General features: G+C 75.7%; 56 protein-coding genes and 1 pseudogene (1 of these 57 only partly in view). 28 read left to right on the top strand and 29 right to left on the bottom strand.

Annotation, left to right across the window (positions count from 1 at the left end; all coding sequences use genetic code 11):
- On the top strand, positions 1-203 hold the 3' portion of the coding sequence (locus ACFY00_RS31525; protein ID WP_388035802.1) for a hypothetical protein. 343 nt of this gene lie to the left of the window's left edge; the window shows 203 of its 546 coding nt (coding positions 344-546); the start codon falls outside the window, past its left edge; the stop codon is at positions 201-203.
- Between the two features lie 229 nt (positions 204-432).
- Here ACFY00_RS31525 and ACFY00_RS31520 read toward each other — a convergent pair whose 3' ends face one another.
- Positions 433-1,203 carry an alpha/beta hydrolase gene (locus ACFY00_RS31520; RefSeq protein WP_388035854.1) on the bottom strand — a complete coding sequence of 257 codons (771 nt, stop codon included), beginning with the start codon at positions 1,201-1,203 and terminating at the stop codon, positions 433-435.
- A 268-nt stretch (positions 1,204-1,471) separates the two neighbouring features.
- Here ACFY00_RS31520 and ACFY00_RS31515 point away from each other — a divergent pair, with 268 nt between their 5' ends.
- The gene (locus tag ACFY00_RS31515) at positions 1,472-1,924 is read left to right on the top strand and encodes a MarR family winged helix-turn-helix transcriptional regulator (protein WP_388035800.1); all 453 of its coding nucleotides are present in this window, start codon (positions 1,472-1,474) and stop codon (positions 1,922-1,924) included.
- Between the two features lie 54 nt (positions 1,925-1,978).
- Positions 1,979-3,406 carry an MFS transporter gene (locus ACFY00_RS31510; protein WP_388035797.1) on the top strand — a complete coding sequence of 476 codons (1,428 nt, stop codon included), beginning with the start codon at positions 1,979-1,981 and terminating at the stop codon, positions 3,404-3,406.
- A 45-nt stretch (positions 3,407-3,451) separates the two neighbouring features.
- Here ACFY00_RS31510 and ACFY00_RS31505 read toward each other — a convergent pair whose 3' ends face one another.
- Positions 3,452-3,880, bottom strand: coding sequence for a nuclear transport factor 2 family protein (locus ACFY00_RS31505; protein ID WP_388035794.1), 429 nt, complete (start codon positions 3,878-3,880; stop codon positions 3,452-3,454).
- A 107-nt stretch (positions 3,881-3,987) separates the two neighbouring features.
- On the opposite strand from ACFY00_RS31505, the gene ACFY00_RS31500 reads away from it, so the two are divergent.
- The gene (locus ACFY00_RS31500; RefSeq protein WP_388035792.1) at positions 3,988-4,554 is read left to right on the top strand and encodes a GNAT family N-acetyltransferase; all 567 of its coding nucleotides are present in this window, start codon (positions 3,988-3,990) and stop codon (positions 4,552-4,554) included.
- Here ACFY00_RS31500 and ACFY00_RS31495 read toward each other — a convergent pair.
- From ACFY00_RS31495 to ACFY00_RS31460, 8 genes are all read right to left on the bottom strand, one after another.
- The gene (locus ACFY00_RS31495) at positions 4,544-5,362 is read right to left on the bottom strand and encodes a hypothetical protein (protein ID WP_388035789.1); all 819 of its coding nucleotides are present in this window, start codon (positions 5,360-5,362) and stop codon (positions 4,544-4,546) included. The genes ACFY00_RS31500 and ACFY00_RS31495 overlap by 11 nt on opposite strands.
- On the bottom strand, positions 5,359-5,910 hold the full coding sequence (locus ACFY00_RS31490; protein ID WP_388035787.1) for a DUF4240 domain-containing protein: 552 nt from the start codon (positions 5,908-5,910) through the stop codon (positions 5,359-5,361). Before ACFY00_RS31490 ends, ACFY00_RS31495 begins: the two co-directional genes overlap by 4 nt.
- Before the next feature lie 75 nt (positions 5,911-5,985).
- Positions 5,986-6,288, bottom strand: a complete 303-nt coding sequence (locus ACFY00_RS31485; protein ID WP_388035784.1) for an AzlD domain-containing protein — start codon at positions 6,286-6,288, stop codon at positions 5,986-5,988.
- Positions 6,285-7,013: an AzlC family ABC transporter permease gene (locus ACFY00_RS31480; RefSeq protein ID WP_388035781.1), complete on the bottom strand. Its 729-nt coding sequence runs from the start codon at positions 7,011-7,013 to the stop codon at positions 6,285-6,287. Before ACFY00_RS31480 ends, ACFY00_RS31485 begins: the two co-directional genes overlap by 4 nt.
- Positions 7,010-7,873, bottom strand: a complete 864-nt coding sequence (locus ACFY00_RS31475) for an AraC family ligand binding domain-containing protein (RefSeq protein WP_388035778.1) — start codon at positions 7,871-7,873, stop codon at positions 7,010-7,012. The genes ACFY00_RS31480 and ACFY00_RS31475 overlap by 4 nt, the downstream gene beginning before the upstream one ends.
- Before the next feature lie 139 nt (positions 7,874-8,012).
- Positions 8,013-8,453 (bottom strand): hypothetical protein, encoded by a 441-nt coding sequence (locus tag ACFY00_RS31470; RefSeq protein WP_388035776.1) that lies wholly within the window; start codon positions 8,451-8,453, stop codon positions 8,013-8,015.
- Positions 8,454-8,903: 450 nt separating this feature from the next.
- Positions 8,904-9,533, bottom strand: coding sequence for a hypothetical protein (locus ACFY00_RS31465; RefSeq protein WP_388035773.1), 630 nt, complete (start codon positions 9,531-9,533; stop codon positions 8,904-8,906).
- A 152-nt stretch (positions 9,534-9,685) separates the two neighbouring features.
- Positions 9,686-10,210 carry a cupin domain-containing protein gene (locus ACFY00_RS31460; RefSeq protein ID WP_388035770.1) on the bottom strand — a complete coding sequence of 175 codons (525 nt, stop codon included), beginning with the start codon at positions 10,208-10,210 and terminating at the stop codon, positions 9,686-9,688.
- Between the two features lie 396 nt (positions 10,211-10,606).
- On the opposite strand from ACFY00_RS31460, the gene ACFY00_RS31455 reads away from it, so the two are divergent.
- Together ACFY00_RS31455 and ACFY00_RS31450 are read left to right on the top strand one after the other, a co-directional pair.
- The gene (locus tag ACFY00_RS31455; protein WP_388035767.1) at positions 10,607-11,383 is read left to right on the top strand and encodes an HAD family hydrolase; all 777 of its coding nucleotides are present in this window, start codon (positions 10,607-10,609) and stop codon (positions 11,381-11,383) included.
- A 46-nt stretch (positions 11,384-11,429) separates the two neighbouring features.
- Positions 11,430-12,371, top strand: coding sequence for a GNAT family N-acetyltransferase (locus ACFY00_RS31450; RefSeq protein WP_388035765.1), 942 nt, complete (start codon positions 11,430-11,432; stop codon positions 12,369-12,371).
- A gap of 51 nt (positions 12,372-12,422) precedes the next feature.
- Here ACFY00_RS31450 and ACFY00_RS31445 read toward each other — a convergent pair whose 3' ends face one another.
- The 3 genes from ACFY00_RS31445 to ACFY00_RS31435 form a co-directional block, all read right to left on the bottom strand.
- Positions 12,423-13,226, bottom strand: a complete 804-nt coding sequence (locus tag ACFY00_RS31445) for a phosphotransferase (protein WP_388035762.1) — start codon at positions 13,224-13,226, stop codon at positions 12,423-12,425.
- Positions 13,227-13,272: 46 nt separating this feature from the next.
- On the bottom strand, positions 13,273-14,298 hold the full coding sequence (locus tag ACFY00_RS31440; protein WP_388035760.1) for a 2-dehydropantoate 2-reductase: 1,026 nt from the start codon (positions 14,296-14,298) through the stop codon (positions 13,273-13,275).
- Positions 14,299-14,410: 112 nt separating this feature from the next.
- Positions 14,411-15,565, bottom strand: coding sequence for a PP2C family protein-serine/threonine phosphatase (locus tag ACFY00_RS31435; protein ID WP_388035757.1), 1,155 nt, complete (start codon positions 15,563-15,565; stop codon positions 14,411-14,413).
- A 269-nt stretch (positions 15,566-15,834) separates the two neighbouring features.
- On the opposite strand from ACFY00_RS31435, the gene ACFY00_RS31430 reads away from it, so the two are divergent.
- The 3 genes from ACFY00_RS31430 (at position 15,835) to ACFY00_RS31420 (ending at position 19,229) form a co-directional block, all read left to right on the top strand.
- On the top strand, positions 15,835-17,400 hold the full coding sequence (locus ACFY00_RS31430) for an APC family permease (protein ID WP_388035754.1): 1,566 nt from the start codon (positions 15,835-15,837) through the stop codon (positions 17,398-17,400).
- Complete coding sequence (locus ACFY00_RS31425) at positions 17,397-17,762, top strand: cupin domain-containing protein (RefSeq protein WP_388035752.1); 366 nt, start codon at positions 17,397-17,399, stop codon at positions 17,760-17,762. Before ACFY00_RS31430 ends, ACFY00_RS31425 begins: the two co-directional genes overlap by 4 nt.
- A 75-nt stretch (positions 17,763-17,837) precedes the next feature.
- Positions 17,838-19,229, top strand: a complete 1,392-nt coding sequence (locus ACFY00_RS31420) for an NAD(P)/FAD-dependent oxidoreductase (RefSeq protein WP_388035750.1) — start codon at positions 17,838-17,840, stop codon at positions 19,227-19,229.
- Between the two features lie 173 nt (positions 19,230-19,402).
- On the opposite strand, the gene ACFY00_RS31415 is transcribed toward ACFY00_RS31420, so the two are convergent.
- The gene (locus ACFY00_RS31415) at positions 19,403-20,095 is read right to left on the bottom strand and encodes an IMP cyclohydrolase (protein ID WP_388035747.1); all 693 of its coding nucleotides are present in this window, start codon (positions 20,093-20,095) and stop codon (positions 19,403-19,405) included.
- 145 nt (positions 20,096-20,240) lie between these two features.
- Complete coding sequence (locus ACFY00_RS31410; RefSeq protein WP_388035745.1) at positions 20,241-20,867, bottom strand: DinB family protein; 627 nt, start codon at positions 20,865-20,867, stop codon at positions 20,241-20,243.
- A gap of 78 nt (positions 20,868-20,945) precedes the next feature.
- On the opposite strand from ACFY00_RS31410, the gene ACFY00_RS31405 reads away from it, so the two are divergent.
- On the top strand, positions 20,946-21,398 hold the full coding sequence (locus tag ACFY00_RS31405) for a cytidine deaminase (RefSeq protein WP_388035742.1): 453 nt from the start codon (positions 20,946-20,948) through the stop codon (positions 21,396-21,398).
- Between the two features lie 26 nt (positions 21,399-21,424).
- Here ACFY00_RS31405 and ACFY00_RS31400 read toward each other — a convergent pair whose 3' ends face one another.
- Positions 21,425-21,694 (bottom strand): acylphosphatase, encoded by a 270-nt coding sequence (locus tag ACFY00_RS31400; protein WP_388035740.1) that lies wholly within the window; start codon positions 21,692-21,694, stop codon positions 21,425-21,427.
- Between the two features lie 297 nt (positions 21,695-21,991).
- On the opposite strand from ACFY00_RS31400, the gene ACFY00_RS31395 reads away from it, so the two are divergent.
- Positions 21,992-23,869 carry an FUSC family protein gene (locus ACFY00_RS31395; protein ID WP_388035737.1) on the top strand — a complete coding sequence of 626 codons (1,878 nt, stop codon included), beginning with the start codon at positions 21,992-21,994 and terminating at the stop codon, positions 23,867-23,869.
- A gap of 57 nt (positions 23,870-23,926) precedes the next feature.
- Here the strand turns inward: ACFY00_RS31395 and ACFY00_RS31390 are convergent, their stop codons facing one another.
- Entirely contained in the window at positions 23,927-24,430 is a 504-nt protein-coding gene (locus tag ACFY00_RS31390; RefSeq protein WP_388035734.1) for a hypothetical protein, read from the bottom strand.
- Between the two features lie 192 nt (positions 24,431-24,622).
- Between ACFY00_RS31390 and ACFY00_RS31385 the strand changes: the two genes are divergently transcribed.
- The 5 genes from ACFY00_RS31385 (at position 24,623) to ACFY00_RS31365 (ending at position 30,124) form a co-directional block, all read left to right on the top strand.
- On the top strand, positions 24,623-25,651 hold the full coding sequence (locus tag ACFY00_RS31385; protein WP_388035731.1) for a LacI family DNA-binding transcriptional regulator: 1,029 nt from the start codon (positions 24,623-24,625) through the stop codon (positions 25,649-25,651).
- Between the two features lie 81 nt (positions 25,652-25,732).
- Positions 25,733-26,926, top strand: a complete 1,194-nt coding sequence (locus ACFY00_RS31380) for a hypothetical protein (RefSeq protein WP_388035728.1) — start codon at positions 25,733-25,735, stop codon at positions 26,924-26,926.
- On the top strand, positions 26,910-27,683 hold the full coding sequence (locus tag ACFY00_RS31375; protein WP_388035726.1) for a hypothetical protein: 774 nt from the start codon (positions 26,910-26,912) through the stop codon (positions 27,681-27,683). The genes ACFY00_RS31380 and ACFY00_RS31375 overlap by 17 nt, the downstream gene beginning before the upstream one ends.
- Before the next feature lie 126 nt (positions 27,684-27,809).
- A complete protein-coding gene (locus ACFY00_RS31370) occupies positions 27,810-29,018 on the top strand; it encodes an MFS transporter (protein ID WP_388035723.1) in 1,209 nt (402 codons plus the stop codon).
- A gap of 128 nt (positions 29,019-29,146) precedes the next feature.
- Positions 29,147-30,124 carry an LLM class flavin-dependent oxidoreductase gene (locus tag ACFY00_RS31365; RefSeq protein WP_388035719.1) on the top strand — a complete coding sequence of 326 codons (978 nt, stop codon included), beginning with the start codon at positions 29,147-29,149 and terminating at the stop codon, positions 30,122-30,124.
- Between the two features lie 20 nt (positions 30,125-30,144).
- Here the strand turns inward: ACFY00_RS31365 and ACFY00_RS31360 are convergent, their stop codons facing one another.
- Together ACFY00_RS31360 and ACFY00_RS31355 are read right to left on the bottom strand one after the other, a co-directional pair.
- Positions 30,145-31,245 carry a phytanoyl-CoA dioxygenase family protein gene (locus ACFY00_RS31360; protein WP_388035718.1) on the bottom strand — a complete coding sequence of 367 codons (1,101 nt, stop codon included), beginning with the start codon at positions 31,243-31,245 and terminating at the stop codon, positions 30,145-30,147.
- A 258-nt stretch (positions 31,246-31,503) separates the two neighbouring features.
- On the bottom strand, positions 31,504-33,798 hold the full coding sequence (locus ACFY00_RS31355; RefSeq protein WP_388035715.1) for an ATP-binding protein: 2,295 nt from the start codon (positions 33,796-33,798) through the stop codon (positions 31,504-31,506).
- 281 nt (positions 33,799-34,079) lie between these two features.
- Here ACFY00_RS31355 and ACFY00_RS31350 point away from each other — a divergent pair, with 281 nt between their 5' ends.
- Both ACFY00_RS31350 and ACFY00_RS31345 read left to right on the top strand, forming a co-directional pair.
- Positions 34,080-34,721, top strand: a complete 642-nt coding sequence (locus ACFY00_RS31350; RefSeq protein WP_388035713.1) for a GNAT family N-acetyltransferase — start codon at positions 34,080-34,082, stop codon at positions 34,719-34,721.
- A gap of 82 nt (positions 34,722-34,803) precedes the next feature.
- On the top strand, positions 34,804-35,112 hold the full coding sequence (locus ACFY00_RS31345; protein ID WP_388035710.1) for a hypothetical protein: 309 nt from the start codon (positions 34,804-34,806) through the stop codon (positions 35,110-35,112).
- On the opposite strand, the gene ACFY00_RS31340 is transcribed toward ACFY00_RS31345, so the two are convergent.
- Positions 35,075-37,381, bottom strand: coding sequence for an FdhF/YdeP family oxidoreductase (locus tag ACFY00_RS31340; protein ID WP_388035851.1), 2,307 nt, complete (start codon positions 37,379-37,381; stop codon positions 35,075-35,077). The genes ACFY00_RS31345 and ACFY00_RS31340 overlap by 38 nt on opposite strands.
- Before the next feature lie 220 nt (positions 37,382-37,601).
- On the opposite strand from ACFY00_RS31340, the gene ACFY00_RS31335 reads away from it, so the two are divergent.
- The 3 genes from ACFY00_RS31335 (at position 37,602) to ACFY00_RS31325 (ending at position 41,133) form a co-directional block, all read left to right on the top strand.
- Positions 37,602-38,408: an ABC transporter ATP-binding protein gene (locus ACFY00_RS31335; protein ID WP_388035707.1), complete on the top strand. Its 807-nt coding sequence runs from the start codon at positions 37,602-37,604 to the stop codon at positions 38,406-38,408.
- Entirely contained in the window at positions 38,405-39,790 is a 1,386-nt protein-coding gene (locus tag ACFY00_RS31330; protein ID WP_388035704.1) for an FtsX-like permease family protein, read from the top strand. Before ACFY00_RS31335 ends, ACFY00_RS31330 begins: the two co-directional genes overlap by 4 nt.
- Positions 39,791-39,894: 104 nt before the next feature.
- A complete protein-coding gene (locus tag ACFY00_RS31325; RefSeq protein ID WP_388035701.1) occupies positions 39,895-41,133 on the top strand; it encodes a sensor domain-containing protein in 1,239 nt (412 codons plus the stop codon).
- Here the strand turns inward: ACFY00_RS31325 and ACFY00_RS31320 are convergent.
- Positions 41,068-41,991: a helix-turn-helix domain-containing protein gene (locus ACFY00_RS31320; RefSeq protein ID WP_388035699.1), complete on the bottom strand. Its 924-nt coding sequence runs from the start codon at positions 41,989-41,991 to the stop codon at positions 41,068-41,070. The two genes, ACFY00_RS31325 and ACFY00_RS31320, sit on opposite strands and share 66 nt — an antisense overlap.
- A gap of 155 nt (positions 41,992-42,146) precedes the next feature.
- On the opposite strand from ACFY00_RS31320, the gene ACFY00_RS31315 reads away from it, so the two are divergent.
- Positions 42,147-42,962: a phytanoyl-CoA dioxygenase family protein gene (locus tag ACFY00_RS31315; protein WP_388035696.1), complete on the top strand. Its 816-nt coding sequence runs from the start codon at positions 42,147-42,149 to the stop codon at positions 42,960-42,962.
- A complete protein-coding gene (locus tag ACFY00_RS31310; RefSeq protein WP_388035693.1) occupies positions 42,959-43,330 on the top strand; it encodes a hypothetical protein in 372 nt (123 codons plus the stop codon). The genes ACFY00_RS31315 and ACFY00_RS31310 overlap by 4 nt, the downstream gene beginning before the upstream one ends.
- A gap of 32 nt (positions 43,331-43,362) precedes the next feature.
- On the opposite strand, the gene ACFY00_RS31305 is transcribed toward ACFY00_RS31310, so the two are convergent.
- A complete protein-coding gene (locus ACFY00_RS31305; RefSeq protein ID WP_388035691.1) occupies positions 43,363-44,025 on the bottom strand; it encodes a LuxR C-terminal-related transcriptional regulator in 663 nt (220 codons plus the stop codon).
- Positions 44,026-44,055: 30 nt separating this feature from the next.
- The gene (locus ACFY00_RS31300) at positions 44,056-45,294 is read right to left on the bottom strand and encodes a hypothetical protein (protein WP_388035688.1); all 1,239 of its coding nucleotides are present in this window, start codon (positions 45,292-45,294) and stop codon (positions 44,056-44,058) included.
- 62 nt (positions 45,295-45,356) lie between these two features.
- Between ACFY00_RS31300 and ACFY00_RS31295 the strand changes: the two genes are divergently transcribed.
- Together ACFY00_RS31295 and ACFY00_RS31290 are read left to right on the top strand one after the other, a co-directional pair.
- The gene (locus ACFY00_RS31295) at positions 45,357-45,989 is read left to right on the top strand and encodes an AAA family ATPase (RefSeq protein ID WP_388035685.1); all 633 of its coding nucleotides are present in this window, start codon (positions 45,357-45,359) and stop codon (positions 45,987-45,989) included.
- Between the two features lie 74 nt (positions 45,990-46,063).
- Positions 46,064-46,531, top strand: a complete 468-nt coding sequence (locus tag ACFY00_RS31290) for a hypothetical protein (protein ID WP_388035682.1) — start codon at positions 46,064-46,066, stop codon at positions 46,529-46,531.
- Positions 46,532-46,585: 54 nt separating this feature from the next.
- Here the strand turns inward: ACFY00_RS31290 and ACFY00_RS31285 are convergent.
- Positions 46,586-46,868, bottom strand: a pseudogene (locus tag ACFY00_RS31285) (transposase); the annotation flags it as partial.
- 69 nt (positions 46,869-46,937) lie between these two features.
- Here ACFY00_RS31285 and ACFY00_RS31280 point away from each other — a divergent pair.
- Complete coding sequence (locus ACFY00_RS31280; RefSeq protein ID WP_388035679.1) at positions 46,938-47,708, top strand: hypothetical protein; 771 nt, start codon at positions 46,938-46,940, stop codon at positions 47,706-47,708.
- A 73-nt stretch (positions 47,709-47,781) separates the two neighbouring features.
- Here the strand turns inward: ACFY00_RS31280 and ACFY00_RS31275 are convergent, their stop codons facing one another.
- Positions 47,782-48,195 carry a GNAT family N-acetyltransferase gene (locus ACFY00_RS31275; RefSeq protein WP_388035676.1) on the bottom strand — a complete coding sequence of 138 codons (414 nt, stop codon included), beginning with the start codon at positions 48,193-48,195 and terminating at the stop codon, positions 47,782-47,784.
- On the opposite strand from ACFY00_RS31275, the gene ACFY00_RS31270 reads away from it, so the two are divergent.
- Positions 48,194-48,487 (top strand): hypothetical protein, encoded by a 294-nt coding sequence (locus ACFY00_RS31270; RefSeq protein ID WP_388035673.1) that lies wholly within the window; start codon positions 48,194-48,196, stop codon positions 48,485-48,487. The genes ACFY00_RS31275 and ACFY00_RS31270 overlap by 2 nt on opposite strands.
- A gap of 35 nt (positions 48,488-48,522) precedes the next feature.
- On the opposite strand, the gene ACFY00_RS31265 is transcribed toward ACFY00_RS31270, so the two are convergent.
- On the bottom strand, positions 48,523-49,008 hold the full coding sequence (locus ACFY00_RS31265) for a hypothetical protein (RefSeq protein WP_388035671.1): 486 nt from the start codon (positions 49,006-49,008) through the stop codon (positions 48,523-48,525).
- Between the two features lie 130 nt (positions 49,009-49,138).
- On the opposite strand from ACFY00_RS31265, the gene ACFY00_RS31260 reads away from it, so the two are divergent.
- On the top strand, positions 49,139-49,639 hold the full coding sequence (locus ACFY00_RS31260; protein ID WP_388035668.1) for a peptidylprolyl isomerase: 501 nt from the start codon (positions 49,139-49,141) through the stop codon (positions 49,637-49,639).
- Positions 49,640-49,727: 88 nt separating this feature from the next.
- Here ACFY00_RS31260 and ACFY00_RS31255 read toward each other — a convergent pair whose 3' ends face one another.
- From ACFY00_RS31255 to ACFY00_RS31245, 3 genes are read right to left on the bottom strand one after another with little or no spacing between them, the layout of a single operon-like run.
- Positions 49,728-52,211: a glycoside hydrolase family 3 C-terminal domain-containing protein gene (locus ACFY00_RS31255; protein ID WP_388035666.1), complete on the bottom strand. Its 2,484-nt coding sequence runs from the start codon at positions 52,209-52,211 to the stop codon at positions 49,728-49,730.
- Complete coding sequence (locus tag ACFY00_RS31250; protein WP_388035663.1) at positions 52,208-53,074, bottom strand: carbohydrate ABC transporter permease; 867 nt, start codon at positions 53,072-53,074, stop codon at positions 52,208-52,210. Before ACFY00_RS31250 ends, ACFY00_RS31255 begins: the two co-directional genes overlap by 4 nt.
- Complete coding sequence (locus tag ACFY00_RS31245; RefSeq protein ID WP_388035660.1) at positions 53,071-54,033, bottom strand: carbohydrate ABC transporter permease; 963 nt, start codon at positions 54,031-54,033, stop codon at positions 53,071-53,073. The genes ACFY00_RS31250 and ACFY00_RS31245 overlap by 4 nt, the downstream gene beginning before the upstream one ends.
- Positions 54,034-54,201: the final 168 nt, after the last annotated feature.

Below are 54,201 nucleotides of genomic sequence, written 5' to 3'. Positions count from 1 at the left end.
ACGTCTTCGAGGGGCCGCTGTCCGGGCTGGTGCTGGCCGAGGCCGAGTTCGAGAACGCCGAGGACGCAGAAACGTTCGTTCCTCCTCCCGGCTGCATCGCCGAGCTCACCACCGACCAGCACTTCACCGGTGGGCAGTTGGCCCGCGCCGACCGCGAGGAGCTCCGCGAGGGCCTGGCCGAGTACGGTGTGGCCCTGCCCTGAGCCGCCCCGGCCGGGAGCGGTGGAGGAGGGCGGATGGACAGCGTACTGCGGGAGGCGAGCGCGGCCGCGCTCGTCGCCCCGGCGGGCAGCGAGGACTACCTCGATCGGGCCGACGCCGGGCAGGCGCTCTGACGGTCGACCGGCGGGCCGGACGAGCCGGTGCGCGGCGGCCCGCGGCGGTCCGCGGCGGTCCGGGGCGGGGGTGCTCCGGGCCGCCGCGGGGCGAGGGCTACTTCGGCTGGGGCTGCTCCGGCCGGGGCCGCTTCAGGTGGCGGGTGAAGAAGCGGGCCGCGGCGTCCCCGGCGTGCGGGGGGACGCCGGTGTGGCCGCCCATGTTGGCGTTCAGGCACTTCTCCGGGGAGGCGAAGGCGTCGAACAGGTCCAGTGCGGCCCGGCGGTCGTTGCCCTCGTCGTCCCACTGCAGCAGCACGTGCAGCGGGACGGTGACCCGGCGGGCCTCCTCGAACGTGCGGCGCGGGACGAAGCTCCCGGCGAAGAGTCCGGCGGCCGCGATCCGCGGCTCGACGAGCGCGAGGCGGACGCCGACGGCGATCACGCCGCCCGAGTAGCCGACCGGGCCGTCGACGTCCGGCAGCGCCAGCAGCGCGTCCAGGGCCGCCCGGTGCTCCGGGACGGCGAGGTCGACGAGCGGGAGGACCAGGGCGTCGACGAGCTCCGGGCCGACCGGCTCGCCCGCCTCCATGGTGCGGCGCAGCTCGGCCCGGGCCTGGTCGAGGGCCGGGACGCGGGGACGTTCGCCGCTGCCGGGGAGCTCGATGGTGGCCGCGGCGAAGCCGTCCGCGGCGGCGTGCCGGGCCCGCTCCGCGAGCCGGGGCCGCATCCGGGGCAGGCCGAGCGGGGGGAGGCCGAGCAGGATCAGCGGGACGGGGGCGGACGGGCTCGCGGAGGCGGGCGTCCACAGGACGCCGGGGATCCCGTCGAGGGTGAACTCGCGTTCGAGGGTGCCGTCGTCGAGCCGCTGCTCGGAGGTGAAGTGCAGGTTCACGGCAGTGGTGCCTTTCGGGAAAGCGCGTGGAACGGCGCTCCCGGGCGACCTACCGCCCGACCGTGGCCCCAGTGGGGAGCACCCATGTCGATACTGCGTTCACGGGTACCACCTCCCAGGTCTGTCGCACGGCCACCGGAAAGGTAGCAGCGGTCGTGGTGCCGCGCCAAACGGTTTCTCCGAGCGGGCGTGCGACGCCGGACGCCCGGGCAGATCTACAGGGAAACTGTACATTCGGCGGACGGAAACCTAGGCTGGGGCCATGAGCGAAGAGTCCGAGCCCGCGCCGTCCGCCCTGCACGCCTCGCAGCGGGTGCGGTCGGTGATCGGCAAGCTGCGCCGCCGGCTCCGGGCCGCAGCCGGGACGGGGGACTTCACCCTCACCCAGGCGTCCACCGTCGGACGGCTGCTGGACAGCGAGGACCAGGGCCTGACCACCAGCGACCTCGCCGTCGCCGAGGGGATGCGCCACCAGTCGATGGCCACCACCATCGCCACCCTGGCCGCCCAGGGCCTGGTCGAACGCAGCCGCGACCCCGAGGACGGCCGCCGCATGCTGATCGTGCTCACCCCCGAGGGGCGGCGCCGCGGCGAGGAGGGCCGTCGGGCCCGCGGCGAGTGGCTGGCCGCCGAACTCCAGCGCAAGTGCACCGAGGAGGAGCGGCAGACCGTGATCGCCGCGATGGCCGTCCTCGAACGCCTCGTCCAGGACTGACGGCCCGGCCCCCCACCCACACCCCCGACCGCCGAGCGGCAGACCGGAAGCGCCATGACCGACCGTACGACCGCCGTGCCCGCCCCCGGACGGCAGCGGGCCGGGACGCCCGCGCTCGACCGCCGCCTCGTCCCCCCGATGGTGATCGGCTCCGTCCTCAACCCGATCAACTCCACCGTCATCGCCGTCGCGCTCGTCCCGATCGGCGCCGCGCTCGGCGCCTCGCCCGCGCAGACGGCCTGGCTGGTGTCCGCGCTGTACCTGGCCACCGCGCTCGGGCAGCCCGTGGTGGGGCGGCTGATCGACCTGTTCGGGCCGCGACGGCTGTTCCTGGCCGGCACCGGCCTGGTCGGCGTGGCCGGGGTGGTCGGCACGCTCGCCCCGAACCTCGGGACGCTGATCGCCGCCCGCGTCGTCCTCGGCTTCGGCACCTGCGCGGGCTACCCGGCCGCGATGGCCCTGCTGCGCGCCGAGTCCCGGCGCACCGGGCAGGACAGCCCCGCCGGGGTGCTCACCCTGCTCGCCGTCGCCAACCAGACCGTGGCCGTGGTCGGCCCGCTGCTCGGCGGAGTGCTCACCGGCCTCGGCGGCTGGCGCGCCACCTTCGCGCTGAACGTCCCGCTGTCGCTGCTCGCCCTCACCCTCGGCGCCCTGCGGCTGCCCAAGTCGCCACCGCAGGAACGTTCCGCCGACGGCCCCGGCCCGCTGCGCCGGATCGACCTGCCCGGGATGGCGCTGTTCGCGGCCCTGCTGCTCTCGCTGCTGCTGTTCCTGATGCACCCGCACCCCGACCGCTGGTACCTGCCGCTGCTGACCCTCGCCGCCGCCGTCGCCTTCACCGCCCGCGAACGCCGCGCCGAGCAGCCGTTCATCGACGTCAAGGTGCTCGGCGGCAACGCCCCGCTGCTCGCCACCTACGCCCGCGCCCTGGCCGCGTACGTCGTCGCCTACGCCTTCCTGTACGGCTTCGCGCAGTGGACCGAGGAGGGCTTCGGCCTGTCGCCGCTGCAGGCCGGGCTGGTGCAGGCGCCGACCTTCCTGGTCGGCATCGGCGTCTCCGTCCTGGCCGGTCGCCGCGGCGGCATCCGGGCCACCCTGCTGGTCGGGGCGGCCGGGCAGATCGCCGCCTGCCTGCTGATGCTCGCCCTCGGCGTGCACAGCCCGCTGTGGGTGCTGCTGGTGCTGGCCGTGCTGTTCGGCGTCCCGCAGGGCGCCAACGGGCTGGCCCTGCAGAACTCCGTCTACCTGCAGTCCGACCCGGCCCGCACCGGCTCCTCCGCCGGGCTGCTGCGCACCTTCGCCTACCTCGGCTCGATGGTCGCCTCCGCCGCGACCGCCGCCGCGTACGGGCCGCACGCGGGCACCGCGGGGATGCACCAACTGGCCTGGATCATGCTGGGCGCGGCCGTGCTGTTCCTGCTGCTGACCGTCTTCGACCGCGCCCTGCGGACCCTGCGCGCCCCCGCCACCGCCCGGGCCTGAACGGCGGGAGGCGGCGGGAGCGGTGGCAGTGGCGGGGGCCGCGGTTCAGCTCGGGCGGCCGCCGGAGACGGCCAGGCCGTCCATGTAGTCGCGGACGTGCACGATCAGCCCGTCCCGGACCCGCAGCACCAGCAGCCCCGGCACCGCGAAGGCGCCCCGGCCGCCCGCGATCTCGCCCCGCACGACCTGCTCGACCACCAGCACCTCCGGATCGGTCGACACGTGCAGCGCCGTCTCCACCACCTCGGTCGGCCGGGCCGGACTCGCCCCCCACGCCGCCGCGTACCCCGCGCGCACCGCCTCCCGGCCCTCGTAGCGCTCCGGGAACCCCGGGAAGCGGAACGGGAACTCGTGCACGGCGTCCGGCGCGTACAGGTCCGCGAGGGCGTCCGCGTCCAGCTCCAGCATCGCCCGGCGGTAGCGTGCCAGCACGCCCCGCGGGCTCGGGTCGAGCGGGGTGTCGGACGTGGTCATGGAGAACTCCCGGGACAGACGGGGCGGTTGGTGTGCCGACGAGCCTACTACCGCAAGGAGCGGGGCGGTCGGGGAATCCGGATGCCGGGTGCGGCAGGATGGCGGGCGTGCAACTGCCCAGGACCGTACCGGAACTCCCGGCCGCGCACGGCTTCCGGCTGCGCCGCTGGAGCCCGCAGGACACCGGGCTGCTCCGGGAGGCGGCGACCGACCCGTACATCACGCTGACCACCACCGTGCCGAGCCCGTACAGCCCGGCCGCCGCGGCGGCGTACCTGCGACGTCAGTGGCGCCGGACCGAGATCGGGACGGGCTACCCCTTCGTGATCGTCGACCCGGCGGGCCGGGCGGTCGGCGACGTCGGCCTCTGGGTGGGCGAACTCCCGCTGCGCGGCTGGGCGACCGTCGGCTACTGGGTCGCCCCGACGGCCCGCCGCCGGGGCGCCGCCACGGCCGCGCTGCGCGCCGTCACCGACTGGGCCTTCGGCGAACTCGCCCTGCCCGGAGTCGAGTTGTACGTGGAGCCGGGCAACGTCGGCTCGATCCGCACCGCCGAGCGCGGCGGCTACCGGCGCACCGGCCTGCGGCCCGCCCACCAGGTGGTGGACGGGCGCCCCCGCGACATGTGGCGCTACGTCAGGACCGGGGGAGCGGAAGGGCCGGTCAGAGCGTGAGCGGCGCCCCGAAGCCCTGGTGACCCGCACCGGCGCGGGTGAGGGCCAGCCAGCCGTGACCGCGCACCGGGGTGTCCGGGCCGATCCCGCCGGGGTTCACCGACAGGTGGTGGGCGGCCAGGTGGATGTCCTGCGCCTCGGAGGCGTTCGGCTCCGGGTAGGCGTCCTCGTACTCCTCCTCGTCCTCGAAGTCGTCCACCGTCCGCACCTCCTCCCACGGCAGCGGCTCGCCCTCCCACTCCGGCTCGCTCGCCCGCCAGTACGAGCGCACCACCGAGCCGCCCTCCGCGACGATCCAGATCATCGCGTCCGCGTGCGGGTCCTCGTAGAACAGCTGCGCCCGCCCGCAGGCCGCGCTCAGCGTCTCCACCACCGTGGTCGGCCACCAGGCGCAACTGCCGAGCGGCGACTCCGCGAAGAGCAGCCGCCAGCCCGCGTACTCCGGCGTCACGAAGACCCGGTGCACCGCCTCCCCGCCCACCCGCTTCGTGTCGTCCCCCTGCGCGGCCTCGCCGCCGCGCACCGTCACCGGGATCCGGTCGTGCAGCCCCAGCGCCTCGAACGCCGCGAGGTAGCCCTCCCCGGGCACCGCCAGCCACCAGGCGTCCGCCAGCGGACGCGGACGCTCCGCCGCGAACGCGGCCCGGGCCGCCCCCGTCAGCTCCGCGCGGTCGGCGCCCGGACCGGCCTCGGCGAGCAGCACGTCGACCAGCGCCGCCAGGTCCTCCGGCGCGGGCACGGCGCCGTCGGCGGGTCCGTCGACGGCGGGTTCGCGGGCCGCTGAGGTTTCGAGGGTCGTCTCGGTCACGTGGTTTCCTCGCTGCAGAGTCGGGCCAACCTGGGCAGGCGGCGGGACAGTTCGTCGTGGTCATCGAAGTCGAAGTCCCACTCCGGATCCAAATCCGGTAGCCGGACCGGGGATCCGGGCAGCGGCAGGTCGGCCCCGGCGGCCGCGCGGTACGCGTGCCAGGCGATGCCGAGGGCCTCCTCGCAGTCGAGGTCGATCCCCGCCGCGACGGCGGCGCGCACCACCGGGAGCCCGGCCAGCAGATCGGGATCGGCGACCACCCGCTCGAACACCTCCCGGCCCTGGACGAGCAGCCAGCCCCGGAAGTAGTCGAACCCGTCGTCCGAGCAGCCCCCGTTGAGCAGGTACGCCGCACCCCACAGCGGCGCGCGGTAGGAGTCGGCCAGCAGCCCGTCCAGGACCAGGCCCGCCGCGCGGATCTCCGCGACCGGACGCCGCGCCAGCAGTGCGACCGCCCGCCCGGCGACGGCCACGCCCTCGTCGGGGCCGGCGTCCGGCTGCGGGCCGCGGGCCTGCTCGATCAGGGTCCAGAACTCGTCGATGTCCATGACGGGGCATCATGCCGGGCCCCGCCGACAGCGCCGACAGGTCGGCGGTGCGGTGGGGCCCCGGCCACCACCGGGTCAGGCCAGCCGGACCAGGGCGGTGACGACGACGGCGGTGAGCACCACCACCAGGAACGGGGCCCGGCGCCACAGCGCCACCGCGGCGGCGGCCAGTCCGGCGAGCCGGGCGTCGACGGCGAGCAGGTGTCCGTGGGCGAGGGTCTGCTGCGCGGTCAGGGCAGCGAGCAGGGCGACCGGTGCCAGTGTGGCGAAGGTGCGCACCGCCGGGCGGTCCAGCAGGCGGGCGGGGACGCACAGGCCGAGCAGCTTCAGCAGGTAGCACCCCGCGGCGGTGGCCAGCACCGCGATCCAGACGGTCACCGGCCCGACCTCCCCCGCCCCGCCAGGTCGGCCAGTGGTAGGGCGGCCAGCGGCACGGCTGTCAGCGCCAGCAGCACCGGAACGCCCGTGGGCAGCAGCGGCGTCCCGGCCAGGGCCAGCAGCACCGCGATGACGGCCACCCGGCGCTCGCGCGGGTCGCGCAGCCGGGGCGCGAGCAGGGCCAGGAAGACGGCCGGTCCGGCGGCGTCCAGCCCGTAGCGGGCCGGATCGCCCACGGCGTCCGCGCCGAGCGCCCCGAGCAGGGTGCTGAGGTTCCACAGCGCGAACAGGCTGATCCCGGTGGCGGTGAAGCCGAGGCGCGCGGCGCGCCGGTCCGGCTGGGCCAGGGCCACGGCGGCGGTCTCGTCGCTGACGAGCTGCGCGGCCAGCGGACGCAGCGCGACCGGGAGGCACAGCCGCTCGGCCAGCCGCATCCCGTAGAAGGCGTTGCGGATGCCGAGGAAGAGCGCCCCGGCCACGGCGGCGACCGGGGCGGCGCCCGCCGCCAGCGCGGCGACCAGCGCGAACTGGCCGGCCCCGGTGAAGACCAGCAGGCTGAGCGCACAGGTCTGGGCCACCGTCAGGTGGGCGCCCGCCCCGGCGGCCCCGAAGGCGACCCCGGAGACCCCGACGCCGACCCCGACGGTGAGGGAGTCCCGGAGCACCGCCCGGGCGGGCCGGGCCGGGCGCTCGTCGGCGCAGGACGGTTGCGTGATGACTGTCATGCCCCCACGGTGCCGGGGGCCGGCGGAGGGAGTCTTGTACGTTCCTGCACCGCCCGGCGGTAGGCGTTCGGCGGGACGCCGACGCTGCGGCGGAAGTGCCGGGACAGGTGCGCCTGGTCGACGAAGCCGACCGCGACGGCCACCTCGGCCGGCGGCACGCCACGGCGCAGCAGCGACCGGGCCGCGGCCACCCGCTGCTGGTTGAGCCAGGCGTGCGGCGGCAGCCCGTGGGCGTCGCGGAAGGCGCGCAGCAGCGGGAAGGGCCGGGCGCCGACGGTCGCGGCCAACTCCTCCAGGCCGGGCGGGTCGACGAGCCGGGCCCGGAGCAGCTCGCGGGCCCGGACCACGGCGGACGTCCCGGCGGAGGCGACCCGCCGGACGGTGCGGGGCGTGGCGTGGGCGCGCAGCAGGCGCACCACCAGCAGCCGGAAGGCGGTGGAGGCGGCCAGCGCGTCGTCGCGCCCCACAGCCCCGTGCACGGCGTGGACCAGCCGGGCCAGCTCCTCGTCGTGGGCGACGGCGGTGGCGAAAGCGGGTGTACCGGCACCGACCGGCCGCAGGTCGGCGGCGACGTCGAGCACGCTCTCCACCGCGGGGTAGAGCACGCGGTAGCCCCAGCCCTCCGGCACCCCGGCGTGGCCGGTCACCACCACCTCCGGGTTGACCAGCGCGACCGCCCCCGCACCGGCCCGCTCGATCCCGCCGCCGTGGTGGAACTCCTCCACGCCCGCGGTGATGGCCGCGACCACGTAGGTGTCGTGGGTGTGCCGACCGAAGGCGTACTCGACGTAGTGGGCGTCCAGGAGTTCCACCCGCGGCAGCGCTCGGTGGACGGAGAAGGTCGCGTGTTCCACGGGCACGGTGGTCACCTCGGCTGCTGCGGGGAGGAGGCGGTGCCTCGATTCTGCACGTTCTTCCCGCTTCCTGCTTCCCGCTTCCCGCGGACCGGACGACTCAACGCTCGTGGCCAATCATCGTTTTATGCGTTCTCGTGGGGGCTTACAGTTCGGCTCGGACGTGCTCGGGGTCGAGTCGAAGCTCCTGCTGCGTCCAGCAGTCGGCCACCAGCGTGGCGACCTCCGCGCCGCACGGGCAGATGCGGTTGCTGCCGTTCATGCCGTCGGGTCCGCAGCAGCCGACGTGGCGACGCCGGTCGGGGTGGGGAAGCAGGCCGATGGCGTCCTCGGGGTGGAGCACGAACGTGCCGCAAGGGCCTCCGGGGACGCGGACGTTCGTCGGCGCGTCGGGAGCTGTGCCGGTCGGTACGACGTAGGGGGCACCGAAGGCCTCGGGATCGACGGCGTACGTGCCACGAGCCACGGTGGCACCCGACCGGTCACCCTCATCCTGGTCCGCGCAGTGCTGCTCGGGCATTTCGTCGAGGCTCCGCAGCGGCCCGGTGACGGGACGGCCACACGAGCGGCAGAGGAAGACGGTCACCTGTGCACCCTAGGACTCGCCGGTCCCCGTTGACGACCGCATTTCGCCGTGGGCCTGCTGGCCGACGAGGACCGGCAGGTCGCAGCGGCCGCCGCCAGCCGCTTCCTCCCCACTGACGGCTCGACACGGGCACTCCGCCCCGGGGGGCGGCCCTGGCCCCGGATCTGACGTCGTCGGCGGCGAGTTCGGCTCCGTCGAGCCCGCGCCGCTCCAGCGGCCGGCCAGTGCTGCACCGAAACCTGCTGTGGCCGTCATGGCGGCAGCCCAGGCGCGTCGGGGCGTGCGGCGAAAGTGCCGGTCACGGCGGCCCGGTGACGGCCGCGGCAAGGTCGGCCCCGGCGACCTGGCGGCCTCGGTGGCGTGAGCCGGGCCCCCAGGCGGTTCTGACCGCGGTGCCGTGAAAATCGCGTACCGGGCGGCCGTGTGTCACACCCGGGACGACGTCCGGTTTCAGTCGAAGTACACGACGAGCCGCACGCCGTCGTCGCCGAAGCGAGCGGCCAGTGCCGCCATGACGGCGAACACGTGCTCCCAGCCGGTGCCCGGCCCGATCGCGTCCCCGAGCGTGAACGGGCGGTACGTCACCTGTGTGGTGCCCACCGTCCATTCGCCGTAGGGCAGTTCCGCCGGGCTCCGGCCGTCGACGTGGGGGCCCGTCCGCTGCGGCAGCTCTTCCGAGTCCCACTGCTCGCCGATCCAGAACCAGCTCTCCAGGCGCGGATGCGGACCAGGCAGCACGACCACTCCCCGCAGGCCCGTAGGTGACGTCGTCAGGTCGACCTGTGCCAGTTCCGCCCAGCTCACCCACGTCGGGCCGTGCGTGGCCGCGTCCAGGCGTTCGGCCTCCTCGAAGTCCGCCCGCATCGCCGCCGAGACGTCGGCCGGCAGCCCGCGGTGCCCGGCGATCGGCTCCCACCGCCGGTGGTTGCGCACCCCGAACAGCAGCGCGAACGCCTCGTACTCGCCACCTTCGAACAACGGGTGCAGGTCCATGCACCGCTGCCACGGCTCCCACCCGAACCAGTCCTCGTCGGCGTGCGGATCCCTGACCTCGATGCAGCCGTGCACGTCGGTACCCATGGCCGCGAGGCCAGGACGCGACCTGGCACGATGACCAGCCAATTCCTCCTCGCGCAGGCTCGCCTCCCCGGGGCCACCATCGAGAGGGGCCACGCCGCCACGCAGGCGTCGGGAGACCGGACCGCGCACGCCCTGGCTCCGGCCGGTCCGTCCTACTCCGCCCCGGGCGGCGGCGTCAGCCCGTAGCGTTCGATGACGCCCGGCAGCCAGTCCGGCTGCCCGAACTCCAGGCCGTACCGGTGGGCGAGTTCGGCCACGGCCGCCGGGTCCGGCTGTCCGGCGGCCACCATCTCCGCGATCTCGCGGAAGCAGCGCTCGAACCCGGCCGGGCTGATGATCTCGATCATCCGCGCCGGGGCGGAGCCGGCGTTCCACATCGTGTGCAGTTCGCCCCGGGGCTTGGTGATGTAGCCGCCGGCGCCGAGGACGACCTCACGGTCGCCGGAACGGAAACCGATCTCGCCCTCGGTCACGATCGAGTACTCGTCCTCGCGGGTGTGCAGGTGCGGCGGCACCAACGCCCCGACCGGGAACGGGTGCTCGACCACGGAGAGCGCGCCGCCGGTGTCGGAGCCCCGGAGCTTGAACACGACCCCGATGGAACCGAGGAAGCCCTCGTCACCGGTGCCCGGCCGGACGACGGTGAGCGGGGGCGGGGGGACGGAGGGTGACGACATGGGAACCACCTCCTGATGATCGACGCCGACACGTTCGGCGATGCAGTGGTGTCCTGTCGAACACCAGCGTCCGTCCAGGTCCCAGGGGCGTCAAACGTTGAGCGAACGGGCCCGCCCGCCCGGGCGCACGGCCGAGCGGCGGTTCACCTCCACGGCACCCTCGGCCCCGCACGCCCCACGCCCCACGCCCCACGCCCCACGCCGACCGGGCACCGACGGCCGGCTCTGAACCCTCCCGCAGCAGGCACCTCTGCGCCCTGCGCGAGGGAAGGAACACCGGAGCGCGCGAGGCCCCGCGGGTTCGGTGGCTGCCCCAGTCGCGCCAGCCGCGCCAATCGCGCCAATCGCGCCAGTTAAGCCGACCGCGATGGGCAGCCGCCGTACTAGGCTGCCGCAATGACCATCGCGAACCACCCGGGCAAGCCCGTCGAACTGGTGATATTCGACTGCGACGGCGTGCTGGTCGACAGCGAGCGGATCGCCGTCCGCGTGCAGGTGGAGGTCGGTGCGCAACTCGGCTGGCCGCTCGGCGCGGACGAGGTGGTGCAGCGGTTCATCGGACGCAGCCACGCCGCGATCTGGCAGCAGGTCGGTGAACGCCTCGGCCCCGCCGCGGCCGTTGAGTGGGAGCACCGCTTCGAACGGCGCCACCGCGAACTCGTGGACGCCGAACTCACCCCCGTGGACGGCATCGTGGAGACCCTGGACGCCCTCGACGCGCTCGGCCTGCCGTACTGCGTCGCCTCCAGTGGTAGCCACGCCAAGATGCGGCACACCCTCGGCCGCACCGGACTGTACGAGCGCTTCGCCGGACGGATCTTCAGCGCCGAGGAGGTCGCCCGCGGGAAGCCCTTCCCCGACGTCTTCCTGCACGCCGCCGCCCGGACCGGGTACGCCCCCGAGGTCTGCGCCGTCGTCGAGGACAGCCCCGCCGGACTCCGCGCCGCCCGGGCCGCCGGGATGCGCCGTCTCGGCTACACCGCAGGACCCACCGGCGGCGCGCTCACCGGCGGCGAGTTCGGGGGCGGCGCGCTCGGGGGTGGTGCGCTCGGCGGCAGCGTGTCCGGGAACGGCGCGTTCGGGGAGCGTGGGGACGGGGGCGTGGACGACACCGTGCTCTTCTCCGAGATGCGCCAACTGCCCGCGCTGCTGCGCACGTTCACCGCAGGCTGACCGGCCGGTCGGCCCGTCCCGCCGCCGCGAGGAAGGATCCCCGTTCATGGCCCAGGCCCAGCTGCCCGCCGGGTACACCGCCCGGCCGCTCGACCCGTCCGTCGACCTGCCCGCCGTCCTCGACCTGGTGAACACCTGCGAACGGGACCTGCACGGCAGCGCGGTGGCCGAGACCGACGCAGGTGAGCTCACCGCGGTCCTGGCCCGGCCCGGGTTCGACCCGGCCGCCGACACGCTGCTGGTGCACGGACCGGACGGCCGCCCGGTCGCCTGGGCGTGGAGCGACCGGCGCTGCGAGTGCCGCGTCCACCCCGCGCACCGGGGCCGCCGCCTGGGCACCGCCCTGCTGGGCTGGATGGAGGGCCGGGCCGTCGAGCAGGGCGTCGGCAAGCTCGTCCAGGTCATCGCCGACCGGGACGCGACGGGGCTCGCGATGCTGCGCACCTACGGGTACCGGCCGAAGGGCGCCAGTTGGCTGCTGGAGATCGCCCTCGACGGGCTGCCCGGGCCCGCCGAGCTCGGACCCGGCCCCGGGGGCGTCACCATCCGCCCGTTCCGGGGCGGCGACGCGTGGGACGAGCACGAGGCGCACCGGGTGGTGGAGGACGCGTTCGCGGACTGGAAGGCGCGTCGGATGGCCTTCGCCGAGTGGGCCGAACACGCCGTCCACCGCGAGACCTTCGCCCCCGAACGCTCGCCGCTCGCCGTCTCGGACACCGACGGCCGGGTGGTCGGCGTCGCCCTGGCCCTCGACCAGCCCGGCACCGGCGACGGCTACGTCGACAGCCTCGCCGTCGACCGCGACCACCGCCACCGGGGCATCGCCCGCCACCTGCTCCAGCACACCTTCCGGGCCTGCCGGAACGCCGGGCTCAGCCACTGCACGCTGTGGACGCACTCCGGGACGGGCGCGCTCGACCTGTACCTCAAGGTCGGCATGACGGTGCGGTACACGTCCGTGGTGCTGGAGAAAAGTCTTCCGGCCTGACGAATCGCCGGGAGTGCGGGCGGTGTTCCGCCCGGCCGGGCAGGAAGGCGCTCACCCGAGCAGGGCGAGCAGGCGCAGGGCCTGGCGGCGGCCGGTGCCGGGCGGGTTGCGGGCCCCGGTCGCGGGGTCGGCAGTGAGGAAGACCAGCCAGAGCAGGGCGAACAGGCGGCGGCACGCCAGCAGGCGGTGGGCCTCGGCGGGGGAGAGGGGGAAGCGGGACAGGAAGGACTCGGCGTCCAGGTCGGTGTCCACCCAGGTGGAGACGTGCTCGACCATCTCGGCCAGTTCGTAGGGGTGGTCGGAGCGGCCGGAGTCCTCGAAGTCGACCAGCCGGACGTCCGTGCCGTCCCAGAGGAAGTTGGCGAGGTTGCCGTCGGCCTGTCCCAGTACCGGGGTCGCCGTCCGGTCCTCCCGCAGGGCGGCCTCGGCGCCGTCCAGCCAGCGCAGGCCCGCCGCCAGGGCGCGGCCGACCTCGGGGGCCGGGTGGGCGGCGGAGGCTCCGGCCCGGGCGCGGATCGCGTCGGCGGACTCCCGGACGTCCCAGCGCCGGGCCGGGAGCCGGGCGGCGGCCCCGGCCGGTACGGCGTGGTGCAGGCGCAGCACGGCCCGGGCCAGTGCGTCCAGGTGGGCGTCGGTCAGGGCGGTGCCGCGCAGGTGGGTGCCCGGCAGGCGGGACATGGTGAGGACGCCGTCGGCGCGGTCGAGCGGCCGCGGGGCCAGCCCCGGGGCGTATCGGTCGAGCAGGGTCAGGGCCCGCCACTCCCGGTCAGGTTCGCCGTTCGCGTCCGGCCGGAAGCGCTTGCGCACCGAGTCGGGCAGCAGGTCGACGCCGTGGGTGGCCCACTGCTGGGTCATGGCGGTGCGTCGACTCCTCGGAGGGGAAAGGCGTCAGGGCTGGGCGTCAGGGCTGTTCGTCGAGGGCCGCGAGCAGGGCCGGGCCGGACCAGGCGGGCGGGGCGGCGGCGTCCTCGGCCGCGCGGACCAGGTCGAGCAGGCGGCGGTTGGCCGGGGCGGGCAGGCCGTGGCGTTCGGCCAACGCGACGACCTCGCCCTGCAGTTCGCCGATCTCGGTGGGGCGGGAGCGCTGCAGGTCCTCCCACATCGAGGAGCGGGCCCGGGCGTCCACCCGCAGGCTCGCCGCCGCGACCCGGCGGAACACCGCGTCGGGCAGGCCCAGCACGGACGGCATCCACTGCGGTGGCACGGGCGTCAACCGGGCCGGGAGCAGCCCCGCCGCCGCGAACACCGCCAGCGCCTCGCGCTGGCAGCGGGCCAGCACCAGCCGGTACGGGCGGCTGCCGAGCTGTTCGCGCAGCGGCAGGCCGGAGAGCGCGTTGACGGCGTTGTTGAGGTTCATCAGCAGCTTCGCCGCCTGCACCCGAGGCATGTCCGCGCGCAGTCCGACCGGCAGCCCGGCGGCCGCCGCCACCTCCGCGAACCGCCGTGCGGCGGGCGCCCGTTCGAGCATCAGCGCGCCGCCGGTGCCCTGGTGGAAGGAGGCCGGGCCGGTGCGCACCACGTTGTACGGCACCATCCCGGCCAGCACCGTCCGACCGGGCAGCGCCTCGCGCAGCACCTGCGCGTTGTGCAGGCCGTTCTGGAAGCTGACGACGGTGCTGCGCCCGTCCAGGTGCGGGTCGAGCAGCCGGGCGGCGGCCGCGGTGTCCGCGGACTTGACGGTCACCAACACGTAGTCGGCGCCCGCCGCCGCGGCGGCGTCCACGGCGGTGCGCGGCCGGGCGTGCAGGCGGCGGTCGCCGGGGCCGGTCAGGGTCAGGCCCGCCCGGTCCAGCTCGGCCATCGCGGCGGGCCGCCCGATCAGCGTCACGTCGGCCCGGGCGGCCAGCGCCCCGCCCAGTCGGCAGCCGATGCTGCCCGCCCCGAACACGGCGATCCGCAGCGGCAGCGTCGTACGGTTCTCGGACACCGGCGGCTCCTTCGACAACGGCGTCAGCGGCACGGCCCCACGGCCGACGGCCCCGAGGTTACCGTCCGGTCGTGAGAGGTCCACCCGCCGGGGCTTCCGGGGCGGCACCCGGTCAGGTCGCGGACACGTCCGTGGATACGGCCGTGGCCCCGCCCGCGGGCGGCCCCAGCCGGGCCGCGAGCAGCGCCGCCACGTCGTCGTCGGCCGGTCCGCCCCCGTGGCGGCGCAGGTCGCGGCGGAGGTTCTCCAGGAGCGCGAGGTCCGGATCGGAGGTCCAGCGGGCCAGCCGTTCGGTCAGGGGGTAGAACTCGCCGCGCCGGTCCCGGGTCTCGCTGACGCCGTCGGTGTACAGCAGCACCCGGTCGCCGGGCCCGAACGGGAGGGTCTGCGGGTGGTACTCGCTGGCCACCAGCGCCGACAGGTTCAGCGGCGGCAGCGGCACCCGCGGCTCGACCGGCCGCACCGTCCCGTCCGCGCGCAGCAGCACCGGCGGCGGGTGGCCGCAGTTGAGCAGGTACGCCTCCGGCCGGTCCTCCGGGACCTCCAGCAGCACGGCGGTGGCGAAGCGCTCCGCCGCGTCCGGCGAGGAGGCGCGCTCGGCGTACCGCTGCAGGCCGATCTCCAGTCGGCTCGCCAGCGCGGGCAGGTCCTTCGCGTCGTACGCGGCCTCCCGGAACGAGCCGAGCAGCGCGGCCGCCATCTCCACCGCGGGCAGGCCCTTGCCCTGGACGTCGCCCAGGATGATCCGGACCCCGAACGGCGTGCGCACCGCCTCGTACAGGTCGCCGCCGATCTGCGCCTGCGCGGCCGCCGCGCTGTAGTACAGCGCCAGGCCGACGCCGCCGATCCGGTCCGGCAGCGGGCGCAGCACCACCTGCTGCGCCGTCCGCGCCACCGAGCGCACCAGCGCCAGGTCGCGTTCGCGGCGCACCCGCATCCCGGAGGTGTACGAGGCGGCCAGGGTGACGGTGACGGTCGCGGCGATCACCGAGGCCGCCGAGACGCCGACCTCCCCGTCCCGGAGCAGCGCCAGCACCACCTCCGTGACCACCGAGAGCACCCCGATCACCAGCGTCCCGAAGGCGCCCCAGGTGGCCGCGGCGAGGGCGGGTGCGGCTGCCACGAACCGGTCGTAGCGCTGTCCGGCGGGGGTCTCCGCGTCCGCCGCCGCCGACAGGGCGATCAGCAGGAAGGGCGAGAGCCGGACGATCGTGGACAGGAAGGGCCGGGCGCGGCCGGAGGAGGACTGGTCGTCGATGGTGGGCATGGCCCGCAGTACGCTACCGGCGCCGCCCGCCCGGTTGTGGGAGGCGCGGGCGGGGAGCTTCCTGACCTGCCGCGATGCGGGCCCGACGGGGCGGGCCCCGGTCGGCACTGTGTCAGGGGCGCAACAGGACGCCTGACAGATTGAATGATTGTCCTACGTCAATGGGGCGGCCAGACTCGTGCCTTCGACAGGACGACACGACAAACGACAACACGTCCGCGCATTCGCGCACCCGCACGTCTGCGCCGACCCCGATTGCCAAGGTGAAAATGACCGCCATCCCCGTGGCCCCGCCGGAGAACCGGTGGGCGACGCCCAAGCGCGTGAGCCTGGTCCCGCTGGTTGCCCTGATCTTCTTCAGCGTCTCCGGCGGCGCCTACGGCATCGAGTCGCTGTTCTCGACCTCCGGTCCCGGCATGGGCATCCTGCTCATCCTGGTCGCCCCGCTGATCTACAGCGTGCCGCACGCCCTGGTCTGCGCCGAGCTCGGCACCGCCATCCCCGTCGAGGGCGGCTACTACCACTGGGTCAAGCGCGGCCTCGGCCGGTTCTGGGCCTTCCAGCAGGGCCTGCTGCAGTGGGTGTGCAGCTTCGTCGACATGGCGCTGTACCCGGTCATGTTCACCTCCTACCTGACGAGCCTGATCAGCGCCGTCGCCCCCGGCGAGCACGTGTTCTTCGAGTTCCACCTGTACAAGGCCGACATCCAGGTCGACCTGAACTGGGTGATCTGCGCAGGCGTCATCGTGGTCTTCACCCTGCTCAACCTGATGGGCGCGGGCTGGGTCGGCGACTCCTCGGTGGCGTTCGCGGTCATCTGCCTGACCCCGATGCTGGTCCTCACCGCCATCGGCGGCTACCACCTGCTCAGCGACGGCATCAACCCGGTCTCCTCGATGACGGCCGAACAGGGCCAGTCCACCTGGAACGCCTTCGGCGCGGGCCTGTTCATCGTGATGTGGAACTACTCCGGCTGGGACTCCGTCTCCACCGTCGCCGGCGAGATGGAGAACCCGAGGAAGCACCTGCCCAAGGCGCTGTTCTGGTCCGTCCTGCTGATCATCGTCGGCTACCTGCTGCCCTCGCTGGCCTCCCTCGCCGTCGGGGCGGACGGCGAGAACGGCTGGAAGAACTGGAAGGAAGGCGCCCTCCCGGACATCGCCGGCGAACTGGCCGGGCCCTGGCTGCAGTACGTCGTCACCGTCGGCGGCCTGTTCGCCTCGGTCGCGATGTTCTCCGCGCTGCTCGCCTCCTACTCCCGGCTGCCCTCCTCGCTCTCGCACGACGGCTACCTGCCCCAGTGGGTCTCCAAGGAGAGCAAGCGCTACAAGATGCCGATCGCCTCGATCATCGGCTCCTCCGTCGTCTACGCGCTGTTCTGCTTCTCCAGCTTCCAGAGCCTGGTGATCTACGACGTCTTCCTCACCAACATCGGCATCCTGCTGGAGGTCGCCGCGCTGATCGCGCTGCGCGTCCGCGAACCCCACCTGGAGCGCCCCTACAAGATCCCCGGCGGCTGGTGGAGCGTCGGCCTGATCGCCCTCTGCCTGACCGGCGTCAGCGTCTGGGCCGCCCTGGAGCAGTACAACGAGGAGGGCACCAAGGCCGTCGTCTACTCGCTGATCGTGGTCGGCGCCTCCCTGCTGCTCTACCCGCTGCTCGCCGCCCGCAAGGCCGCCCGGGCCTCGGCCGCCGCCGACCGGGCCGCCGCGAACGGCCAGGACGCCGGGGAGCCCGGCCCGTACGAGGCGTACGGGCTGTCAGGGTGGCGGCCGGACTCGGCACAGGGTGACAGGGCCGCCGACGGCGCCGGAGCCGATAGCGTCGAAGCATGATCAACAGCTTCGCCCTGCACGTCCCGGACGCCGAGCTGGAGCCCGAGCCGCTCGACCCCGGCCAGATCGTCTCCGGCACGCCCGAGGTCACCGGCAAGGTGGTCCGGGAGTCCGCCGACGGGCGCCAGGTCCACGGGATCTGGCAGATCACCCCCGGCGTGGTCACCGACACCGAGGCCGACGAGGTGTTCGTCGTCCTCAGCGGCCGGGCCACCGTCGAGTTCCAGGACGGGCCGGTCCTGGAACTCGGACCGGGCGACCTCGCGGTGCTCCGCGAGGGCGACCGGACCACCTGGACCGTCCACGAGACGCTCCGCAAGGTCTACACCGTCAACCTCGGCCCGGACGCGGCCGGGGCCTGACGGCCCCCGAAGCACCCGACGGCCCGGCCGCCCTCACGGCCGGGCCGCACCCTCCCTAGGCAAGGAACCGAGAGCATGGACCCCGTACACGCACTGCGGGACGCCAAACCCACCCCGTTCTGGCTGGAGGACCCGGGCCGCCCGGACGCGAACTCCGCCCTCACCGGCGACGTCCGCTGCGACCTGCTGGTGGTCGGCGGCGGCTACAGCGGTCTGTGGACCGCGCTGATCGCCAAGGAACGGGACCCCGGACGCGACGTGGTCCTGATCGAGGCCGAACAGACCGGCTGGGCCGCCTCCGGCCGCAACGGCGGCTTCTGCGCCGCCAGCCTCACCCACGGCCTCGGCAACGGCCTGGAGCGCTGGCCCGACGAACTGGCCGCGCTCGAACGGCTCGGCGCCCGCAACCTGCAGGCCATCGAGGACGCGGTGGCGACGTACGCGATCGACTGCGACTGGGAGCGCACCGGCGAACTCGACGTCGCCACCGAGCCCCACCAGGTCGAGGAGCTCGCCGAGTTCCACGAGACCGCCAAGCAGTACGGCGACTACGAGTTCCTGGACGCCGACGCCGTCCGCGCCCAGGTCGCCTCCCCGACCTACCTCGGCGCGCTCTGGGACAAGGACGGCGTGGCGATGCTCCACCCCGCCAAGCTCGCCTGGGGCCTCAAGCAGGCCTGCGAGCGGCTCGGCGTGCGGATCTTCGAGCACACCAAGGCGCTCGACCTCGCCGAGTCCGGCCCCGGCATGGCCGTGCGCACCCCCTACGGCCGGGTGTTCGCCCGCCAGGTCGCCCTCGGCACCAACGTCTTCCCGTCCCTGGTCAAGCGGATCCGCCCGTACACCGTGCCGGTCTACGACTACGCGCTGATGACCGAACCGCTCAGCGCCGAACAGCTCGCCGCGATCGGCTGGCAGGGCCGCCAGGGCATCGGCGACAGCGCCAACCAGTTCCACTACTACCGGCTCTCCGCCGACAACCGGATCCTGTGGGGCGGCTACGACGCGATCTACCACTACGGGGCCAAGGTCCGCGCCGAGTACGACCACCGGCCGCAGACCTACCAGACCCTCGCCCGGCACTTCTTCCGGACCTTCCCGCAGTTGGAGGGCCTGCGCTTCACCCACGCCTGGGGCGGCGCCATCGACACCTGCACCCGGTTCTCCGCCTTCTTCGACACCGCGTACCACGGCAAGGTCGCCCTCGCCGCGGGCTACACCGGCCTGGGCGTCGGCGCCACCCGCTTCGGCGCCGAGGTGATGCTCGACCTGCTGGCCGGGGTCCGCACCGAGCGCACCGCCCTCGAGATGGTGCGCCGCAAGCCGCTGCCCTTCCCGCCGGAGCCCGTCCGCTGGGCCGGCATCGGCCTCACCAAGTGGTCGCTGGACCGCGCCGACCGCAACGCCGGCCGCCGCAACCTCTGGCTCAAGACCATGGACAGGCTCGGCCTCGGCTTCGACAGCTGACGCCCCGCGCCGTCCCGCCCCGGCCGCCCGCACGCCCCCGCGTGCGGGCGGCCGCCGTTCTCCCGTCCCGTCAGGAGCCGCTCCGGCACCGGCCGTTCAGGCGCAAGCCCGGCTCCTGGAACTCCTGTGCCGGGCGGACGGTCGTCGGGCGGGGCCGGGGCGCCGGTGCGGGCTCAGTCGGTGGCATGCCGGAGCAGGGCCTCCGGGAAGGCGGACGGGGCGAAGACCGCGGCGGCGACCCGGTACTCGGCCGGGAGGGCGGACCACAGGCGGTCGAGGAGTGCGGCGGCGTCCGGGTACGGGGTGGCGACCTCCAGGTAGGGCGCGCCGGTGGCGGGCGCGGACGGGGCGCCCCGGTAGGTGGTCAGCAGGACGCCCTCGCCGGGCGCGAGGGCGTCCAGGCGCAGGAAGAGGCGGTCGGTGGCGGTGCGGGCGGCGGCGCTGCGGCGGGCCGCGCCGAACCAGGCGGGGCCGCCCGGGCGGACGTCGGCGACCACGGTCAGGCGCGGGGTGAAGATCGGCGGGTCCGGCTCGTAGTCCAGGCCGTCCAGGGCCTCCAGCGGGGACAGGCCCGCGTCCAGCCGGTCCGCGACCGTCGCGACCTGCTCGCCGTTGCCGTACACCACCCGCTCCCCGCCGCGCCGCACCGCCGGGTAGTGGCGCAGGTCGTCGTGCGCGCGGACGTCGGTCGGGACGACGGTCAGCGCGCCGTCCGGGGTGGCGCGCAGGGCGCGGGCGCGGGAGGCGGGGCTGCGGCCGGTCAGGAAGTAGGCGGCCAGGTCGGCGCCGTCGGCGGTGCGGCAGCGCAGCACGCCGCGGCCCGGGTACGGGTGGGCGGCGAGGGCCTCGGTGAGGTCGGTCGGCACGGGGCGGTTCCTCCGGTGCGGCGGGGCGGTGGCGGTCGGTCGGCTGGCCGGTCGGCCGGTCGGCCGGGAAGATCATTCCAGCGGCGCGGTTCCGTTGCGGAGGCGACCCCGCTGGCACCCGCGCCCGGCCCCTGGGGCGGGCGCCTCAGCCCTCCGGCAGGCGCTCGCCCGCCGCGGCGGCGGCCTCCCGGGCGGCGCGCTCCACCCGTGCGCGGTGGGCCGACCACCAGGCCGCGTCGCCCTCGGGGAGGACCGGGCCGTTCGGGCGCAGGCCGGTCGCGCCGTCCACGAGTTCGCGGAGCAGGTCGGCGTGGCCCGCGTGCCGGTGGGTCTCGGCGACCACGTGCAGCAGGATCCGGCCCAGCGTCAACCTGCTGTGCGGCGGCCACGGGACCTCGCCGACCGCGTCCAGCGGCAGCGCGTCGATGGTGGCGTCCGCGTGCGCCCAGACCCGGCGGTAGCCGTCGAGCAGCGACTCCCGGCTCTCCTCCGGCCGCGCCCACAGGTCGGCGTTCGGCTCGGCGGCGCCCGCCACCCACAGACCCGGGCCGCCTTCGAACGGTCGGCCGAAGGCGGCGCCGAAGTACGCCGCCTCCGCGCCCGTCAGGTGCTTCACCAGCCCCAGCAGGTTCGTCCCGGTCGGGGTCAGCGGGCGGCGGACGTCGTACTCCGACAGGCCGTCGAGCTTCCACACCAGGGCGCTCCTGGCGTCCTGCAGGTACAGCTTCAGGTCCCGCTTGGTCGCGGCGAGTTGATCGTCGGTGTCCGTCATGGGCGGAGTCTGGCCGCCGCCGGGCACCGGTCACAAACCCTTTTCACCGCCGAGGGCCGGTTCGGTAGCGTTCCGGCCATGGCCATCGACCGAGCCCTCGTGGACGCCGCAATCGACCTGACCCGCCGCCGCTTCCCGGGCCGGGCCTGGGCGGGCGCGGCGGCCCTGCGCCTGGACGACGGCACCGTGCTCACCAGCACCGCCCCCGAGGCCCCCAACGGCGCGGTCCAGCTGTGCCACGAGACCGGCGCGCTCTGCGAGGCGTTCAAACTCGACCGCAGGGTGGTCGCCTCGGTCTGCGTCACCGCCGCCGACGGCGCCCGCGACTTCTGGGTGCTCGCCCCCTGCGGCGTCTGCCAGGAACGCCTGTTCGCCCACGGCCCGGACGTCGAGGTCGGCGTCCCCCTCCCCGAGGACCCGCGCCGCTGGCGCACCCTGCGCCTGCGGGACGTCCAACCGCACTGGTTCGCCCGGGTGTTCCCCGACGACGTGTGGCCGTACGAGGGCGGGGAGGGAGCCGGGGACGGCTGACGGCACGCCCCCCCGGCAGCGGCCGGTCAGGTGGTGACGGCGAAGACCAGCAGGCCCTCCGGCTCCTCCGCCAGCACCTCGACGTGCTCGACCACCGCGCGGGACGGGCCGTGGCGCATCCAGGCGACCATCCGGTCGACCTCGGCCGACTCGCCCTCGAAGACGGCCTCGACCCGGCCGTCCGGCAGGTTGCGCACCCAGCCCGCGACGCCCGCCTCGGCGGCCGCCCGGCGGCAGGAGTCGCGGAAGAAGACGCCCTGCACCGTGCCCGAGACCAGTACGCGCCGCCGGATCACCCGCCACCTGCCTTTCGTCGCCGTTGCCAGCAGGGTTATACCGCAGCGGGGAGGGGCGCGGACGGCAGGACGCGCTGGTGCGGGCGGGGCACGGTCGACCGGCGGCGGGGAGCGGGGGAGCGCCCCGGTCGGCGGTCGTCACCGTGGCGTAACGCGGGCGCAGCGGACGCGACAAGATCCACACCTAGGCTGCGGACGGAACGGGGAACGGACGCACGCGAGGAGGGGGTCCCCACGGACAGCAGACGAGCGCGACCCGACTGGCTCACCCACCCGCTGCGCTGGCAACGCGGCCCCGTGCCCTGGGCGGCGACCGTGCGCGGCGCGGCCGGGATGGCGGTGCCGCTGGGGCTCGCCGTCGCCGCCGGACGGCCCGCCGAGGGCGTGCTGGCCGGGCTCGGCGCGATGTTCGCGGGCGTCAACGACCGCCCCGCCGGGCGGCGCACCGGCGCCGTCCAGCAGGCCGTACCCGCGCTCGCCGGAGCCCTCGGCCTGCTGCTGGGCGCCGCCACCGGCTGGTGGGCGGTACCGCTGCTGGGCGCGGTCGGCGTGCTCTGCGGGGCGATCAGCGTCACCGGGCCGGTCGCCTCCGCCGCGGCCGTCCAGCTGATGGTGCTGACCGTGCTCGGCTGCGGCATGCCCGTCCCGCTGCCCGGCTGGGCCAAGGCCGCCTGCTACCTGGCCGGCGCCGCCTGGCTCCTGCTGCTGCGCCAACTCACCACCCACCCGCGGCCCCTGCACGCCGAACGGCAGGCCGTCGCCGCCGTCTTCGACGCCCTCGCCGACGCCCTCGACGCCACCGGCACCGACCGCGCCGAGACCGCCCGCCGCCGCCTCACCGCCGCCCTCGACCGGGCCGGGGAACAGCTGCGCACCGACCACCGGCACACCCGCGCCCTGCGCACCCGGCTCGCCGCCGCCTCCGCCCTCAGCGAGGCGGGCGTCGCCCTGCTGCGCGACGCCCGCCCGCTGCCCGCCCGGCTCGCCACCGGCCCGCGCCGCCTCGCCGCCGCCGTCCGCGCCGACCGCCTGCCCGGCCCGCTGCCCGTCCCCGCCGCCGAGACGCCCGCGGCCGCGGCCTTCGACCGGGCCGTGCTGCAGGCCGCCACCGCCTTCGGCGGGACGCCGGACGCCCCCGAGCCCCGCCAGCGGGCGCGCGGCCGCGGGCTGCGGCGCGGGCTGGCCGGCTGGGTGCTGGGGGCGCGGCCGCGACGGCGCCCCGGCGCGGTGCCGGGCGTGCGCCCGTGGGGGCGGGCCGGACGGGCGTACGGGGCGCGGGTCGGGGTGTGCGTGGCCGCCAGCGCCGCGCTCGCGCTGGGCCTGCGGACCGGGCACTGGTACTGGCTGCCGGTCACCGCCGCGTTCCTGGTCAAGCCCGACCTGGGGCCGCTGTTCTCCCGGGTCGTCAACCGCTTCGCCGGGACGGTCGCCGGGGTCCTGCTGGTCGCCGCGCTCGGGCCCGCGCTGCCCGACCCGTGGTGGCCGGTCGCCGCGGTGGCCGCGACCGGGGCGCTGATACCCGTCGCGCAACGCCACTTCGCCGCGCAGACCGCCGTCATCACCGTCACCGTCCTGGCCTTCGTCACCACCGGCGGCGACCACGGAGCCGCCGCCGGACGGCTCACCGACACCACGCTGGCCTGCGTCCTCGTCCTGCTGGTCGGCCACCTCCCCGGCCTCGCCGACACCCGGGCCCGGGTCGGCCAGCGCGCCGCGCACGCCCTGCGGCACACCCAGCGCTACCTCGACCACGTCCTGCTGACCGAGCGCCAGGACCGGGCCCGCCCCGCCGACGACGCCGACGCCGCCCGCCGCGCCGAACTGCGCCGCACCGCCTACCGCACCCTCGCCCAGGCCCGCGCCGCCGCCGAGAACGCCGCCGCCGAACTCCGCCCCGGAGCGCCCGCCGAACCCGACTGGCTGCGCCTGACCGTCCACGCCGAACGCCTCGCCGACGCCGCCACCGCGTACGCCGTGGCCCGCGACCACGGCACCCCCGCCCCGGCCGCCCCCGCCGCCGCCCGCACCCTCACCCGCACCCTCGCCGCGGCCGCCGACGCCCTCGACCACCCCGGCCCCGTCCCCGCCCCGCCCGCCGCCCCCGCCGCGCTGCCCCCCGAACTCGACGGCGTCGCGACCGAGGTCCGCCGCATCCGGGCCCTGTCGGCGGTCTGAGCGCTCTGAGTGCTCTGAGCGGCCCGACCGGTCCGAGATCGGCGCAGCGGCGGCACGTCACCGGCCGACCGGTCCCCGCCGTCCGGTGCGCCGCTTCCGGGCGCGGCCCGCGTACGCCACCGTCACCGCCGTGGGGAGGCCGACCAGCAGGACGGAGAGCCCGAGCGGGAAGACCCCCGCCCACGCGGTGGGTGAGACGTACACGGTGTCGGACGAACCGTCCGCCCGCCACGCGCGCACCGATGCCGCCTCGCTGCCGCCATCGACCCTGACGCGAAAGGACCGACTGCCGCCGTCCGGGGTGAAGGAGCCGGAACAGGACGTCGAGGTCCCCGCGTTGGCAACGGAGTTGTCGTACGTCAGGCACTGGACCCCGGTTGCGGTGCCGGGTTCGCCCCACAGCGCGGCCCGCGCCTGATCGGTGAAGTGCGTCAGGACGAAGTAGGCCAGCAGGAACCCGGCCACGCAGGCCGCCACCAGCCAGGGCACGGGCCCGACCTGCTCGACGGGGTCGGCCGCGACCTCCACGCCCTCGTCGTGCACGTCCTCGTCCACGGTCACCCCCGAGACATCGGCAGGCTCCCATGGTGGCGGCCGCCGAGCGCCGGGGGAAGACGGCAGCAGGGGCCGGGGGGCGGACAATCCCCGGCCCGGTGACGGTGCGGGGCGGTAGCCTGCGGGTTCGGGCGCGCCGCCGGAGCCCTGCGGGGTGGACGGCGGGGCGGGGGAGTTCGGACGGACGGGGGCGGGAGCATGGACGGCAGAGGGCCGGCGGCGGAGGGCAGACGGCCGACCTTGGAGGCGGTCGCCGCGCGCGCGGGCGTCGGGCGGGGCACCGCGTCCCGGGTGGTCAACGGGGCGGAGAACGTCAGCAGCAAGGCGCGGGAGGCGGTGCTCCGGGCGATCGGCGAGCTCGGCTACGTGCCCAACAACCTGGCCCGGGGCCTGGTGCGGCGCCGCACCGACACCGTCGCCCTGGTGATGGGCGTCTCCGAGGACACCGTCTGGGACGAGCCCTACTTCTCCGTCCTGGTCCGCGGCATCAAGCGCGGGCTCGCCGGGACGGGGCTCCAACTGCTGCTCGCCATCGCCCAGTCGGCGCCGGAGGAGGATCAGCTGATGCGCTACCTGACGGCCCAGCACGTCGACGGCGTCCTGCTGACCTCGCTGCACGGCAACGACCCGATGCCCCGCCACCTGGAGGAGAGCGGCATCCCCACCGTGGTCATCGGCGCCCCCATCGGCTTCGACCCGCCCTGCTGCGTGGACGTGGACAACCGCGACGGCGCCCGCCGCGCCGTGCGCCACCTCGTCCAGCGGGGGCGCCGCCGGATCGCCACCGTCACCGGCCCGCAGGACACCCGGCCCGGCCTGCAGCGCCTCCAGGGGTTCCACGACGCGCTCGCCGCCGCCGAGCTGCCCGCCGGGCCGGTCGCCCACGGCGACTTCTCCGCCGACTCCGGGGCGCGCGCGATGCGGGAGCTGCTCCGGCGCGACCCGGAGCTCGACGCCGTCTTCGCCGCCTCGGACAGCATGGCGATCGGCGCGATGCGGGTCCTGAAGGAGCAGGGGCGCCGCGTCCCCGAGGACGTGGCGGTGGTCGGCTTCGACGACTCGCCCATCGCCGTGCACACCGACCCGCCGCTGACCTCCGTCCACCAGCCGCTGGAGGAGATGGGCCGGGAGATGACGCGGATGCTGGTCGCCCGGATCAACGGCGAGGCGGTCGACCGCCCGAGGGTGGTCTTCGAACCGCAGCTGGTGGTGCGGGACTCCACCTGAGCCCGCGCCGCGCCCCGTCCGGTGAAGTCAGCGAACGGCAACGAACGACAGCGAACGACAGCGAACGGCAGGTGCAGGGCGATGGACGCGGCAGAACGGGCGGAGGCCCGCCTCGACGACTCCGGCCACGTGCTGGTCGCGCCCCGGCGGGCGCGGGAGGACGGGACGGTGGACGACTTCTTCGGCTCCGTGGTCACGCCGGAGGAACTGGCCTCCGGCGCGGTCGACCTCACCGGCCGGACCGTCCACCTGCACCCCGACGCGGCCGCGACCGACCCGGCCCTGCTGCGCGCCGCCGACCGGGTGCGCACCGACCCGGGCCTGGCCCCGCGGCGGGTCGGCGGCGGACCGGGCCAGGAGGCCCTCGGCGTGTACTACCGCCGGTTCTTCGACCCCGGCGAGGGCCACTTCGGCCGGATCAGCGCCGAGCACGCGTTCCAGTCGCTGACCGAGTCCACCAAGCCCGGGACGGCCCACCGCAGCGGCATCTACCTGACGCCCGTCACCGCGGACGGCGCCGAGCTGCACTTCCGCCTGCTGCGCTGCTCCACCAACCTCTCCGGCCCCACCGAGGGCTTCCGCGCCACCGACACCCGCATCGTCGACGCCCTGAACCGGGAGGCCGCCACCGTCCTGCGGGGCCACGCGCCGCTGAACCACGTCCTCGCGCAGATCTACCACAACACCCCGGCCGCGGCCGGGCGCAAGCAGTCCAAGGCCCGGATCTCCGCCCACGCCGACAAGACCAAGGACATGCCCGCCAACGGCCTGATGGCCTTCTGCACCTTCTACGACGAGCGGCTCGACACCCTGCCGCCGCTGCCCGCGGACCCCGACGACCGCGGCCTGAACGGCGTCAGCGCGCTGACCGGGCTGCGCTTCCGCCGCAAGGAGCAGCCCGCACCCCCGGGAACGGACCCGCTGCCCGCGCAGTTCACGGTGACGCTGCACCCCGGCTCCGTCCTGCTCCTGCCGCTCTCCACCAACCGCCGCTACACCCACGAGATCCGGCCCTCCGCGCTGGACGCCGCCCTGCTCCCGACCCGCCTCGGGTACGTGGTGCGCTGCTCGAACGCCGAGGCCGTCCACCGGGACGGCCGCACGTACCTCAAGACCGCCGACGGGCCGGTCGAACTCGGGCCGCCCACCGAGGCCGGGACGGCGGAACTGCGCCGCCGGTACGCCGAGGAGAACCGCAGCGCCTCCTTCGTCGACTACGGCGCGCGGTTCCCGTTCAGCCTGAACGAGGGGGACTACCGTGCCCCGCGCCCCTGAGCCCGCCGCGGACGTCCGCACCCTCCACCTGCCCACCGGGCGGGACCTGTTCGCCGAACTGTCCGCGGCCACCCGCTGGGAGGAGGTCGGCAAGGGCCGCCGCAGCGCCGTGCTGGTGCGGCCGGACGCGGCGGGCGGCGTGCCGCTGGTGCGCACCACCGCCCGGTACGCGCAACCGGCGCAGCGCTTCCGGCCGGTGCACGCGTGGCTGGCCGAGCTGGTCCGCGAACGCGCCGGGCTGCCGGACGCGTTCGACAACGCCCTCGCCGAGGTCTACACCCACGCCTACACCCGGATGGGCGCCCACTCCGACCTGGCCCTCGACCTGGCCGAGGGCTCGTCCATCGCCGTCTTCTCCTGCTACCGGGACGCGGCGGCGGTGCTGCCGCGCACCCTGCGCGTCCAGACCAAGGAGGACGGGGCCGCGGAGTTCGAGGTGCCGCTGCCGCACCACGGCGTCGTGGTGTTCTCGGTGGCGGCCAACCGGCGGCTGCGGCACCGGATCGTGCTGGACCCGCCCGCCCGGGCGGTGGACAACGAGTGGCTGGGGGTGACCTTCCGGACGTCGCGGACCAGGCTCGACTTCCGTGACGGGCGCCCGCACCTCCCGGACGGGCAGGGGGAGTTGACGCTCGCCACCGAGGAGCAGCGCGGCGAGTTCCACCGGCTGCGGCGCCGCGAGAACGCGGAGAGCGACTTCCGCTACCCACCGCTGGCGTACACCGTCAGCGAGAGCGACCTGCTGCCGCCGCACTGACCGACCGGTGGGCGGACCGCGGGGAGCGGGCGGTGCCGGGGCCGGTAGACTCGGCGGGAACTGACAACGTTGACACCGCCTCGGCGCCCCGCCGCCCGCCCCGCCCCGCCCGCCTGGAGTACCCGCATGCCACTGGCGCTCGTCGCCCTCGCCGTCACCGCGTTCGCGATCGGCACCACCGAGTTCTCCGCGATGGGGCTGCTCCCGCAGATCGCCCACGGCCTGGACCGGACCATCCCGCAGGCCGGCTGGCTGATCTCGCTGTACGCGCTGGGCGTGGTGATCGGGGCGCCGCTGCTGACCGCGGTGGCCGCGAAGCTGCCGCGCAAGACGGTGCTGATCGGGCTCGCCGGGCTGTTCACCCTCGGCAACCTGCTGTGCGCCGTCGCCCCGAACTTCGCCTTCCTCGCGGTGGCCCGGCTGATCACCGGCCTGCCGCACGGCGCGTTCTTCGGCGCCGGGGCGGTCGCCGCCGCCGAGATGGCCGCCCCGCACCTGCGGGCCCGCGCCGTGTCGGTGATGTTCTCCGGGCTGACGGTCTCGAACATCCTCGGCGTGCCCGCCGCCACCCTGCTCGGCCAGCACCTCGGCTGGCGGGCCGCGATGCTCGTCGTGGTGGCGATCGGCCTGCTCGGCGCCGCCGCCATCGCCCGCTTCGTCCCGCACCTGCCCAGCCACCCCGGCGCGGGCCTGCGCAGCGAGCTCGCCACCTTCCGCAGCGGACAGCTCTGGCTGGCCCTGGCCACCGTGGTGTTCGGCTGCGCCGGACTGTTCGCCTGCTACACCTACATCACCCCCACCCTCACCGAGGTCGCCGGGTTCGCCGAGGGCTCGGTCACCCTGGTCCTGGCCCTGTTCGGCGTCGGCATGACCATCGGCAACGTGATCGGCGGCTACGCGGCCGACCGGGCGCTGCGCCCGTCGATCTGCGCGACCTTCCTGGCGATGGCCGCGGCGCTCGGCCTGTTCGCGCTCACCGCGCACAACCGCTGGTCGGCCGCCGCCACGGTGGTGCTGATCGGCACGGCGGGCTTCGCCACCGTCCCGACCGTGCAGACCCTGGTCATCCAGAAGGCGCGCACCGCGCCCACGCTGGCCTCCGCGACCGTGCAGGGCGCCTTCAACCTGGCCAACGCGACGGGCGCCTGGCTCGGCGGCCTGGCCATCGACGCCGGGTTCGGCCTGACCTCGCCCTCGCTGGTCGGCGCGGGCCTGTCGCTGCTCGGCTTCGCGATCGCCGCCGTCTCCTGGTCGGTGGACCGCCGCACCCCGGCGGCCGTCGCCGACCGGCCGGTGGCGGCCGGGCCCGCGGAAGCGGTGGCCGCGACGGGCTGACGGGGTGACGGGGTGACGGGGCGTCGGCCCCCGGCCTGGCGGCCCTCGACGGGACCGGGCAGTAGATGATCTTATGAACCGTCCGGGTCCTCGTGCGGGAGGCCCGCGCGACCCCGAAGGAGCACCCCGTGACCGAGACCACCGCGCTGCCCGGCCGGGTCGGCGTCCTGCTGCCCCGCGACCTGCCCGTGCACCAGCTCCTCCCGTACGCGCGCCGCGCCGAGGAGCTCGGCTTCGACGAACTGTGGGTGGTCGAGGACCTCGGCTGGCGCGGCGGCGTCGCCCAGGCCGCCAGTGTGCTCGCCGCCACCGAGCGGATCACCGTCGGCATCGGCATCCTGCCCGCCGGGGCCCGCAACGCCTGCTTCGCCGCGATGGAACTCGCCACCCTCGCCCAGCTCCACCCCGGCCGCCTCACCGCGGGCGTCGGCCACGGCATGCGCACCTGGATGGAGCAGGCCGGCGGCGCCTGGCCCACCAGCCCGCTCACCCTGCTGCGCGAGTACGCCACCGCGCTGCGCGCCCTGCTGCGCGGCCAGGACGGCCCCGCCGACGGCCGCTACGTGCGCTGCCACGGCGTACGGCTGACCGAGACCCCCGAGGTGGTGCCGCCCGTGCTGCTGGGCGTGCGCGGCCCCCGGTCGCAGGCCCTCGCCGGGCAGGTCGCCGACGGCCTGCTGCTGGCCGAACCCGCCGCCCCCGCCTACGTCGCCGCCTCGCTGCGCCACCTCGGCCGCCGGGACGCCGAGGTGGTCACGTACGACGTCGCCGCCGTGGACGAGGACGGCGAGGCCGCCGTCGACCGCGTCCGGGCCGGGCTGGCCGCGATCGGCGACCCCGACTGGGCGCCGCACCTCGACCCGCTCCCGTTCGCCGCCGAGTTCCGCGCCCACCGCGCCGCCAGCGCCGACGGCGCGCAGTTCGCCCGCACCCTGCCCGCCGAGTGGGTCCGCGCCCTCGCCGTCACCGGCACCCCCGCCGAGGCGCGCGCCGCGATCGCCGCCCGCCACGCGGCCGGGGCCACCTGCGTCGTCCTCGCCCCCGTCGGACCCGACCCGCTGGGCGCCCTGAAGTCGCTGGCCCCGGCCCTGCCCGGCCACGGCTGACCGGGGCCCGGCGAGGCGGGTCAGAGCGGCGCGGTGCACCGGTCGGCCCAGGACAGGGCCGGTTCGAGCGGCTCGTACCAGGAGCTGAGGCCGAGCAGCCTGCTGCCGAGCTCGGTGAGCCGCGCGGTCGGGTAGCGCTTGGACTCGTCCAGCACCGGGGCGCCGTCGGGGGTGCCGCCCGTGGCGCGGTCCCGGCGCGGGGTGCGCAGGTGGCGCCAGGCGTCGACGCGGGACTCGCGCAGCCGCTCGTGCTCCTCCAGGGCGGGCGCCATCGACAGGTACTGCACGGCGCGCACGCCCCGCTCGGAGCGGTTGGGGGCGACGCCGTGCGCCAGCAGGCCGTTCCAGATCAGCAGGTCGCCGGGGTGCAGCTCGGGGCGGACCACCGGGAACTCGGCGCAGTCGACGGCCGGGCGCAGCGGGTCGCGGCCCGGGGGCTGGGCGAGCCGCCACGGCTCGAACCGGCGGAACAGCTCCGGGCTGCAGTGGAAGCCGCCGGTGTCCGGCGCGGTCTCGTTGAGCGCGATCAGGCCCTGCACCCGCTGCGGCGGCACGCTCAGCGAGGTGTCGACGTCCCAGTGCAGCTCGACCCCGGAGCCGTGCTCGACGGGGCCGCGGCCGGCGGGGCCGAGGCGGGCCCGGTCGCGGCTGCCGCGGTTGGGCGGGTTGAGGTTGAGCCGGTCCAGGGTGACCCACAGCTCCTCGCAGTCCCAGACGTCCACGAAGGCGTCGTAGACCCGCTGGTCCTGCCGGCTGTCCCACTGCAACTGGTGGTGGTACGCCTCGACGAAGCCGTGGACGTGCAGCTCCCGGTCCAGGTCGGAGCGGAACGGCCGGTCGGTGAACCAGCCCGCCGGGTCGCGCGGGTCCAGTCCCTGGAACTCCCAGGCGAAGTCGAGCATCCGGCGGGCGTGCTCGGCGGGCACCGCCTCGCGGACGACCACGTAGCCGTGGGTCTGCCAGTGCGCGAAGTCCTGCGGGGAGAGCACCCGCAGCGGGCGGGACTTGGCCAGTTCGCGCAGGGTGTGCTGGGCGAGGAAGGACTCGCCGTCGGCGCTGAAGTACGGGCGGTCGCTCGCGGCCCGGTACAGGTGGGCGCGGCGGGACGGTGCGAACAGCATGGGGAAACCCCTCCGAGGAGCGTGCGGGAGGCGGGCGGACGGCCGTGCGCCCCGGCGGCCCGCGCACGCGGCAGCGGGCCCGGACGGGCGGTGGACCCGGCGGGGCAGGGGCGCGGGCGACGGGGAAGGGCGGCACGGGAGTGCGCCGCGGTCGCTCCGTTCGCCAGATTGGTTCAGACCAAAGGTGTTGTCAAGTTCCTGACCGGTAACCAGGAGGGCCGCACGTCAAGCCCGTTGGGGCCACGACCCGGCGGACGGTCAGAGCCGGAACCAGGAACGGCGGGAGGCCGCCGCCTCCGGGCCCGGCGCCTCCGGTGCCCCCGAGGCCGCCGCGTCCGCCAGCACGGCCAGCGCCTCGTGCCACAGCGGGACCGCCTCCTCGGGCCGCCCCAGCGCGACCAACGCGTGCCCGAGCTGCTCCAGGGCCCGCCCCCGCGCCCACCGGTCGCCGCAGGCGCGGTGCAGCTCCAGGGCCCGCCGCAGGCAGCCGACCGCCTGCGGCAGCCGCCCGAACGCCCGGTGCACGGCGCCCAGGTGCAGCAGGGCCAGGCCCTCGGTGCGCGGGTCCGGCCCGGTCGGGCGCAGCGCCAGCCCCTCCAGCAGGAAGCGCTCCGCGTCCGCCAACCGCCCCAGCCGCAGCGAGGCGTCGCCCAGGTTGGTCAGGGTCACCCGCTCCGCCCGGCGGTGCCCGAGCGCCCGGGCCAGCGGCAGGGCGGGCCCCAGCAGCTCCAGGGCCTCCGCGGCCCGCCCCCGGCGCAGGATCAGCTCCGCCAGCTGGTTGCGCGCCGCGCACTCGCTCTCCGGCTCCGCCCCGCCCTCCGCGCAGCGCTCCAGCACCCGCCGCAGGTGCACCTCCGCCTCCACCGGCCGCCCCGCGTGCGCCTGCGCCGTGCCCAGCAGCGCCAGCGACACCGTCAGGGCCCGCGGGTCGGCGCTGTCGGCCGCCGCCGCGACGGCTGTCCCGGCCGCGGACAGCCACTCCGCCCGGTGGTGCTGCCGGTGGAAGAACGACCAGAGCGCGAACGGCAGTTGCCAGGCCGCGGGCGGCCGCCCCGCCAGCGCCGCGTGCCGGATCAGCGACAGCAGGTCCGCCAGGTGCGCCTCGCACCAGGCCACCGCCTCCTCGGGCGCCCCGAACACCGGCGGCCGCACCCCCGGCAGCGGCGCCGCCCCCGGCGGACGGGCCCCCGGCTCCAGCAGCCGACCGGCCGCGTCCGCGCCCTGCCGGTACCAGTCGTACAGCCGGTCCAGCGCCGCCGCCCGGTCCCGCGCGGAGTCCTGACCCTCCGCCAGCTCCCGCCCGTACACCCGCAGCAGCGAGTGGAAGCGGAACCGCTCCGGCCCCTCCGGCTCCAGCAGGTGGACGTCCGCCAGCACGTCCAGCAGCTCGTGCGCGTTGCCCGCGGTGGTGCCCAGCAGCGCCGCCGCGCTCTGCGCGGTCAGCGCCGCGCCCGGGTGCAGCGCCAGCAGGCGGAAGGCCCGGGCCGGTTCCGGGGCCAGCGCCCGGTACGACCAGGAGAACACCGTCCGCAGCGCCGAGTCGCCGTCGTCCGCCGCCGCCAGCACGTGCAGCCGGGTGCGGTCCGAGCGCAGCTCCTCGTTGACCCGGGACAGCGTCAGGCCCGGCCGGGACAGCGCCCGCTCGGCCGCCACCAGCAGCGCCAGCGGCAACCGGCCGCAGCGGCGGGCCAGTTCACCCGCCGCCGCGAGGTCCGCGTCCACCCGCTCCGGCCCCAGGGCGCGGCGCAGCAGCTCCACCGCCCGCTCCTGGGACAGCGGCGCCAGCGTCACCCGCCGCGCCCCGTCCCGCACCACCAGCCCGGCCATCCTGGTCCGGCTGGTCACCAGCACCACGCACCCCGGCGCGCCCGGCAGCAGCGGACGCACCTGGGCGGGCGCCGCCGCGTTGTCCAGCACCAGCAGCACCCGCCGCTCGGCCAGCAGCGTGCGCAGCAGCGCGCTGCGCTCCGGCACCCGCGGCGGGATCGCCCCCGGGTCCGCGCCCAGCGCCCGCAGGAAGCCGTCCAGCACCTCGCCCGGCTCCCGCGGCACCCCCGAACTGCCGTGCCCCGCCAGGTCGCTGAACAGCACCCCGTCCGGGAACCGGTCACGGACCCGGTGCGCCCACCGCACCGCCAGCGCGGTCTTGCCGACCCCGCCCATCCCGTCCAGCACCCACACCCGCGGCCCGCCCTCGCCCCAGCGCGGCCGGGCCGGGGACAGCGCCCCGTCCAACTCGGCGAGCGCCGCCTCGCGGCCCGCGAACACGCCCGGGGCGGGCGGCAGTTGCACGGGAACGGCCACCGGCGGCGGTGGGGGAGCGGCCGCGGTGCTGCCGGGGCCGTCGACGGCCGGGGCGTCGGGCGGCCCCAGCCGTTCGGGGGCGACCCCCAGCGCCCGGGCGCAGGCCGCGGCCAGCAGCGCGTGGCCGGGCCGCCGCCCGGTCTCCACCCGGCTCAGGTAGCTCTTGCTGTAACTGGTCGCCCGGGCGAGCTCCGCGAGGGACACCCCGCGCTCCTCCCGCAACGCCCGCAGCCGCTCGCCGAACCTCACCGGCCCCGGCCCCCACTTCCCGATGTGCTGTCACTGCCCCCCGGCGCGCGGTGCCCGAGGTGTTGCCAGTTCCCCCTGTCAACGGGCAACACCTTGCCGCCGCCCCGCACGGACCCGAAGGATGGAGGCGGTGCCAGGCCCCGCAGCACGCCGTCGCGCCAGCCTATCCGCCGTCAGGGAAGCGGCGGAGCGGCCGCCCACCGGAACCGACCAGGCCAGCGGAGCGCGATGCCCCGAGAAAACCGCTCCACCCCGCGCCCCGCCGCGGGCACACTCGACAGATGCCCACCGAGCACTGGCCGCTGCCCGGCCTGACCGTCCGCACCGAACGCCTCGAACTGCGGCTGCCCGCCGAAGCCGAACTGCACGAACTCGCCGACCTCGCCGCCCGCGGCGTGGTCGTCCCCGGCACCAAGCCCTTCGGCTCCACCTGGGCCTACGGCACCCCCACCGAACGCGCCCGGGCCGTCCTCACCTCCCACTGGCGGGCCCAGGCCACCTGGACCCCCGAGGAGTGGAACCTGCCGCTGGCGATCTTCGTCGGCGGCCACCCCGTCGGCGTCCAGTCCGTCCGCGCCACCGACTTCGCCCTCCGCCGCGAGACCCTCTCCGGCTCCTGGCTGGCCCTCCCGCACCACGGCCGCGGCCTCGGCACGGCCGCCCGCGCCGCCATGCTCCACCTGGTCTTCGCCGGACTCGGCGCCACCGACGCCACCTCGCACTGCTACGCCGACAACGCCCCCTCCCTCGCCGTCTCCCGCCGCCTCGGCTACCGGCCCGACGGCATCCAGCGCGACAGCCGCCGCGGCGAGCCCGCCACCACCCTGCGCCTGCGGATCACCCGCGAGCAGTGGGAGGCCACCGAACGCCCCGAGGCCCGGCTGACCGGCCTGGACGCCTGCGCGGAACTCTTCGGCCGCTGACGGCGGGCACGGACGCGGGCACCCGTCCGTTGGTCCGGTGCGGGGGCGGGGGAGGGGAGGGAGAGAACGGAGCGGAGCATTGGTGCCCTACCTGATCGTGCTGGGCGTGCTGGGCACGGTGCTGACCGCGCTCGGCCTCGCCGGGCGGGCGCTGCGCCGACGCGGCGGCACCGGCGCGTCCGCGCTGCGCGGCGCGCTGGCCGGGTACGAGGAGGCGATGCGCGCCACCTCGTACCAGGCGCACGTGGAACTGCGGGCCGAGGCCGACCGCGTCGCCCCGGTCGCCGCGCCCGACGGCTTCCGGCCCGCCCTCGGCCCGCGCGGCGGCGGCCGGGGCCGCCGCCCCGGCCCGGTCAGGCGCGGGCGTCGGAGGCGGTGGCGGCGGCCGTGACCGTCACCTTGAGGTGCTTCATGATCGGCTGGTCGCTCTGCGTCGAGTAGTCGCCGAGCGCGCACAGCACGTTCATCTCCGGCATGTAGCCCGCCGCGCAGCCCCGGGGCAGGTCGTACGGGACGGCGAGGTAGCCGTGCAGCGAGCGGGTGGAGCCGTCGCGGGCGGTGGCGGTGACGTCCACCGGGTCGAACTCGCCGAGGTGGCGCTCGCGCATGTCCTGACGGTTCATGAACACCAGGGTGCGCAGGTTCTTCACGCCCCGGTAGCGGTCGTCGTCCGAGTAGATCGTGGTGTTCCACTGGTCGTGCGAGCGCATCGTGCCCAGGACCAGGGTGCCGGGGGCGGGGATCACGTCGGGCAGCGGGGCGGTGGAGAACTCGGCCTTGCCCGAGGGGGTGAGGAACACCAGCTCGCGGGCGGGCTGCCGGAGCCGGAAGCCCAGCGGCAGGCGCACCCGCCGGTTGAAGTCCTCGAAGCCGTCCAGCACCTTCGCCATGGTGTCGCGGATCCGGTCGTAGTCCTCGACGTACCACTCCCAGGGCGTGCCGCTGCCCGGCAGCGCGGCCCGGGCCAGACCGGCGATGATCGCCGGCTCGGAGAGCAACTGCCGGGACGCGGGCTTCTTCCGCATCCCCCTCGACAGGTGCACCATGCTCATCGAGTCCTCCACCGAGACGGCCTGCACCCCGCCGCGCTGCCGGTCCTGCTCGGTGCGGCCCAGGCAGGGCAGGATCAGCGCCCGCCGCCCGTGCACCAGGTGGCTGCGGTTCAGCTTCGTCGACACGTGCACCGTCAACTCGCAGCGGCGCAGCGCCTCGTACGTGCGGGCGGTGTCCGGCGCGGCCAGCGCGAAGTTGCCGCCCATCCCGACGAACACCTTCACCTCGCCGCGCGCCATCGCCCCGATCACCCCGACGGTGTCCAGCCCGTGCGCGCGCGGCGCGTCGATCCCGCAGACCTGCGAGAGCCGGTCCAGGAACTCCGGCGCCGGGCGGTGGTCGACCCCGCAGGTCCGGTTGCCCTGCACGTTGGAGTGCCCGCGCACCGGCGACGGACCGGCGCCCTCCCGGCCCACGTTGCCGCGCAGCAGCAGCACGTTGACGATCTCCCGCACGGTGTCCACCCCGTGCTCGTGCTGGGTGATGCCCAGGCACCAGGAGAAGATCGACCGGTCCGCCTCCCGGTAGATCCGCGCCGCCGCCAGCAGTTGGGGCCGACTCAGGCCGCTCTGCCGCTCCAGCTCCTCCCAGGGCGTCCGCTCCACCAGCTCCCGGTACGCCGCGAACCCGGTGGTGTGGCGCTCGATGAAGTCCTCGTCCAGCGCCTTCGGGTCCTGCGCCGACTGCTCCAGCACCGCCTTCGCGATGCCCCGCAGCAGCGCCAGGTCGCCGCCGATCCGCACCTGCAGGTTCAGGCTGCTGGTGGACGTCGCCCGTCCCAGCGCCATGTTCGCGAACTCGTGCGGCACGATGGTGCGGGTCGCCGCCGCCTCCACCAGCGGGTTGACGTGCACCACCTTCGCGCCGCGCCGGGTCGCGTCGGCCAGCGCCGTCAGCATCCGCGGCGCGTTGGAGGCCGCGTTCACGCCCAGGATGAACAGCGCGTCCGCGGCTTCCCAGTCGCGCAGGTCGGCCGTCCCCTTGCCCGTCCCGAGCGCGGCCGTCAGCGCCCGCCCCGACGCCTCGTGGCACATGTTCGAACAGTCGGGCAGGTTGTTGGTGCCCAGCTCGCGGGCCATCAGCTGGTACAGGAACGTGCCCTCGTTGCTGAGCCGCCCCGAGGTGTAGAACGCCGCCTCGTTCGGGTCGTCCAGGCCGCGCACCACCTCGCCGAACAGGTCGAAGGCCCGCTGCCAGTCGATCGGCACGTACCGGTCGGTGTCGGGGTCGTACACCATCGGCTCGGTCAGCCGCCCCTGGTCCTCCAGCGCGAAGTCGCTCCACTGCGACAGCTCGGAGACGGTGTGCGCCGCGAAGAACTCCCGGCCCACCCGCTTGCCCGTCATCTCCCAGGTGACGTGCTTGATCCCGTTCTCGCAGATGTCCAGGTGCAGGCCCTTGTAGTCGTCCGGCCAGGCGCACCCCGGACAGTCGAACCCGCCGTCCTCGTGGTTCATCCTCAGCACCGCCCGGGGACCGTCCACCCACTCCCCGGTCGCCGCCAGCACCTTCGTCACGCTCTTCGCGGCCCCCCAGCCCGCCGCCGGATGGCGGTACGGTGCGAACGACGGCGGCGCCGACGGCTCCGCCCCCACCCTCGGCTCCACCTGCGGTTCCTCTTCGGCAGCGGTCACGGCACGCCTCCCGGCTCTCGGGCACTCCTCACGGCAACGGCACCCCCATCGTGCCCACCACCGCCCCGCCCGCGCCCGACCGCCGCGCCGGGCGGGTGGCACCCGGCGCGGCGGGACAGGGCGGTTTCCCGAACCCCGAAGACGGGCGCTGGCACCATCGAAACGCCCCGCCCGGCCCGGCCACGATGAAGGCATGGACGAGCGAACGACCGACGCGAACGGCACGAACGGCAGGGACGGCACGGCGGCCCGGGCGGACGGACTGCACCGGCAGTACGGGCGCGGCCCCCGGGCCGTGGCGGCCCTGCGCGGAGTCAGCGCCCGGTTCGCGACCGGCACCTTCACCGCCGTGATGGGGCCCTCCGGATCCGGCAAGACCACCCTGCTGCACTGCCTCGCCGGAATGGACCGCCCCGACCGCGGCACCGTCCGGTGGGGCGACACCGAGATCGGCGCCCTCCCCGAACGCCGACTCGCCGTCCTGCGCCGGGAGAACGTCGGATTCGTCTTCCAGGCCTTCAACCTGATGCCCGCCATGACCGCGGCCCAGAACGTCGAACTCCCCGGCCGCCTCGCCGGACACCGCCCCGACCGGCGACAGGTCCACGAAGCCCTGGCCAGGGTCGGCCTCGCCGACTGCGCGCGCCACCGCCCCGCCCAGCTCTCCGGCGGCCAGCAGCAGCGCGTCGCCCTCGCCCGGGCCCTGGTCTCCCGCCCCCGCGTGCTGTTCGCGGACGAGCCCACCGGCGCCCTCGACCGCGCCACCGGACGGGAGGTCCTCGCCCTGCTGCGCGAAGGCGTCGACCGCGACGGACGGACCTGCGTCATGGTCACCCACGACCCGGTCGCCGCCGCGTACGCCGACCGCGTCCTGCTGCTCGCCGACGGCCGCCTGGTCGACGAACTCCACCACCCCACCGCCGACCGGGTCGCCCGCGCGCTCGCCCTCGCGGACGACACCCGCGGCACCCGCGCGACGACCGGAGGGACCGGACGATGACCACCACGACCGTCGCCCTCGCCTGGGGACAACTCCGGTGCCGCCCGGCCGGGTTCACCGGCCTCGCCGCGGCCCTGCTGCTCGCCGTCGCCGCCGTCACCGCCCTCGGCGCGCTGCTCGGCGCCGAACGCGGCCTCACCGCGGCGCAGCGGCAGGCCGTCGGCGGGCCCGGTGTGCCGCTGATCGTCGGGGCGTTCGGGGAGATCACCGTCCTGGTGGCGTTCTTCGTCGCCCTGCACACCCTCGGCTTCGCCCTGCGCCACCAGTACCGCGACCTCGCGCTGCTGCGCACCGTCGCGGCCACGCCCCGGCAGGTCCGCCGACTGTTGCGCACCCAGAGCGCCCTGGTCGTCCTGGCCGTCGCCGCCCCCGGCGCCCTGCTCGGCACCGCCGCCGCCCGCGCCTTCCTCACCGGCCTGCAGCACCACGCCCTGGCCGCACCACGGGCCCGGATCACCGACGCCGCACCCGCCGCGCTCGCCGCCACCGCCGTCACCCTGCTCCTCACCGCCGCCGCCGCGACCGCCGCCGCCCGCCGGATCACCCGCCCCGCCCCCGCCGCCGCCCTCACCGGCAGCACCGGCACCACCCCCCGCCCCGGACCGCTCCGCCTCACCGCCGCCGCGGCCGCCCTCACCGGTGGCGTCCTGCTGCTCCGCCTCGCCGCGACCCGGCCCGCCGAACAAGTCGACAAATCCGCCCAGGCCGCGCTGCTCGCGACCCTGGCCCTGCTGGCCGCCGTCGCCCTCGCCGGACCCCTGCTCACCCGGCCCGCCGCCGCCCTGCTCGGCGCCGCCGCCCGCGTCCTCGCCCCCGGCACCGGCTGGCTCGCCGACGCCAACCAGCGCGGCCACGCCCACCGCCTCGCCGCCGCGGTCGTCCCCGTCGCCCTGCTCACCGGACTGTCCACCACCATGACCACCATGACGGCCACCGCCCGGCACGCCGCCCGCGCCACGGGCGCACCGGGCGGGGCCCCCTCCGCCACCGACATCTGGCTGCGCCAGACCGAACTCGGCCTCCTCACCGCCTTCGGCGCCGTCGCCACCCTCACCACCCTGATCGGACTGACCGCCGAACGCCGCCGCGAACTCGCCCTGCTCCGGCTGGTCGGCGCCACCCGCCCCCAGGTGCTGCGCACCGTCACCGCCGAAGCCGCCCTCACCTGCACCGTCGGCCTGCTCCTCGGCACCCTCGTCACCGCCGCCACCACCAGTGCCTTCAGCACCGCGGCGCTCGGCAGCCCGCTCCCCGCCGTCCCGCTCGCGACCTGTGCCCGCATCGCCGCCGCGGCCCTGTTGCTCACCGTGCCCGTCAGCCTGGTCACCGCGGTGGTCGCGCTGCGGGGGCCGGCGGTGGAGGCGGTGGGCGGGCGGCAGTGAGGTGCGGCAGTGAGGTGCGGCGGGATGGTGCGGCGGGGTGGTGCAAGGTGGTGTCCGGACCGGGGTCGGTGCGAGAGGCGGGGAGGTCGGTGGCGGTGGGGAGGATGGGGCGGTGGGCGGCGCGGCCCGGGGAGTGGGGGTTCGCGGTGGTGGGGCTGGTCCCGGCGCTGCTCGGCGGGGCGTACGCGTGGGCCGCGCTGTACGCGGGGGTGCTGCTGTCGCTGACCGTGGTCGGGCTCCCGGTGGTGGCGGCCGCCCTGACCGGGGCCAGGGCGCTGGGGCGGCCGCACCGGTGGCTGGCCGGACGGCTGCTGGGGGCGCAGGTGCCCGACCCCGGGCCCGTGGTGCGGGAGCCGGGAGCGGTCGGGGCGGTCCGGGCGGCGCTCACCGACGTCGTGGCCTGGCGCGCCCTCGGCTACCTGCTGCTGCGACTCCCGCTGGGACTGCTCGGCGCCGCCGTCGTCCTGCTGCCGCTCGGCTGCCTGTGGCTGCTCGGCTTCCCGCTGTGGCTGCGGCTGCTGGAGGACGGACCGCACCCCGTCGGGCCGCTCGACCTGCTCGGACCGCTGCTGGGCCTGGTCGTGCTCGCCGCCGTCCCGCCCGCCGTCCGGCTGCTCGCCGGGGCCGAGCGGCGGCTCGCCCGCCACCTGCTCGGACCGGCCCGCGCCCAGCAGCGGGTCCGCGATCTGGAAGCCGCCCGCCACACCCTGCTCAGCACCGGGAGCGACCGGCTGCGCCGCCTCGAACGCGACCTGCACGACGGCACCCAGGCCCGCCTGGTCGCCGTCGCCATCACCCTCTCCCTCGCCGACGACGTCCTCGCCGACCCGCACCCCGACCCGGCGCGGCTGCGCGCCCTGGTCGACCGGGCCCGCCACCAGACCGACGACACCATCGCCGAACTGCGCGTCCTCACCCGCGGACTGCGGCCCACCGGTCTCGACGGCGGACTCGCCGAGGCGCTGCCCGCGCTCGCCGCGGGCTGCGCCGTCCCCGTCACCCTCCGCCTCGACCTCCCGCGACGTCCGGACGAGGCGGTCGAGCAGACCCTCTGGTACTGCGCGGCCGAACTGCTCACCAACGTCACCCGGCACAGCACCGCCCGCTCCGCCGAACTGACCGTCGAACCCGTCACCGCCGGTGGCAGCCGCGAGCTGATCCGCCTGACCGTCCGGGACGACGGCCGTGGCGGTGCCGCCCCGGGGGCCGCCGCGGAGGCCGCCGCGGGCAGCGGCCTCGCCGGACTGGCCGAACGCCTCGCCGCCGTCGACGGCCGCCTACGGATCGACAGCCCGCCCGGCGGCCCCACCACCGTCACCGCCGAACTGCCCGCCCGGCTGTGAACCGGGCACGCCCCGCAGCCCGGTCGGGCCCGCGGCCGGGCCCCGGCCCGTCGGGGGCCCGAGCGGCGGTCGCGGCTCCCGGCCGCCCAGGCCGTTGCGGACGGCGCGCGGGGAGGCGCCGAACTCGCGGCGGCACGCCTTGTTGAAGGCCTGGAGGTCGGGGATGCCGACCGACGCCGCGACGGCGGGGATGGACAGGGTGGTGGCCCGCAGGAAGTGGCGGGCCCGCTCCATCCGCCGGGCGCGCAGGTAGCCGACCACGGTGCTCCCGGTGGCGGCGCGGAAGAGCCTGGTCAGGTGGTTGTGCGAGACGCCCGCCGCCTTCGCGACCTCCGCCACGCTCAGCGGCCCGGCCAGCCGGGCCTCGATCACCGCCAGGGCGGTCGCGACCGCCGGATGGGGCGCGACGGCGTCGGCCGCGCGCGGCGGGGCCAGCTGGGCCACCCGCCACAGCGCCGCCCATACCTCGGCCGTCGCCCGGGCCGGCGCGTGCGGCCAGGCCGCCAGCGCACTGTTCAACTGCGCGGCGAGCGGGGCGAGTTCGTCCCCGGCGTCCTGGATCACCGGGACGCCGACCGGCGAGCCGGCCGCACCGAGGCGCAGGTGCACGTACAGGTGCTCGGAGCGGCCCCGGTAGCGGTAGCGCACCGTGCTGCCGGGCGGGACGAGGCTGACCCGGCCCGGGCGGATCGCGTGCGCGGTGCCGTCCACCGTCAGGTCGGCCTCGTAGCCGTAGAGGTGCAGCTGCCACAGGTGCGGCAGCGAGAACACGTCCGTACGGCCGACGCAGCCGTGCACGCCGATGCCGACCGCGGCCAGGCCGGGCGGTTCGTCGAGGTGGGCGAGTGCGGTGTCCATGCCCGAGTTCTACCACCCCGCCCGCCGCCGCCCCGGGCCCCGGCGGCGGCGCACGGGGCGGCGGCGGATGGCGGGCGGCGGATGGTGAAAACCGACCAGTGGACGGCGAACCGGACCCACCCGCGGGGCGGGCCCGCGGCCCTAGCGTCCTCGCCATGGACAACGAACCGATCCTGCTCGACTCGGTCCGGATGGCCCGCTTCGTGGCCCGCGGCTCCCTCCGGCTGGACGCCGTCGTGCCCGCGGACCTGAACGCCGAGGCACTGACGGCGCTGGCGCAGGAACTGCCACCGGTCCCGTACGGGACGCCCCTGGCGCAGGCGTACGCCCCGGACTCCCTGCCCGCCAGGCTGCTGGCCGTCCCGCAGGTCGCGGGCGCGCTGCGCAGCCTGGTCGGCCCCGGACCGCTCGTCGACCACCACGCCGTCCACGTGCGGGAACCGCGCGGCGGGGACGCGCAGCCGCTGCACGCGGACGCCATCATCGACGTCCGTCCGGACGCCTTCGACGTGCAACTCATGTACTACCCGCAGGAGGTGACGCTGGAGATGGGCGGCACGCTCAGCGTCCCCGGCAGCCACCTGCGCCGGACCAACGAGACCGACACCGGCCGCTACCAGAACCTCCGCGGCCAGGACCGCCTGGTCTGCCCGGCCGGGACGGTGGTGTTCGTGCACCACGGCCTCTGGCACGGCGGCCGCCGCAACGACAGCGACACCACCCGCTACATGTTCAAGATCCGCTTCAACCCGACGGTCCGCCAGCGCCTCCTGTGGGACACCGCGGACCTGCACGACCCGCGGGTGCGCGCCGAACTGGACGTCCACTTCCCCTGGTACGAACAGGCCACCGGGCGCCTGGAGCGCTACCAGCGCACCCTGCTGTGGCGCGAACTGACCGGCGACCCCGACTTCGACCTCGACCACTGGGTCACCAGGGTCTCCAACCGGCCCCAGGAGGCGACGGCATGACGGCCGCCCCCCGCACGGACACCGCGCCCGCGCCCGTGCTCGCTCCCGCACCCGCACCCGCTTCCGTTCCCGCTCCCGTGCTCCGCCAGCAGGTGCTCGTGCTGTACCTGAGCACCTCGGCCCTGGACTCGGAGGTGCTCGGCTGGTCGCGCTACGACGGCACCGGCCGCACCTCCCCGACCACGGGGGACGGCGCGGAGCCGCCCTACGGCACCGGACTCGACGCGCTCAAGGACGGCTGGCGGCTGATCCAGGCCGCTCAGCTCCTGCCGCCCCACCCCGGCCACGAGTACGAGGTCTCCTTCCTCAAGCACGAGTTCTTCTTCGAACGGATCGAGCGGCTCGAGGAGTTCCGCACCGGCGCGTGAGGGACCCCGGCGGGTGTCGGCCCGGACGGCCGTCAGGCCGGCCCGGACAGGTACGCCAGTACCGCCAGCACCCGCCGGTTGTCCGACGGAGAGGCGAGCAGCCCGAACTTCGCGAACACCGAGGCGACGTGCTTCTCCACCGCCCGCTCCGACACCGACAGGCGCTCGGCCACCGCCCGGTTCGACCGGCCCTCCGCCATCAGCGCCAGGACCTCCCGCTCGCGGGAGGTCAGCGCGTCGACCGCGCTGCGGCGGCGGGCCCGCACCAGGTGGCCGACCACCTCCGGGTCCAGCGCGGTGCCGCCCGCCGCGACCCGGTGCAGGGCCTCCACGAACTCCGAGGTGCGGGCCACCCGCTCTTTCAGCAGGTAGCCGATCCCGGCCGCGCCGTCCGCCAGCAGCCGCTCCGCCCAGGAGGGCTCCAGGTGCTGGGAGAAGACCAGCACCCCGACCCCCGGGTGCGACTCCCGGATCCGCAGTGCCGCCCGGAGCCCCTCGTCGGTGTGGGTCGGCGGCATCCGCACGTCCACCACCGCGACCTGCGGGCGGTGCGCCGCGACCGCTGCCAGCAGGTCCTCCGCAGTGGCGACCGCCGCGAGGACCGCGCAGCCGCGCACCGCCAACAACTCCGCCATGCCGTCCCGGAGCACCGCCGAGTCCTCGGCCAGCACCACCCGCAGCCGTTCCTCCGTCATTCCCCCATTGTGGCCCGGCCCGAACGGCCGTCAGTCCACCGGCGCCCAGCGCTTGACCACCCGCGGGCCCTCGTCCGCGGAGACCGGCCACAGCCGGATCCGCACCCGCTCCCGCGCCTGCGCCTGCTCGGCGGAGTCCCCCGCGGCCGCCGGGTTCGCGCGCGAGACGCGCACCCGGAGCAGGCCGGGCGGCACCTCGAAGTGGTCCGCGTCCGGGAGGTGGTCGGTGCCGCCCAGCACGGCCACCCGGCCCGAGGGCACCTCGATCGTCGCCTCCACCACGTGGTCGAAGCGGGCGTGGTCGGCGGGCTGCGGGGCGTCGAAGACCTGCACCGACACCGCGACGTCCGCGTCGCCCGCGGTGCCGATGCCCAGCGCCCGCCGCCCCGGTGCCAGGCCGTCCGCCACCGCCCGCGCCGTCCACGCCGCGCCGAGGTCCTCGTCCGCCTCCCCGTCCTGCAGGCGCAACCGGAAGTGGTCCGCGAACAGCTCCAGCTCCGCCGTCGCCAGCAGCCCGCCCACCCCGCGGCCGCGGTGCGGCCCCGGCAGGTGGCCCTCCGGCGGGGAGGGCAGCGCGGCCAGGCACCCCGGCGAGCAGGCGTTCACCAGCAGCGGCAGCACGTCGCGCCCCGAGGTGCGCAGCGAGATCCACGCCTGGTGCAGCCCCGCCACCCCCGCCACCGGCCCGTCGCACACCGAGCACGCCCGGACCGACTCCACCCCCCACACCGCCGGGTCCAGCGCCCCGAGCCCGGCCTCCAGCCCGGCCCCGTCCGCCGGTTCGGCCAGTACCGGGAACGGCGGCCGGGTCCTCGGGTTCCCGTACAGCGCCCGGGTGCTGACGGTGCTGCGCCGCAGCAGCGGCAACCGCGCCAGCTCGTACGGGAACCAGTGCAGCCGGTACGAGGTGTACGGCGTGAACTCCTCCAGCGCCCGCATCCCGCCGATCTCCGGCGGGATCCGCACCAGGTTCGACCCGTACAGCCGCAGGTGCCGCACCTCCGTCAGCGCGCCGATGCCCGCCGGGAGCGTCACCACCTGGCGGCGCTGCTCCGCCGTCAGCCCCTCCAGCGGCGCGAACTCCTCCCGGCCGTCCGCCGCCGCCTCCGCGACCAGCTCCAGCAGCCGCCGCCAGCCCGGTGCCGTGACGTCCTGCCGCTCGCCGTGGAAGCGCACCCGGCGCCGCCGGACGCAGTCGCAGGGATCGACCGGCCCGGCGGGCCCCGGGAAACGGTTCGCGAACACCTGCCGGGTCTGCCCCTCGTCCATCCGCCCACCCTACGGACCCGCCGGAGGCCCGGGGAAGAGGGGTCCGCGTACGATGGCGCACCGTGCTGATCTGGATCAACGGACCGTTCGGCGGCGGCAAGACCCAGACCGCCCACCACCTGGCCCGCCGCCTGCCCGGCGCCGCGATCTGCGACCCCGAGCACCTCGGCTTCGGGCTGCGCCGGATGCTCCCGCCCGACCTGCGCGGCGACTTCCAGGACCTGCCCGCCTGGCGCCGCGGCACCGTCGAGGTCCTCGACCTCGCCGCCCGCGAACACCCTGGGCCGGTGCTCGTCCCGATGACCGTCACCGACCCCCGCCACTTCGCCGAGACCGTCGGACGGCTGCGCGAACTCGGCCACGACGTACGGCACTTCACCCTGCTCGCCGACCGCGCCACCGTCCTGCGCCGCCTCGCCGAACGCGACCTCGTCCACCGCCTGCGCCGCCTGCCCGGGCTGAACGGCCCGCCCCCGCGCGAGAGCTTCGCCGTCTCCCGGCTGGACGACTGCCTCACCCGGCTCGCCGCCCCCGCCTTCGCCACCCACCTCACCACCGACCGCCTGAGCATCCGGCAGACCGCCGAGCACATCGCCGACCTCGCGGGCCTGCCCCTGCGCCCCGACACCGACTCCCCGCTGCGGGCGAGTCTGCGCCGGGCGGCGGTGAAGGTCCGTCACATCCGCTTCGACTAGGCCCTGTCCGGCCGGTCCCTGGTCGGTGCGCACGGTCCACGGCGATCGTCTGCGCGGTCCCGTAGCCTGCGCCCATGACCACCGAGGAGTACCTCGCGACCATTGACGCGTTGACCGTGCTGCCGTTCCCGGAGGTGACCCATGTGGACGCCTCCGGGTGCGGTGGACCAGAGCATCATGTGCGCGAACTGCAGGTCAGCCGGGACTTCTGGGACGACGACGGGCGGGCCCGGGTTGACGCCGAAGCCGACCTGCGGGCCCGCCTCGACGACCTGGCAGCATGCCTGACGGCTCGGTGGGGCCGTGCGTTCGTCGTGGACCTCGGACCGTACCTGAGTGCGGGTTGCGAGGGAGAACCGGTGCCCGAGCCGCTCGACCACCTCAGCCAACAGGCCGTGAGCATGCAAGCCTGGCCGCTTCCCGATCGCGGTCGTTGGCTCGCGCTGACGATCGGCCAGGCCGACAAGGAGCTGCCACTCGTCCTGCTGGCAGCGGTCGGGCTCGCCTCGGCACTCGACTTGAACACGAGTGGCCGGTCATGAGCGGAGCCGCACGCTGACGGCTGCAGCCGGGACAGTGCCGAGGAAGACGTCCCCGTCGATGCCGCCTGCGGCATCCGCTTCCGCCCGGATACGCCGGAGCAGGGACTCCCAGGCCCCGTCGGCCGACCGCAGCCGGTGGCGTTCGTGGACCGTCTTCCACCTTCCACGGACCGAATCGCTCGGGCAGGTCGCGCCGGTGCACTCCGGTCCGCACCCGGTGCAGAATCCCGTCGATCACCTGCCGGTGATCACGCCACCGGCCGCACCGCCTGTTGCCGACCGGCGGGAACGGCCGCAGCCCTTCCCGCTCGGCATCCGTCAGATCGCCCCGCCCCATGAGCGCACCAACGACCGGAGCAGGCGATAGTCACATGATCGACTGGGCCCGGCCAGCTACACTCCGCCCGTGATCGCACCGTCGAACCCCCACCTCGCTCAGCTCCTCGACCAGCCCGCCGACGGGGATGCCGACGCCATGGACGTGTTCATCGCGCTGTTCGACGGCGGGATGTACGTCCCGATCGCCGCCCCCGGCCAGGTGATCACGGGCCGCAACCCCGCGGGCGAGCGCATCCTGCTCGGGTTCGCCGACGCGGGACTGGGCCGGGACGTGCCGGCGGCCGTCGGCACCTCGTACTGCGACGCGGCCGAGCTGATGACGATGCTGGCGGGGACCGGCGCCGTCGAGCTGGTGCTCCGCTCCCGGCAGGGTGAGGCCCGCCTGCCCCGGCTGACGCTGGAACGCTGGGCGGACAGCTTCCCCGGCGACCGGCTGCGGCTCGACCCAGCCACCGGGCCGGACGCCCGGGCCCTGCACGGAGCACTGACCCGCCGGGTACCCGGATTCCCGGCGGTCCGCGCCGCCTGGCTGTCCCTGGCCAGCTGGCCGGACTCCCCCGAACCCCAACTCCTGCTGCACGTCGCCGTGGACGAGGACCCACCCGGCCCGGTCGCGAACCACCTGCTGCGGGCCCTGCTGCGGGAGGAGGCCCTGCGCCACCTGTCCTACCCCGAGGTCGCCGTCATCCCGCTGCACCCCGTCGCGCACGCGCACACCGTCGCCGAGCTGGACGGCCTCGGCCTGGCGACGGTCCGCAACGAAGCCAGGACCGGCCCGTTCGAGGCCGCCGCGCCCGACGCACCGCAGCCGCGCCGCCGCTGGTTCGGCCGCTCCTGACCGCCCGGCCCGCAGAAGGGCCCACCCGGCCGACCCGGACACCGAACTCGACGCCCGCCCGGACGCGTTCGGCTCAAAGCCGCATGAGCCCGGCGGCGGTCGGCCGGAATCCACAATGACCGTAGAAGGACTCCAGGTGCGGCTCGTAGTCGACGTGCAGCCACTCGGCACCGCATGCCTTCGCCTCGTCGGCAGCCGCCCTCACCAGCCGCACCCCGAGCCCCTGCCTGCGCTCATCCGGGTGCACGGTCGTGTCCAGGACGAAGGCGTGCGCACCGCCGTCGCCGACGACGTTCACGAATCCGACCAGCCGGCCACCTCGACGCGCCGCGATCCAGGTCAGACTGCGCGACAGCATCGGCGCGAAGGAGGTCGGCCTGTGAGTCGGCCACGACGCGCTGAACAACCCGTTGAGCTCGGCATCCGTCAGATCAGGACGCACAACCAACACCTCGTCGCCGACCTGCGACGAATCACTGATCACCATGCAGAGCAGCCTGCCACGCACCCACGGCCGTGATCACCCCCTCCGGCCCCGCGGCACCCTGGAGCGCCTGCGGCCCGAACCCGGCGACCTGCTCCCGAAGGGCGGCAGCGCCCGGATCACCGGCTTCCGGCTGACCCTGGTCAAGAGCGTCGGCAGCACCCGGGGCAACGCCGAGACGGGCTTCATCCGCACCGTGGACAGCGCCGTCCAGCGCTTCCACAGCAGCGTCGTCGCGCACCTCGACCCGCCGTCACGACGGGCCCGCCCGGCCGCCGCGTCCAAGTCGGGCTGACCGCGGGACGCCGCACGGCCCGCCGCCGGGCGGGATCAGGCCGGGGCGGGCCCGGTGAGGGCGTCCCAGCGGGCGAAGCCCGCGGTGAACAGGGCGCGGACGGCGGCGGTCTCGGCGGGCGTCCAGGACGCGGGGTCGGAGGTGGGGTCGAGCGCGGTGCCGCCGAACAGCTTGTCGTAGGCGCTGTCGTGGATCGGGCCCTGGGCGGGCAGGGCGCCGGGCAGGTCGGTGAAGAAGTTCCAGGTGTCGAGGAGGAGCCGGCAGCTCGCGGGCGGCTGCCGGTCGTGGGCCTCGGTCCAGCGGCGGGCGGCGGCCAGGTCGAGGGTGTTCCCGGCGCCCCAGAAGAAGTCCAGCCCGTGGCGCAGGCAGTGGGCCTCGGCCGCGGCCGGGTCGGGGAAGCGCAGCAGGAGACCGTCCGGGCCGGTGAGGAAGGCGTCGGGCTCGTCGTTCTCGCCGAGGCGCCACAGCAGGATCGGGTCACCGGTGGGGGTCAGGACGCGGTACGGATAGTGGTCGGGCACGGGGCGAGGGTAGCCCGGCGGGGTGGCGGGGCGGGTTGCGGGGCGGTAACTGCCACAATGGACGGCGAAGATCTTCACGTCGGCGCACCGGACAGTGAGCAGACAGCGACAGACAGACAGTGAGGTTGCCTTGTCCAAGGTCAAACTGAGCACCAATCACGGCGACATCGTGATCCGGCTGGACGCCGAGAAGGCCCCGGCGACGGTCGCGAACTTCCTGCAGTACGTCCAGGACGGCTTCTACGACGGCACCGTCTTCCACCGGGTCATCGACGGCTTCATGGTGCAGGGCGGCGGCATGGAGCCGGGCCTGCGCCGCAAGGAGACCCGCGCCCCGATCCAGAACGAGGCCGACAACGGCCTGAAGAACACCCGCTACACCGTGGCGATGGCCCGCACCGCGGACCCGCACTCGGCCACCGCGCAGTTCTTCGTCAACGTCGCGGACAACGCCTTCCTCGACCACACCGCGAAGAGCGGACCGGGCTGGGGCTACGCCGTGTTCGGCGAGGTCGTCGAGGGCCGGGAGGTGGTGGACGAGATCAAGTCGGTGCCCACCACCTCCAAGGGCGGCCACGCGGACGTCCCCAAGGAGGACGTGCTGCTGCTCAGCGCCGAGGTCGTCGAGTAGCGGTACCGCGCAGCGCGCTGCCCCGCCCCCGGGGAAACGGGGACGGGGCAGCGGGCGCGAGCCGGGGGCCCGGGTGCGGGCCCGGGCTTCAGGCGCCGACCGTCAGGGCCGCCGTCAGCGGGAGTTCGCCGCAGTGCGGGCCCGCCTGCAGGACGAAGCCGCCGGGCTCGGTCCGCCAGCCCCGCTCCGCCACCGACCAGTGCTCCAACGCCCGTGCGGGCAGCCGCAGTTCCACCTCCACCTGCTCGCCGGGCCCGGCCTCCGCGGCGCCGAAGGCGGCCAGCCAGCGCACCGGCCGCTCCAGCGCCGAACCCGGCCGCGACAGGTACAGCTGCACCGTCTCCCGGGAGCGGCGCGGCCCCTCGTTGCGCAGCACCACCCGCACCGTGCGCGAACCGTCCGCCGCCGGGGCCGAGGGCGCGTCCAGCGCCAGGTAGCGCCACTCGCCCCAGCCCAGCCCGTGCCCGAACCAGTACGCGGGGGAGCGGCCGGCGCGCAGCCAGCCCCGGTGGCCCAGGTGCAGGCCCTCCGCGTACTCCAGCCGCCCGTCGGTCGGGGCGGTCGCGTACACCGGGCAGTCCGCCTCGGCGTCCGGCCAGGTGGTGGGCAGCCGCCCGCCCGGCTCGGACCGGCCCAGCAGCACCTCGGCCAGCGCGGCCCCGCCCTCCTGGCCGGGGAACCAGCAGGTCAGCACCGCGCCCACCCGCTCGCGCCAGGGCAGCAGCACCGGGCTGCCGGTGTTCACCACCACCACCGTGCGCGGGTTGGCCGCCGCCACCGCCGCCACCAGCTCGTCCTGGCGGCCCGGCAGCCGCAGGCCGGACCGGTCGAAGCCCTCGCTCTCGTGCTCGTCCGTGGTGCCGACCACCACCACCGCCACGTCCGCGGCCGCGGCCAGCTCCACCGCGTGCGCGAACTCCCGCTCCAGCTCCGCCTCCGGCCGGTCCGCGGCCAGCACCAGCACCCGGCCGTGCGCGGCCTCCACCGTCCGCCGGGCCAGCAGCGCCACCTGCTGGCCCGCCGCCAGCTCCAGCTCCACCTGCCGGAACGAGGGCGCCACGTGCAGGTACGTCGGGTCGTCCGAGAGCGGCGCCACGTACTCCTCCAGCAGCACCTCCCCTTCCGCCTCCAGGCGCAGCGCGCCCAGGCCCACCACGCCCAGGCGCCAGCGGCCCGCGGACGGCGCGGTGAACCGGGTCGCCACCTCGATGGTGCGCACCGGCGCCAGGTCGACCTCCCCGGCCGGCTCCAGCACCCGCCCGGTCGCCCGCGCCTCGGCGTGCACCAGCGCGCCGTCGGCCGCCAGGTAGCGCACCAGCACGCCCGGGGCCGAGCCGTCCGGCAGCACGCAGTCCGCGGCCGCCAGCGGCGTCGGACGCAGGGTGGTGCGCACCCCCGGCGCGTGCACCAGCTCCACCGCCGGGTCCAGCGCCGCGCGCAGGCCCGCCAGCGGCGAGACCGGCGCCGCCGGGAACACCGAGGCGCTGCCGCCGCCCTGCACCCGGGCGGTCGCCGCGTTCGGGCCGATCAGCGCGACCCGGCGCAGCGTCGACTCCTCCAGCGGCAGCAGCCGCTGCGGGTTGTGCAGCAGCACGGTGCCCGCGACGGCCGCGGCCCGCAGCGCCCCCCGGGTCACCGGGTCGGTGGGCACCGGAGCCCGCCCGCCCGCCGCGGGCGGGTCGAACGCGCCCACCCGCTCCGCCAGCCGCAGCATCCGCTCCACCTTGTCGTCCAGCGCGGCCGCCGGCACCCGGCCCGCCCGCACCGCCGCCGCCAGCGCCGCCCCCCACGCCGGGTTCGGCCCCGGCATCGCCAGGTCGCACCCCGCCGCGCCCGGCCCGTCCGCCGCGTGCACCGACCCCCAGTCGGAGACCACCAGCCCGTCGAAGCCCCACTCGCCCTTCAACGGCTCGGCCAGCAGCGGGTGTTCGACCATCGACGTCCCGTTGACCCGGTTGTACGCCGACATCACCGCCCACACCCCGGCCCGCACCGCCGCCTCGAACGGCGCCAGGTACACCTCGCGCAGCGTCCGCTCGTCCACCCGGGCGTCGACCGTCAGCCGCTCGGTCTCCGAGTCGTTCGCCACGTAGTGCTTGGCCGTCGCCGCGACCCCGCGCGCCTGCACGCCCGCGACGTACGCCGCCCCGATCCGGGCGGTCAGCAGCGGGTCCTCCGAGAAGCACTCGAAGTTCCGCCCGCCCAGCGGCGAACGGTGCAGGTTCAACGTCGGCGCCAGCACCACGTGCACGCCCTTGCGCCGGGCCTCCGCCGCCAGCAACCCGCCCATCCGGGCGACCAGTTCCTCGTCCCAGGACGCGGCCAGCGCGGTCGCGCACGGCAGCAGCAGCGCGGTGTCCGCCTCGTCCCACCGCTCCCCGCGCACCCCGACGGGCCCGTCCGAGCAGACGACGGGGTGCATCCCGATCGCGGGCTCGCCGCTGCTGCGGAAGGTGTCCCCGCCGGAGACCAGCCGCGCCTTCTGCTCCAGGTCGAGTACCCGGTGGTCCGTTCGGCGCGCCGACTGCGGTGCGTCGGAAGTGAGTTGAGGTGACATGGAGAGCCGGGTCATCCTTTCGTGGCTCCTTGCATGATGCCGTCGATGATCTGACGGCCCATCAGGAGGAATGCGACGAGGACGGGCGCGCTGGCGACCAGGGCGCCGGTGAGGACGAGCGAGTAGTCCTTGATGTAGCCGCTGGCCAGCTCGGAGAGGGTGAGCTGGACGGTCGGGTTCTGCTGGGTCATGACGACCTTGGGCCAGTAGAAGTCGTTCCAGGCGGCCATGAAGGTGAGCATGCCCAGGACGCTCATCGCGGGGCGGGCGGCGGGCAGCACGACGTGCCGGACCAGGCCGCGGGTGGTGCAGCCGTCCATCCGGCCCGCGTCGAGGAGTTCGTCGGGGACGGCGCCGGTCAGGTACTGGCGCATGAAGAACAGGCCGAAGGCGTTGGCGGCGGCCGGGACGATCAGGGCCTGCAGGTGGTCGGCCCAGTGGAACCAGTTGGCCATCATGATGTACAGCGGGATGATGCCCAGCTGGGTGGGGACCATCATGGTGGCGACCACCGAGGCCAGCAGCGGGCCCCGGCCGCGAAAGCGGAGCTTGGCGAAGGCGAAGCCGCCCAGGGTGCTGGTCAGCACCACGCTGGCGGTGACGGTGGTCGCCACGACCAGCGAGTTGACCATGGCCAGGCGCAGGTCGGTCTGGGCGAACACCTGGGTGACGTTGTGCCAGAGCCGGCCGCCGGGCAGCAGCACCGGGGGCATCCGGTGGATCTCGGTGTTGGAGCGGGAGGCCGCCACCAGCGTCCAGTACAGCGGGAAGAGCGAGAGCAGCACGGCGGCGCCGAGGACGACGTACACGCCGCGCCCGGCGGTCAGCTGCCGGGTGCTGCGGGAACGCCTGCGGGGGGCGGGGGCGGGGACGGTCATTCGGCACCTCGCATCCGGCGCGCGGCCAGGAAGTTGACGGCGGCGACCAGCACGATCAGCAGGAACATCGCCCAGGAGATCGCCGCGCCGTAGCCGTACTTGAAGCGGCCCCAGAACTGGTTGTACGAGTACAGGGCCAGGGTCTGGAACTGGTGCTGGGAGCCGCCGGTGGTCGGGTCCTGCTGCTGGCCGAACAGCATCGGCTCGCCGAACAGCTGCAGCGCGCCGATGGTGGAGACGATGACGGTGAACAGGATCGTCGGGCGCAGCATCGGGATCGTGATCGAGCGGAACTGCCGCCAGCGGCTCGCCCCGTCCAGCGCGGCCGCCTCGTACAGCTCGAACGGGACGGACTGCATCGCGGCGAGGTAGAGCAGGGCGTTGTAGCCCGTCCAGCGCCAGGTGACGATCGCGGCGATCGCGGACCAGGAGGAGAGGGTGCCGGCCTGCCAGTCGACGTGGTCGACGCCGAACAGCGACAGGAACCAGTTGACCATGCCGAAGTCGCGGCCGAACAGCTGGACGAAGATCAGCGTGACGGCGGCCACCGAGGTGACGTTCGGCAGCAGGACGCCCAGCCGCATCAGGGTGCGCCCGCGCATCCGGTAGTTGAGCAGGTGGGCCAGGCCGAGGGCGAGCAGCAGTTGCGGGACGGTGGCCAGCACGCCGATGCCCAGGGTGTTCTTGACGGCGTTCCAGAAGAACGGGTCGTCCAGCAGCCTGCGGTAGTTCTCGAACCCGACCCACCGGCCCTCGCTGCCGGGGCGGTCGGCGCGCCAGGCGGTGAACGAGACGTAGCCGGTGTACAGCATCGGGAACAGGCCGAAGACGCCGAAGACCAGGAAGAACGGCGAGAGGTACAGGTAGGGCGAGACGGTGCGGTCGAGCCGGTGCCAGCGGTGGCCGGCGGGGCGGGCGGGGGCGCGGGCGCCGCGGGCGGCGGCGGTGGATGCGGCCAAGGGGAGCTCCCGGGGGCGGGGACGGGGCGGGCGGGTGGCGGGGGGGGGGGGGGGGGGGGGGGGGGGGGGGGGGGCGGGGGCGGCGGGGGGGGGGCGGGCGGGGGGGGGGGGGGGGGGGGGGGGGCCCCGGCCCGGGGGGGGGGCGGGCGGCTGGGCGGCCCCGCCGTG

The sequence above is a fragment of the Kitasatospora sp. NPDC001540 genome (genome assembly GCF_042894345.1).
GTDB lineage: Bacteria > Actinomycetota > Actinomycetes > Streptomycetales > Streptomycetaceae > Kitasatospora > Kitasatospora phosalacinea_C.
Note: the sequence above shows the minus strand (reverse complement) of the source record. Positions and strands in the feature narration are given on the sequence as shown.

What these genes read in the sequence shown, in the direction of transcription:
- ACFY00_RS31515 (WP_388035800.1), top strand. Translation starts at nt 1,472, where the DNA reads ATGAGCGAAGAGTCCGAGCCCGCGCCGTCCGCCCTGCACGCCTCGCAG.
- ACFY00_RS31510 (WP_388035797.1), top strand. Translation starts at nt 1,979, where the DNA reads ATGACCGACCGTACGACCGCCGTGCCCGCCCCCGGACGGCAGCGGGCC.
- ACFY00_RS31505 (WP_388035794.1), bottom strand. Translation starts at nt 3,880, where the DNA reads ATGACCACGTCCGACACCCCGCTCGACCCGAGCCCGCGGGGCGTGCTG.
- ACFY00_RS31490 (WP_388035787.1), bottom strand. Translation starts at nt 5,910, where the DNA reads ATGGACATCGACGAGTTCTGGACCCTGATCGAGCAGGCCCGCGGCCCG.
- ACFY00_RS31480 (WP_388035781.1), bottom strand. Translation starts at nt 7,013, where the DNA reads ATGACAGTCATCACGCAACCGTCCTGCGCCGACGAGCGCCCGGCCCGG.
- ACFY00_RS31465 (WP_388035773.1), bottom strand. Translation starts at nt 9,533, where the DNA reads ATGGGTACCGACGTGCACGGCTGCATCGAGGTCAGGGATCCGCACGCC.
- ACFY00_RS31460 (WP_388035770.1), bottom strand. Translation starts at nt 10,210, where the DNA reads ATGTCGTCACCCTCCGTCCCCCCGCCCCCGCTCACCGTCGTCCGGCCG.
- ACFY00_RS31455 (WP_388035767.1), top strand. Translation starts at nt 10,607, where the DNA reads ATGACCATCGCGAACCACCCGGGCAAGCCCGTCGAACTGGTGATATTC.
- ACFY00_RS31450 (WP_388035765.1), top strand. Translation starts at nt 11,430, where the DNA reads ATGGCCCAGGCCCAGCTGCCCGCCGGGTACACCGCCCGGCCGCTCGAC.
- ACFY00_RS31445 (WP_388035762.1), bottom strand. Translation starts at nt 13,226, where the DNA reads ATGACCCAGCAGTGGGCCACCCACGGCGTCGACCTGCTGCCCGACTCG.
- ACFY00_RS31435 (WP_388035757.1), bottom strand. Translation starts at nt 15,565, where the DNA reads ATGCCCACCATCGACGACCAGTCCTCCTCCGGCCGCGCCCGGCCCTTC.
- ACFY00_RS31430 (WP_388035754.1), top strand. Translation starts at nt 15,835, where the DNA reads ATGACCGCCATCCCCGTGGCCCCGCCGGAGAACCGGTGGGCGACGCCC.
- ACFY00_RS31425 (WP_388035752.1), top strand. Translation starts at nt 17,397, where the DNA reads ATGATCAACAGCTTCGCCCTGCACGTCCCGGACGCCGAGCTGGAGCCC.
- ACFY00_RS31420 (WP_388035750.1), top strand. Translation starts at nt 17,838, where the DNA reads ATGGACCCCGTACACGCACTGCGGGACGCCAAACCCACCCCGTTCTGG.
- ACFY00_RS31410 (WP_388035745.1), bottom strand. Translation starts at nt 20,867, where the DNA reads ATGACGGACACCGACGATCAACTCGCCGCGACCAAGCGGGACCTGAAG.
- ACFY00_RS31405 (WP_388035742.1), top strand. Translation starts at nt 20,946, where the DNA reads ATGGCCATCGACCGAGCCCTCGTGGACGCCGCAATCGACCTGACCCGC.
- ACFY00_RS31385 (WP_388035731.1), top strand. Translation starts at nt 24,623, where the DNA reads ATGGACGGCAGAGGGCCGGCGGCGGAGGGCAGACGGCCGACCTTGGAG.
- ACFY00_RS31380 (WP_388035728.1), top strand. Translation starts at nt 25,733, where the DNA reads ATGGACGCGGCAGAACGGGCGGAGGCCCGCCTCGACGACTCCGGCCAC.
- ACFY00_RS31370 (WP_388035723.1), top strand. Translation starts at nt 27,810, where the DNA reads ATGCCACTGGCGCTCGTCGCCCTCGCCGTCACCGCGTTCGCGATCGGC.
- ACFY00_RS31360 (WP_388035718.1), bottom strand. Translation starts at nt 31,245, where the DNA reads ATGCTGTTCGCACCGTCCCGCCGCGCCCACCTGTACCGGGCCGCGAGC.
- ACFY00_RS31350 (WP_388035713.1), top strand. Translation starts at nt 34,080, where the DNA reads ATGCCCACCGAGCACTGGCCGCTGCCCGGCCTGACCGTCCGCACCGAA.
- ACFY00_RS31335 (WP_388035707.1), top strand. Translation starts at nt 37,602, where the DNA reads ATGGACGAGCGAACGACCGACGCGAACGGCACGAACGGCAGGGACGGC.
- ACFY00_RS31330 (WP_388035704.1), top strand. Translation starts at nt 38,405, where the DNA reads ATGACCACCACGACCGTCGCCCTCGCCTGGGGACAACTCCGGTGCCGC.
- ACFY00_RS31325 (WP_388035701.1), top strand. Translation starts at nt 39,895, where the DNA reads ATGGGGCGGTGGGCGGCGCGGCCCGGGGAGTGGGGGTTCGCGGTGGTG.
- ACFY00_RS31320 (WP_388035699.1), bottom strand. Translation starts at nt 41,991, where the DNA reads ATGGACACCGCACTCGCCCACCTCGACGAACCGCCCGGCCTGGCCGCG.
- ACFY00_RS31315 (WP_388035696.1), top strand. Translation starts at nt 42,147, where the DNA reads ATGGACAACGAACCGATCCTGCTCGACTCGGTCCGGATGGCCCGCTTC.
- ACFY00_RS31310 (WP_388035693.1), top strand. Translation starts at nt 42,959, where the DNA reads ATGACGGCCGCCCCCCGCACGGACACCGCGCCCGCGCCCGTGCTCGCT.
- ACFY00_RS31305 (WP_388035691.1), bottom strand. Translation starts at nt 44,025, where the DNA reads ATGACGGAGGAACGGCTGCGGGTGGTGCTGGCCGAGGACTCGGCGGTG.
- ACFY00_RS31300 (WP_388035688.1), bottom strand. Translation starts at nt 45,294, where the DNA reads ATGGACGAGGGGCAGACCCGGCAGGTGTTCGCGAACCGTTTCCCGGGG.
- ACFY00_RS31290 (WP_388035682.1), top strand. Translation starts at nt 46,064, where the DNA reads ATGACCACCGAGGAGTACCTCGCGACCATTGACGCGTTGACCGTGCTG.
- ACFY00_RS31270 (WP_388035673.1), top strand. Translation starts at nt 48,194, where the DNA reads ATGCAGAGCAGCCTGCCACGCACCCACGGCCGTGATCACCCCCTCCGG.
- ACFY00_RS31275 (WP_388035676.1), bottom strand. Translation starts at nt 48,195, where the DNA reads ATGGTGATCAGTGATTCGTCGCAGGTCGGCGACGAGGTGTTGGTTGTG.
- ACFY00_RS31255 (WP_388035666.1), bottom strand. Translation starts at nt 52,211, where the DNA reads ATGACCCGGCTCTCCATGTCACCTCAACTCACTTCCGACGCACCGCAG.
- ACFY00_RS31250 (WP_388035663.1), bottom strand. Translation starts at nt 53,074, where the DNA reads ATGACCGTCCCCGCCCCCGCCCCCCGCAGGCGTTCCCGCAGCACCCGG.